Here is a 55,856-nt window from a genome sequence, read left to right as displayed (position 1 = left end):
GCGTCGAAGGTGCGGGGCACGATCGTGGCGTCCGTGACGTGGAGGTCGCCCTCCGCGCCCGCCAGACCGTTGATCCGACGTCCGAGTCGCATGGCGGGCGGATACGGGGGGTATTTGGTGCGGTTGCGATGCGCCACCGACAGAAAGGCGAACTGCTCGGGTGTGAGATCGAGGTGCACGACCTGGCCGATGGCGTGGACGCCCGTGTCGGTGCGACCGGCCACGATCAGTCGAGGCGCCGGAAGGTAGCGCTGCAGCGTGATCTCGAGAGCCCGGGTGAGCTCACCCTCGACCGTGCGGAGGCCCGGCTGGGTGCTCCAGCCATTGAAGGCGGTCCCGTCGTAAGAGACGTCGAGGCGGATCCTTGTCATCTCGTCGCTCACGGTCGACGAGTCTACCGACCTGCCGTCCCTCCGAATTTGAAGGAGATTCTCGTCGCACCGGGCCCGGATCGGCATGTTCCCGTCGCCGCCGACGGGTTTTTCCTTCGAATTTGCAAGCCGGGCAGGGGCGCGAGACGGCAGAAGGCCCACCCTCACGAGGAGGGTGGGCCTTCTGGGTGGTGCGAGTTGCTAGTTACTTCTTGGCCTCGTCGGCAGCGGCGTCGTCGGCCGGAGCCTCGTCGCTGAAGGCGGCCTCGGCGTCAGCCTCGGTCGTCTCGGCGGCGTTGTCGGCGTCGGGAGCCTCGGTCGTGGCCTCGATGATCGCCTCGTCGGAGGTGGTCAGCTCTTCAGCCGGCTCCTCCAGCAGGGCCTCGGTCGAGGCGGGAGCGGCAGCGGCAGCGGCAGCCTTCGACGACGACTTCTTGGTCTTCGGGGTCACGGGCTCGAGAACGAGCTCGATCTGCACCATCGACGCGTTGTCGCCCTTGCGGAAGCCGAGCTTCGTGATGCGGGTGTAGCCGCCCTCACGCAGCTCGACCAGCGGCGCGACCTCGGAGAACAGGACGTGCGTGGTCTCTTTGTTGCGGAGGATGCTCAGCACGCGACGACGCGAGTGCAGGTCACCGCGCTTGGCGAAGGTGACGAGGCGCTCGGCGACGGGGCGGAGGCGCTTGGCCTTCGTCTCGGTCGTCTTGATGCTCTTGTACGTGAACAGCTGGCCGGCCATGTTGGCGAGGAGAAGACGCTCGTGAGCGGGTCCGCCTCCGAGGCGGGCACCCTTGGTGGGCTTTGGCATGGTGGATTCCTAAAGGTGTGTAAGTGGATACGGCGAGAAGAGCCAGGAGACCTAGTTGGTCTCCTCCTCGTCGTAGCCGCTGTAGAAGTGAGCGCCGTCGAAACCGGGCACGGTGTCTTTCAGCGAAAGACCGAGCTCGACGAGCTTGTCCTTCACTTCATCGACCGACTTCTGTCCGAAGTTACGGATGTTCATGAGCTGCGTCTCCGAGAGAGCGACCAGTTCGGAAACCGTGTTGATGCCCTCGCGCTTGAGGCAGTTGTAGCTGCGCACGGAGAGGTCGAGATCTTCGATCGGCGTCTGGAGCTCCGACGAGAGGACGGCGTCGACCGGCGCGGGGCCGATCTCGATGCCCTCGGCCGCGTTGTTGAGCTCGCGAGCGAGTCCGAACAGCTCGGTCAGCGTGCGGCCGGCCGAAGCGATGGCGTCGCGCGGGCTGATCGCGGGCTTGGTCTCGACGTCGACGACCAGGCGGTCGAAGTCGGTGCGCTCACCGGCACGAGTCGCCTCGACGCGGTAGGTCACCTTGAGGACGGGCGAGTAGATCGAGTCGATCGGGATCTGACCGGCCTCGGAGAACTCCGAGCGGTTCTGCACGGCCGACACGTAGCCACGGCCACGCTCGATCGTGAGCTCGAGCTCGAACTTCGCCTTGTCGTTCAGCGTCGCGATGACCAGGTCGGGGTTGTGCACCTCGACACCGGCGGGAACCGAGATGTCGGCGGCGGTGACCTGACCGGCACCCTGCTTGCGCAGGTAGGCCGTGATCGGCTCGTCGTGCTCGCTCGCGACGACCAGGCTCTTGATGTTCAGGATGATCTCGGTGACGTCTTCTTTCACACCGGGAACAGTCGTGAACTCGTGAAGCACGCCGTCGATGCGGATGCTGGTGACAGCTGCTCCGGGGATCGACGAAAGGAGGGTGCGACGCATCGAGTTACCGAGCGTGTAGCCGAAGCCAGGCTCGAGGGGCTCGATCACGAAGCGGGAGCGGAACTCCGAGATGTTCTCCTCGGTGAGAGTGGGGCGCTGTGCAATGAGCACTGTGGATTCCTTTCGGCGAAGAGTCCGCTATATGACTCTTGGCGGTACGACTGGTGGCTGTCAGTCGGTCTGTTGAGTTGTGAAGCACCTCGGCGACCGGACGCGAGCGGCGTCGGAGCCGGGTGACGAGAGAACGAGCGGAACGCCGCGACCCCGGAGCCCCCACGAGGAGGGCACCGGAGGCACGGCGAAACGGCTAACTCAGACGCGGCGACGCTTCGGCGGGCGGCACCCGTTGTGCGCCTGCGGCGTGACGTCGTTGATGGAACCCACCTCGAGGCCAGCGGCCTGGAGCGAGCGGATGGCGGTCTCGCGACCCGATCCCGGGCCCTTCACGAACACGTCGACCTTCTTGACGCCGTGCTCCTGAGCCTGGCGCGCGGCCGACTCGGCTGCGAGCTGTGCGGCGAACGGGGTCGACTTGCGCGAGCCCTTGAAGCCGACGGCGCCGGACGAAGCCCAGCTCAGCACGGCACCCGAGGGATCGGTGATCGAAACGATGGTGTTGTTGAAGGTCGACTTGATGTGGGCCTGGCCCACTGCGACGTTCTTCTTCTCTTTACGGCGGGGCTTACGCGCGGCCGACTTCGGTGCTGCCAATTTTTTCTCCTACAACCTAGATGGCTACGGCGGGCGCCGGGCCTATCGAGCCTTCTTCTTGCCGGCGACGGTGCGCTTCGGGCCCTTGCGGGTACGAGCGTTCGTCTTGGTGCGCTGGCCGCGAACGGGCAGACCGCGACGGTGGCGGATGCCCTCGTAGCTTCCGATCTCGACCTTGCGGCGGATATCGGCGGCGACCTCGCGACGAAGGTCACCCTCCACCTTGAAGTTGCCTTCGATGAAGTCGCGGAGGAGGACGAGCTGGTCGTCGGTGAGGTCTTTCACGCGGATGTTGCCGTCGACCGAGGTCTCGGCAAGAGCCTTGAGAGCGCGTGTGCGCCCGACTCCGTAGATGTAGGTCAGTGCGACTTCCACGCGCTTGTCGCGCGGGATGTCAACGCCTGCTAGACGTGCCATTGTGGCTTCTCCTTGAGAGATGGTGGAGGTATGTCACAGCATCGGTGCCAGGGCCTCCGCCCTGGGTGTCCGCCAAGGATCCGGAACCACGAGTGGTCGTGGATCCTTAGCTTCTGATGCTGCTTGAAGTGGTGCTGTTGGTGCTGCGTGCTGGTGGCACTGCGTGGAGATGGTGCAGAGCACCGCCCCACAGAGACAGGCTTATTAGCCCTGACGCTGCTTGTGACGCGGGTTGCTGTTGCAGATCACCATGACGCGACCGTTGCGGCGAATCACCTTGCAGTGCTCGCAGATGCGCTTGACGCTGGGCTTGACCTTCATGTTGCTTCCTTTTGACTCGCTGGCCTCGTGCTCGACGGATGCGTCGAGCCGTTCCTTTCCAGCACCAGCCCTTGCCGGGGGTAAACCCTCGGAGAGGAGCTGGCCTACTTGTAGCGGTAGACGATCCGGCCGCGGGTCAAGTCGTAGGGGCTCAGCTCGACGATCACACGGTCTTCGGGGAGGATGCGGATGTAGTGCTGCCGCATCTTTCCGGAGATGTGCGCGAGAACCTTGTGCCCGTTGCTCAGCTCAACACGAAACATCGCGTTGGGCAGCGCTTCGACCACTGCGCCTTCGATTTCGATGACACCGTCTTTTTTGGCCATAGCCTCACTGTCGCTAAAAATTGGTTTGCTGGTCTTGCGGGGATTGGTGCCGCACGTCTCGCAGACGAGACCGAGGTCTTGCCAAACTGAGAGCCCATGGATTCGACTCATAGGAATCGATCCGAAGATTGCACGCGGAGAGCGGCCCACGGCACCAAGGGTCGATCTTATTCGATTGCGCTACAGTTTTTCAACCTGGCGGGTCAACTCGACACGCCGATCGCCGCGCCAGTCCAGCGACGTCGCAGCCCTACGAAACGAGGAAACGTGCCCGGAGAACGCACGAGCCGTCGCCACACGGGCGCGAACCCCATCGCCCGCCACGGCCAGCTCCGCCGCCCGCACCCCTTCCGCTTCACGGCGATGCTCCTCGCAGTCGCGCTCGGCGTCGGTGTGATGAGCGTCGGCAGCGTGGCGGCCATCGCCGCCTTCAATCTCAAGTCGCAGATCAAGAGCGTGTCGATCGGCGCCGCCGAAGACAAGATTGCCGAGAACACCTCGATCGGCGCCATCGAGGGAGGCGCGAACATCCTCCTCGTCGGCAGCGACACCCGCGTCGGTCAGACCGAGGTGCAGGCCGGAGTCGCCGACGGCAGCCGCAATGACGTCACGATCCTGATCCACCTGTCGGCCGACCACAAGCAGATGACCGCCATCAGCTTTCCTCGCGACCTGATGGTCGACCTCCCCGCCTGCACGGGCACGGGCGGCGCCACGTTCCCTGAGCTGAGCTACCAGCAGTTCAACACCAGCCTCGGCCAGGGTCTCGGCTGCACCGTCGCCACCGTCGAGTCGCTGACGGGTCTCTCCATCCCCTATGCCGCCGAGATCACCTTCGACGGCGTCATCTCGATGTCGAACGCCGTCGGTGGAGTCGACGTCTGCGTCGCCCAGGCCATCAGCGACACCGACTCGGGCCTGCAGCTCTCCGCCGGTACGCACACGCTCAAGGGTCTTCAGGCGCTCGAGTTCCTCCGCACGCGCCATGGCGTGGGCGACGGCAGCGACCTCGCGCGAATCTCGTCTCAGCAGGTGTTCCTCTCCGCCATGATGCGCAAGATCGCCTCGGCCGGCACCCTCAGCAATCCCGTCAAGCTCTACGGCCTCGCCTCCGCCGCCGTCAAGAACATGACGCTCTCGAGGAGCCTCAGCAACACCGACACCATGATCGAGCTCGGCACAGCGCTCAAAGACATCGACCTCTCGAGCGTCCTCTTCGTCCAGTACCCGACGGCCGAAGACCCGCAGAACTCCAACCGCGTCGTTCCGGCCGCAGCAGACGCCGCCATCCTCAATGCCGACCTGCAGAGCGACACCAAGTTCACGCTCGGAGACGACAGCACCGGACGGGCATCACAGGCGGAAAGCTCGACGGGCTCAGGCGGCTCTTCGGGCAGCGGCTCCTCCGGCAGCAGCAGCTCAACCGGCGGCGGGACAGCGGCGGGCAGCGGATCCTCGTCCGGAACAACGGCGACACCGAAATCCTCGGCGACACCGAGCTCGACGGCGACGGCACTTCCGTCGACCATCACTGGTCAGGCGGCCTCCGAGAAGACCTGCTCCGTCGGCAACGGCTGACCTCCCGGGGGCAGCAGGCATCGCCGTGCCCCCTTGGGAGCGGGGTGCTACGGGATCGGAACCGGCTTGACCCCGAGCGGAGCCAACCCGGAGGCGCCACCGTCTGGCGCGGTCAGCACCCAGATGCCGTCGGCATGGACCGCGACCGAGTGCTCCCAGTGCGCAGAGTCAGATGAGTCGGTCGTCGTGACAGTCCAGTCGTCGCCCTGGGTGAACGTCTCGATTCCGCCAGCGGTGATCATTGGCTCGATGGCCACGACCAGGCCGGGCTTGACCGTCGGGCCGCGACCCTTGACGCGGTAGTTGAACACCGGGGGCTCTTCGTGCATCGAGCGTCCGATGCCGTGACCGACGTAGTCCTCGAGAATTCCGAATTCGCCCTGCGACTCGATGTACTCCTCGATGGCTTCGCCCACCTCATTCAGGTGCGAAGCCGCCGCCAGGGCTGCGATGCCGTGCCAGAGCGACTGCTCGGTCACGTGGTTGAGGCGCTCGCGCTCAGCAAAACGCTCAGGATCCGACGGGTCGGCAAGCACGAACGTCCGGGCGGAGTCGCCGTTCCACTCGTCGAGCTGAGCTCCGCTGTCGATCGACACGATGTCGCCCGCAGCCAACACCCGGTCGCCCGGGATGCCGTGAACGACGTCGGCGTTCACCGACGCGCACACCGTGTGTCGATAGCCGGGGACGAGCATGAAGTTCGGCTCGCCGCCGCCGGCACGGATCGTCCGCTCGGCGATGGCATCAAGCTCTCCGGTCGTGATGCCGGGACGGATCGCCTCGGCGACGGCCTCGAGCGACGCCGCGGTCAACAGCCCCGGGGCAACCATCCGCCGGAGCTCTTCGGGGGTCTTGTAGATGCCGGGACGGCGAAAAGCCACGCGGTGCCTTCGTTTCTGAGAGCGGAAAGAGGTCAGGCTGCGGCGGTGGGCCGGATGCCCCGTGACGCGAGAGCGTCGTCGATGCGCGAGGCAACCTCGTCGATCGAACCGAGTCCGTCGACCTCGAGTACGAGGCCCTTCTCGCCATACGCGGCGATTAGCGGACCGGTCTCGCGGAGATAGACGTCTTGACGGTGCCGAATGGCCTCTTCAGTGTCGTCACTGCGACCCTGCTCAACGGCCCGACGGCGGAGTCGCTCCACGATCTCATCGCGATCCGCGACGAGTTGCACAACTGCTGTGAGCTGCTCGCCCTTGCCCTGCAACAGGCTCTCCAGGTAGTCGACCTGGTCGGCCGTGCGTGGGTAACCGTCGAGCAAGAAGCCCTGCTCGGCGTCGGGCTGGGCCAGGCGGTCTTCGATCAGCTCGTTGGTCAGCGTGTCGGGAACGTAGTCGCCCGCGTCGAGAATGGTCTTCACCTTGAGACCCAACGGTGTCTCGTTCTTCACGTTCGCTCGGAAGATGTCTCCGGTCGAAATCGCGGGGATCCCGTAGGTCTCAGCGATGCGCACTGCCTGAGTGCCCTTGCCCGCGCCGGGCGGACCGACGATGAGCAGTCGAGTGCCCTGGACGTCTGCAGCCGGGGTCATCGAAGAAGACCCTCGTAGTGGCGCTGCTGGAGCTGGGAGTCGACCTGCTTCACCGTCTCGAGACCGACACCGACGATGATCAGGATGCTCGCGCCGCCGAAGGGGAAGTTCTGATTCGCGCCCACTGTGGCGAGAGCGATCAACGGGATGAGGGCGACGAGGCCCAGATACAACGACCCGGGCAGGGTGACGCGGGTGAGCACGTAGTCGAGGTAGTCAGCGGTGGGACGACCGGCACGGATGCCGGGGATGAACCCGCCGTACTTCTTCATGTTGTCGGCAACCTCTTCGGGGTTGAACGTGATCGCCACGTAGAAGTAGGTGAACCCGATGATGAGCATGAAGTACAGGAGCATGTAGAGCGGCTTGTCGCCCGACGTGAGGTTCGTCTGGACCCAGCTGACCCACGCGGCCGGAGCCGTGCCGTTGGTCGGCGTGTTGAACTGAGCGACCAGGGCCGGCAGGTACAGGAGCGACGAGGCGAAGATGACCGGCACGACGCCCGCCATATTGACCTTGATCGGGATGTACGTGTTGTTGCCACCGTAGGTTCGCCGCCCGACCATTCGTTTGGCGTACTGCACGGGAATCCGTCGTTGCGATTGCTCGACGAACACGACGAGGCCCATGATGACGACGCCGACGACGATCACCATCAGGAAGATCTCGAAGCCCTTCGCCTGCTGGATGGCCCAGAGCGCCGTCGGGAACTTGGCCGCGATCGACGTGAAGATGAGCAGCGACATTCCGTTGCCGATGCCGCGCTCGGTGATCAGCTCGCCCATCCACATGATGAGGCCGGTACCGGCGGTCATGGTGATGACCATGAGGAGGATCGCGTACCAGGCGTTGTTCGTGATGAGCTGGCTGCACTCGGACACGGTCGACGAGCCGAACAGGGCACCGGAGCGCGCCACCGTGATGAGGGTCGTGGACTGGAGGATTCCGAGGGCGATGGTGAGGTAACGCGTGTACTGCGTCAGCTTGGCCTGACCGGTCTGGCCTTCTTTGTACAGCGCGTCGAAGTGCGGGATGACCACGCGGAGCAACTGCACGATGATCGACGACGTGATGTAGGGCATGATGCCCAGCGCGAAGATCGAAAGTTGAAGGAGCGCGCCACCGGAGAAGAGGTTGACGAGCTCGTAGAGACCCGAGGTCGACTGGTTACCGGCGAGGCAGACCTGCACGTTGCTGTAGTCGACGAAGGGCGAGGGGATGAAGCTGCCCAACCGGAAGAGCGCGATGATGCCGAGCGTGAACCCGATCTTTCGGCGAAGGTCGGGTGTGCGGAATATCCGCGAAATAGCTCTGAACATGGTGGCCTCCCGGTATGAGGATAAACGACTGATGGGGGTGGCCCTTACGGACCACCCCCTCAGGTACTACTTGGTGACTGTTCCGCCCGCGGCGACAATCTTCTCTTCGGCAGAGCCGGAGACCTTGTCGACACTCACGGTCAGCTTGACGGCGAGATCGCCCTGGCCGAGCACCTTGACCTTCTCGTTCTTGCGAACGGCACCCTTGGCCACGAGGTCACTCACGGTGACCTCACCACCGGCGGGGTAGAGGTCGGTCAGCTTGTCGAGGTTGACAACCTGGTACTCGACGCGGAACGGGTTCTTGAACCCGCGGAGCTTCGGGGTGCGCATGTGCAGAGGCATCTGCCCACCCTCGAAGCCGACGCGGACCGTGTAGCGAGCCTTGGTTCCCTTGGTACCGCGACCAGCGGTCTTACCCTTCGAACCCTCACCGCGACCCACGCGAGTCTTCGCCTTCTTGGCACCGGGAGCCGGACGAAGGTGGTGGACCTTGAGGATCTGCGGACGAGCGACGTCGGAAGACTCCGACTTCGCTGCGGCCTGAGTGGTCGCTGCCTTGGTGGCAGGCTTCTTGGTCGCAGCCTTGGGAGCTGCGGCCTTCGTGGTGGCTTCGTCTTTCGAAGTGTCAGCCATTAGTCAATCTCCTCGACCTTGACGAGGTGAGCGACCGTTACGACGTAACCGCGGTTCTGCTTGTCGTCAGGGCGAACGACCGTCTGGCCGATTCGCTTGAGACCCAAGCTGCGCAGCGTGTCGCGCTGGTTCTGCTTCTCGCTAATTTTGGACTTGATCTGAGTCACGCGGAGCTGAGCCATCAGGCACCTGCCTTCTCAGTTGCGGCAGCACGAGCGTCGGCCTCGATGCGAAGCAGACGAGCGGGAGCGACCTGGTCGATGTCGAGACCACGACGAGCTGCGACGGCGCGCGGCTCTTCCAGCTGCTGCAGCGCGGCGACAGTCGCGTGCACGATGTTGATGGTGTTCGACGAACCGAGCGACTTGCTCAGAACGTCGTGGATGCCAGCGCACTCGAGAACGGCGCGAACCGGACCACCGGCGATAACACCGGTACCCGCAGCGGCGGGGCGGAGCAGGACGACGCCGGCTGCAGCCTCACCCTGGACGGGGTGCGGAATGGTGTTCGCGATGCGAGGGACGCGGAAGAAGTTCTTCTTCGCCTCCTCGACACCCTTCGAGATGGCGGTGGGGACCTCGCGGGCCTTGCCGTAGCCGACACCGACGAGACCGTTACCGTCACCGACGACGACGAGAGCGGTGAAGCTGAAGCGACGACCACCCTTGACGACCTTGGAGACACGGTTGATGGTGACGACGCGCTCGAGGAACTGGCTCTTGTCGCGGTCGTCACGACCACCGCGACCCTGGTTCCGGTCGCCGCGACCGGCGCCACGGCGGTCGGTACGACCACTGTTGCCACCCTCGCGGTTGTTCGACTCGGAGCCGGCAGCCGTCTCCACGGGGCGCTCGACGACGGCCTCGGCCGTCGGCTCGGGCGTCTTGTTCGTTGCGTCGCTCACAGGTCCAACCCACCTTCCCGGGCGCCGTCGGCGATTGCCGCCACGCGTCCGGCGTACTTGTTACCACCGCGGTCGAAGACGACCGCTTCGATTCCGGCAGCCTTGGCGCGCTCGGCGACGAGCTCGCCGACCTTCTTGGCCTTAGCCGTCTTGTCACCGTCGAACGTGCGCATGTCGGCCTCGAGGGTCGATGCGCTGGCGACGGTGTAGCCCTTGCTGTCGTCGACGACCTGCACGAATACGTGACGGGCCGAGCGATTGACGACGAGACGGGGGCGAACTTCCGTGCCCACGATCTTCTTGCGCAGGCGAGTGTGGCGTCGGCTCGTAGCGGCCGACTTGCTCTTACCTCTGGTTCCGAGACCCATGATTACTTACCTGACTTTCCGGCCTTGCGGCGGACGACCTCGCCGGCGTAGCGAACACCCTTGCCCTTGTAGGGCTCGGGCTTGCGCAGCTTGCGGATGTTGGCGGCCACTTCGCCGACGGCCTGCTTGTCGATGCCGGTGACGGTGAGCTTGTTGTTGCCCTCGACCGTGAAGCTGATGCCCTGGGGCGGCTCGACGGTGATCGGGTGCGAGTAGCCGAGGGCGAACTCGATGTTCTGGCCCTTGGCCTGCACGCGGTAACCGGTACCGACGATCTCGAGGCCCTTGGAGTAGCCCTGAGTGACGCCGGTGATCTGGTTCGCGATGAGAGTGCGGGTCAGGCCGTGGAGCGAACGCGATGAGCGCTCGTCATCCGGGCGGGTGACCAGAACGGTGCCCTCTTCGAGCTTGGCTTCAATGGGGCTGGCGACGACGAGCGACAGCTCGCCCTTCGGGCCCTTAACGGTGACGGCCTGGCCGTCGATCTTCACGTCGACCCCGGTGGGGATCGGAATGGGAAGGCGTCCGATTCGTGACATAGCGGGTTACCACACGTAGGCGAGGACTTCCCCACCCACGCCCTTCTTCTCGGCCTCACGGTCGGTCAGCAGACCGGAGGAAGTCGACAGGATGGCCACGCCGAGACCGCCGAGAACCTGAGGGATCTCGGTCGACTTTGCGTAGACGCGGAGGCCCGGCTTGGAAACGCGCTTGATGCCCACGATGGAGCGCTCGCGTGCGGGGCCGTACTTGAGGTCGATGGTGAGGGTCTGTCCGACGCGAGCGTCTTCGACCTTCCAGGACTCGATGAAACCCTCTTTTTTGAGGATCTCAGCGATGTGGGACTTGAGCTTGGAGCTCGGCAGCGACACGGTCTCGTGGAATGCCGAGTTCGCGTTGCGCAGTCTGGTCAGCAGGTCTGCGACCGGATCTGTCATCGTCATGCGAATTGATCTCTTTCTCGAGCGGTTTCGACTTCCGGTACACCGGGAGCCGACCTACGCGATCGGGTGGCCTGGAGCGATTCTCCAGACACGGAAGTGCGGCCGGACACTTCGAAACCGAAGTGTCCGACCGAACGATCTTAGTTGGCCGAGTCGGCCGAGCGGAACGGGAAGCCGAGTGCCTTGAGCAGAGCCCGACCCTCGTCGTCGTTCTTCGCGGTGGTCACGACAGTGATGTCGAAGCCGCGAACTCGGTCGATGCGGTCCTGATCGATCTCGTGGAACATGCTCTGCTCGTTGAGACCGAAGGTGTAGTTGCCGTTGCCGTCGAACTGGCGGTCGCTCAGACCGCGGAAGTCGCGGATGCGAGGAAGCGCAAGCGAGAGCAGACGGTCGAGGAACTCCCAAGCGCGGTCGCCACGAAGCGTGACGTGAGCACCGATCGGCTGACCCTCACGCAGTTTGAACTGCGCGATGGACTTGCGGGCCTTGGTGACCAGCGGTTTCTGTCCGGTGATAGCCGTGAGGTCTTTGACCGCGCCGTCCATGACCTTCGAGTCGCGAGCTGCCTCGCCGACACCGGTGTTGACGACGATCTTCACGAGACCGGGCACCTGGTGCACGTTCGTGAATCCGAAGTCGCTCTTCAGCTGCGGCAGGATCTCGGCCTGGTACTTGGCCTTGAGGCGAGGCTGAGCGCTGGGCTCGACCGTCGCGGTAGTGGTGTCACTCATCAGAGATCCTCCCCCGACTTCTTGGCGTAGCGGACACGGACGGTCTTGGTGACTCCGTCTTTCGTGACCTTGTCTTCGCGGAAGCCGACGCGGGTCGGCTTCTTGCTCTTAGGGTCGACCAGCGCGACGTTCGACACGTGGATGGAAGCCTCGTGCGTCTCGATGCCGCCGGTCTTGGTGCCCCGCTGGGTCTGGCCGACACGGACGTGCTTGGTGACGAAGTTGACACCCTCCACGACCACGCGGTTCTTCTCCACGAGGACCTCGATGACCTTGCCCTGCTTGCCGCGGTCTCCGCCGCGGGCCTGCGTGGCTCCGGTGATGACCTGAACCAGGTCACCCTTCTTGATGTTTGCCATGACTTAGATAACCTCCGGCGCCAGCGAGATGATCTTCATGAACTTCTTGTCGCGGAGTTCGCGACCGACCGGTCCGAAGATGCGGGTACCACGGGGGTCTCCGTCAGCCTTCAGGATCACTGCGGCGTTCTCGTCGAACTTGATGTAGGAGCCGTCGTTGCGACGGGTCTCCTTCTTGGTGCGAACGATGACCGCCTTGACGACGTCACCCTTCTTCACGTTGCCACCGGGGATGGCGTCCTTCACCGTGGCGACGATGACGTCACCGAGGCCGGCGTAACGACGACCCGAGCCACCGAGAACGCGGATGGTGAGGATCTCTTTGGCACCGGTGTTGTCGGCGACCTTGAGGCGGGATTCCTGCTGAATCACTTCTGTCTCCTATCGAGCAGGCCGAGGCCTACTTCGCCTTCTCGAGGATTTCGACCAGGCGCCAGCGCTTGGAGGCGCTGAGCGGACGGGTCTCGCTGATGACGACCAGGTCACCGACGCCGGCCGAGTTGGCCTCGTCGTGAACCTTGACCTTGGAGGTACGGCGGATGACCTTGCCGTACAGGGGGTGCTTCACGCGGTCTTCGACCTCGACGACGATGGTCTTCTCCATCTTGTCGCTCGTGACGTAGCCACGACGCGTCTTGCGGTAGCCGCGGACGAGGGTGTCCGACTCGACAGTGTCTGTCGAGGCCGCAGCAGCCTTCTTCTCGGTAGCCATTACTTGGTCTCCTCGGTCTCAGCGGCCTCGACGGTCTCGTCGGCCGGCTTCGCAGCGGCCTTCTTCGTCGACTTCTTGGCAGCAGCCTTGGGGGCAGCCGCGGCCGGGGCGGGGGTGGCACGAATGCCGAGCTCGCGCTCACGGAGCACCGTGTAGATACGAGCGATGTCGCGCTTCACGGCACGAACGCGGCCGTGGTTCTCGAGCTGGCCGGTAGCCGACTGGAAGCGCAGGTTGAACAGCTCTTCCTTGGCCTTCTTGAGCTCGTCGACAAGACGCTCGTCTTCGAAAGTGTCGAGCTCGGTCGGAGCGAGCTCCTTGGATCCGATCGCCATTATGCGTCGCCCTCCTCGCGCTTGATGATGCGTGCCTTCAGGGGCAGCTTGTGAATTGCACGAGTGAGCGCCTCTTTGGCGACTTCCTCGCTGACGCCGCTGAGCTCGAAGAGCACGCGACCCGGCTTGACGTTGGCGACCCACCACTCGGGCGAACCCTTACCGGAACCCATGCGGGTTTCGGCCGGCTTCTTGGTCAGCGGGCGGTCGGGGTAGATGTTGATCCACACCTTTCCACCACGCTTGATGTGACGGGTCATGGCGATACGAGCGGACTCGATCTGACGGTTGGTGACGTAGGCAGGCGTGAGAGCCTGGATGCCGTACTCACCGAAGCTCACGCGAGTACCACCGGTCGCCTGGCCACTACGGCCGGGGTGGTGCTGCTTGCGGTGCTTGACACGACGGGGAATCAACATGGTTATGCCTCAGCTCCTGCGGTGACCGGGGCGTCCTGCGTCTGCGGAGCACGGGTGTTGCCACCACGGGATCCACGGTCGCGGTCGCCACCACGGTCGTTACGACGCTCGGGGCGCGACGACTTCTGGTTCGCCTGCTCACGCGCGAGCTCTTTGTTGGTGATGTCGCCCTTGTAGATCCAGACCTTGACACCGATGCGACCGAACGTGGTCTTGGCTTCGTAGAAGCCGTAGTCGATGTTGGCGCGGAGCGTGTGCAGGGGCACGCGGCCCTCGCGGTAGAACTCCGAACGGCTCATCTCAGCGCCGCCGAGACGGCCCGAGACCTGGATGCGAACACCCTTGGCGCCGGCGCGCTGAGCACCCTGCAGCCCCTTGCGCATTGCGCGGCGGAAAGCCACGCGAGCGCTGAGCTGCTCGGCGATGCCCTGGGCGACGAGCTGAGCTTCGGCCTCGGGGTTCTTGACCTCGAGGATGTTCAGCTGGATCTGCTTGCCCGTGAGCTTCTCGAGGTCGGCGCGGATGCGCTCGGCCTCGGCGCCACGGCGACCGATCACGATGCCCGGGCGGGCCGTGTGAATGTCGACGCGAACGCGGTCGCGGGTGCGCTCGATCTCGATCTTGGCCACGCCAGCGCGGTCGAGGGAGGTCTTGAGCAGGTTGCGGATCTTGATGTCTTCAGCGACGTAGTCGCTGTAGCGCTGGCCGGCCTTCGTGCTGTCGGAGAACCAACGCGACACGTGGTCGGTGGTGATTCCGAGACGGAAGCCGTACGGGTTTACTTTCTGGCCCATTACTTGCTCGCCTTCTTCGACGTCGTGGCCGCTTCGGCCTCTTCGGGCGTCGCGAGGACGACCGTGATGTGGCTGGTGCGCTTCAGGATCTGGAACGCACGGCCCTGAGCACGAGGCTGGAACCGCTTGAGGGTTGCTCCCTCGTCGACGTAGGCACTCGAGATGTAGAGGTCTTCGTCGTTGAGGTAGCTGTTCTGAGCATCGGCCTTCACTCGGGCGTTGGCCATAGCCGACGCAACGAGCTTGTAGACCGGCTCCGATGCGCCCTGCGGCGCGAACTTCAGAATGGCCAGGGCCTCGAGGGCCTGCTTGCCGCGGATCAGGTTGACAACGCGACGGGCCTTCATGGGGGTGACGCGGATGTGACGCACGCGTGCGATCGACTCCACCATTTCTCTCCTCCTTCTCGCCGCCGCGTTAGCGACGACGACCCTTCTTGTCGTCCTTCACGTGGCCGCGGAAGGTGCGGGTGGGCGCGAACTCGCCGAGCTTGTGGCCGATCATGGATTCGGTCACGAAAACGGGGATGTGCTTGCGTCCGTCATGCACGGCGATGGTGTGGCCGAGCATGTTCGGGATGATCATCGAGCGACGCGACCAGGTACGGATCACGTTCTTTGTGTTGGCTTCGTTCTGAACAACAACCTTGCGGAGCAGGTGGTCGTCGACGAAGGGGCCCTTCTTCAGACTGCGTGGCATCTTCTACAACTCCTACTTGCGCTTGTTGCCAGCGTTGCGGCGGCGGACGATGAGCTTGTCGCTCTCGAGCTTGGGGTGACGAGTGCGGCCCTCTTTCTGGCCCCACGGCGAGACCGGGTGGCGTCCACCGGAGGTCTTGCCCTCACCACCACCGTGCGGGTGGTCGACGGGGTTCATGGCGACACCACGCACGGTCGGGCGAACGCCCTTCCAGCGCATACGGCCGGCCTTTCCCCAGTTGATGTTCGACTGCTCGGCGTTGCCGACCTCGCCGATCGTGGCGCGGCAGCGCGCGTCGACGTTGCGGACCTCGCCCGAAGGGAGACGCAGCTGCGCGTAGGGGCCGTCTTTGGCGACGAGACGAACTGAGGCACCGGCGGAGCGGGCCATCTTGGCACCGCCACCGGGCTTGAGCTCGATCGCGTGGATGACGGTACCGACCGGGATGTTCTTCAGCGGAAGGTTGTTACCCGGCTTGATGTCCGCGCCAGCGCCCGACTCGACGATGTCGCCCTGCGACAGCTTGTTCGGAGCGATGATGTAGCGCTTGGTGCCGTCCACGAAGTGGAGCAGCGCGATGCGCGCCGTGCGGTTGGGGTCGTACTCGATGTGAGCGACCTTGGCGTTCACGCCGTCTTTGTCGTTGCGACGGAAGTCGATGACGCGGTACTGGCGCTTGTGGCCACCACCGATGTGACGGGTCGTGATGCGGCCGGCGTTGTTACGGCCACCGGTCTTCGACAGGGGACGAAGCAGCGACTTCTCAGGAGTCGAGCGCGTGATCTCAGCGAAGTCGGCGACGGATGAACCGCGGCGACCCGGAGTCGTGGGCTTGTATTTGCGAATAGCCATTATTTATCCCTCCGCGCCCTAGCCGACAGCCGTGAAGATGTCGATGGAGCCCGACTTGAGTGTCACGATGGCGCGCTTGGTGCTCTTGCGCTTGCCGATCCCGAACTTGGTACGACGCGTCTTACCCGGACGGTTCAGCGTGTTGATGCTGTCGACCTTGACGTCGAAGATCTTCTCGATGGCGAGCTTGATCTCGGTCTTGTTCGAGCGCGGGTCGACCAGGAAGGTGTACTTGCCCTGATCAATCAGGGAGTACGACTTCTCGGAGACGACCGGCGAGATCACGACGTCGCGGGGGTCTTTGTGGATGCCGCTCATGCGGTGGCCTCCTTGTTGGTCTTCTTGGCCACGAAGGCCTCGAAAGCGCTCTTGGTGAAGACGATGTCGTCGGAGACGAGGACGTCGTAGGCGTTGAGCTGGTCCCACGAGATGACGTGGACCTCGTCGACGTTGCGGACGCTCTTCTGCGTCAGCAGGTCATCGCGCTCGATGACGACCAGGACGTGCTTGCTCGTGGAGATGCTCGCGAGCAGCTCGAGAGCGGTCTTGGTCGAGACGACGTCGGCCACGAAGGACTCGACGACGTGGACGCGGGCGCCGCGAGCGCGGTCGGAGAGAGCACCGAGCAGAGCTGCGGCGATCATCTTCTTGGGGGTGCGCTGCGAGTAGTTGCGGGGCGTCGGGCCGTGGACGATGCCACCGCCGGTCATCTGAGGAGCGCGGATGGAGCCCTGGCGAGCGCGACCCGTTCCCTTCTGCTTGAACGGCTTGCGGCCGGCACCGGAGACCTCGCCGCGGCCCTTGACCTTGTGCGTGCCCTGGCGTGCGGCAGCGAGCTGCGCGACGACGACCTGATGGATCAGCGGGACGTTTGCGACGACATCGAAGATCTCAGCGGGGAGGTCGACGGAGCCGGACTTGGCGCCCTTGGCGTCGAGGACATCGACGGCGGTGGAAGCAGTGGTGGTAGCCATGCGCTAGTTCCCCTTCACGGCGGTGCGGACGAAGACGGTGCGGCCACGAGCGCCGGGGACGGCGCCCTTGACGAGCAGCAGACCCTTCTCGACGTCGACGGCGTGAACCGTGAGGTTGAGGACGGTGACGCGCTCCCCACCCATGCGACCGGCCATGCGCATGCCCTTGAAGACACGGCTGGGGGTCGACGAAGCACCGATCGAACCGGGCTTGCGGTGGTTACGGTGCGAACCGTGGGATGCCGAGACACCCTTGAAGTTGTGACGCTTCATGACACCGGCGAAGCCCTTGCCCTTGGAAGTGCCGACGACGTCGACCTTCTGGCCGGCCTCGAAGGAATCGACCGCGAGCTCCTGGCCGAGTGCGTACTCGGCGGCGTCGGCGGTGCGAACCTCGGTGAGGGTGCGGCGAGGCGTGACGCCCGCCTTGTCGAAGTGACCGGTGCGGGGCTTGTTGGCCTTGCGCGGGTCGATTGCTCCGGCAGCGATCTGGACGGCGACGTAGCCGTCGACCTCTTCGGTACGGATCTGAGTCACGACGTTCGGCGAGATCTCGACGACGGTGACGGGGATCAGCTTGTTGTCGGCGTCCCAGACCTGGGTCATGCCGAGCTTCTTGCCGAGGAGACCCTTGACGTTCTTGGTGGTGATAGCCATTAGTTCGTCGCCCCCTACAGCTTGATCTCGATGTTGACGTCGGCGGGGAGGTCGAGACGCATGAGCGAGTCGACGGCCTTCGGCGTCGGGTCGATGATGTCGATGAGACGCTTGTGCGTCCGCTTCTCGAAGTGCTCGCGCGAGTCTTTGTACTTGTGGGGCGAACGGATGACTGCGATCACGTTCTTCTCCGTGGGAAGCGGCACGGGGCCGACCACGGTCGCGCCGGCACGGGTCACCGTGTCGACGATCTTGCGAGCTGACGTGTCGATGACCTCGTGGTCGTACGACTTCAGCCGGATGCGGATCTTTTGTCCCGCCATGTGTGACTCTCTCTCGATATAAACGTCGCGCACCTTCACGGGGCCGCCTGACGCGCCTTCGCGGTCGTATCGCTTTCGCGAACTCCCGCTCGGGCTGGGTCTTGTTCAGACTCGGGTCACTCCGGATGCCGCAGTTGCCTGCACACATGACCGTCGCACCACTGTTGATGTGTCAATCCGTCTTCGACCGCATGCCGAAGGCCTGCGCTCGTAACCGCTCCGCTGATTTCGTAGCCGATTCAGCGTGATGGCCACCGTGGGGAGGTCATCTCTCGGGTTTCGATTGAAGAGGTGTCCTGCTACCCGCGGCCCAGTCGATACGACTGTGCACTGCCTGGCAGTGATTCGAACCGCACGCAGCGGCCGAAGTGTTGAACCAGACAAGCTTGCCACAGCCCGGCATTTGCTGCAACCCGGGCGTGTCGGAATTGTTGCGACTCAGCTCGTGTCGAGTTATTCCGCCTCGGAGGGGCGGAACCACGGCGGGTAGACGGCGACTCGCGGCGCCCGCCCCTCCACATCGCGGAGCAGGCTCTTGACCTCGTCGCGGGTGCGATCGTTCGGCACTCCGATGAGGGTGACCAAGGAGAGATCGAAGGAGTCCGGCACGAGGATCTCGACCTCGAGCAGGTCGGGATCAGCGATCGAGGCGCGACGCGCAAGCGTAGCCGCCTCGGCCTGGCCGACCCCGAAACGCGCGAGGGGCCCGGCAGGGTCGCCGTCGGCGAGCACGAAGTCGTCGGGGAGGGCCGCTACGGGAGCCACGAGCACGACGAAGTCGGTGGGGCGGGTGGCTCGTGCTGCGGGTGACCACCGGGATCCTTCGGCGCCGCTGCGCACCTCGTTCCAGGTGGCCGCGTCGGGCGAGAGCGCGAACGGCACGTGACCGGCGACAGTGGAACCGGTCGGGAGAGCCGCAGCGGCACGCCGCTCGCGCGCCTCGGGCGACGCGACGTCGAGCTCGGGGACCGCGTCGGCTCGAAGGCGACCGTCGGAGAAGATGTCGGCGAGGTTCGACAGGTGCGTCCAGTGGTGGACACGCATCGTGGCGAGGTCGATGTCGGGGAGAGCTGCCGCCGCGGGGACGGCGCGCTTGGCACCCGGAGCGCGGACGACTGCCGGCATCCGGATCGCCGAGCCGCCGACGGGAGCACGTCGAGCAGCCGCCGGCCGAGCGACGGGCGCAACCACCGGCTCTTCTCGCTTGCGGGGCGTGCAGAGGTCGCAAAGCTCAGCATCGAGGCCGTGGATGCATTCGGTCACAGCAGTTGTTCCTCTCGGGCGCAACACGAAAGTCGCACAAAATTCAAGATTACGCGACCCGAGGGCATCACCGGTACAGAAGCGAACGAACCTCCGACTCCACGGCATGCACCCGGGCCGGATCGATCGTCTCGCCCTGGCGGAAGAGGTCGACGAGACGCGGGTCGACATAGCTGGCGCGGGCAACGGACGGCGTATTGCCGAGCACAGCCGACGCATCGCGCATCGCCTGGGCCACCGCGCGCTTGCGCCCGGTCTCGGAAGCCTTCGGCCCGGATCTCGCCAGGCTGATGGCCGCCGCAGCCGTTCCGTGGAGCGTGCGGAAGTCTTTCGCCGTGAACTCCCCGCCCGTCCGCTCGTGCACGTAGGCGTTGATGTCGACGGCGTGCAACGGCCTCCACGCCGCCCCTTGCTCGGGCCGGTAGGCGAGGAGCCGAGCACGCCCACCCCGAGACTTGAGGCCGCGGATAATCGCGGCGAGCTCGGGATCCTCGATTTCGCTCTCCCACTCCTGACCGCTCTTCGCCGGAAAGGCCAGCCGGATGCTGTCGCCGCTGACAGTCGCGTGCGAGCAGAGCAGGGTGGACAGCCCGTGGCTGCCGTGGGCGGTCGCGTACTGCTCTGAGCCGACGCGCAGCGAGCCCGTGTCGAGCATGCGGAATGCCGCCGCCAGAGCCCGGAGGCGATCCGGCTCGTCTCGCCGGAGGTCGAGTGTGACGAACCGCCGCGCGGTCGGAAGCGCCTCGGCGAGAGAGAGCGCCCGGTCGAACTTGATGCGGTCTTTCTGCTCGCGCCAGGTGGGGTGGTAGATGTACTGGCGCCGACCGACACCGTCGATACCGGTCGCCTGGATGTGCCCGTTGGGGTAGGGCGCGATCCACACGTCTTTCCACGCGGGCGGAATGGCGAGGGATTCGAACCGAGCACGCAATTCAGGATCCGAGACGGTCACGCCCGCATCGTCACGGTACGTGAACCCGCGGCCGGCCTTGACCCGGGTGACACCCGGTCGTGAGGAGTCGGTTCGGCGCAGTCGAGGCATGCCGACAAGTCAACTCCCCCGCGCCGGAGAACAGCTGCGGGAGCACGACACCCGAGCGAACGACGAAGGCCTCCGACGGACATCGTCGGAGGCCTTTGGCGGCTATACGCCGTCGTTGCCGATCTTCTTGTCGGCCGCGTCGCGCGCTTGCTGGATCTTGTCGTGGTGCTTACCGCCTGTGGCCCTGTCGGCTGCACTGGCCACGGCATCCAGGATGCTGTCGCTGATGCCCTCCGCCTTGTCGCTCTTCAGCGCGTCGGTGACCTTGTTGTCTTTCAGAAACTCCTGCGCCTTCTTGGTGACGTCGTCGAACCCAGCCATATGCGTTCCTCCCTGAACCGGTCGGCACCTCCGACTCGTGCCGCCAATCCTGCACCGACCCGACGCGCGGGTCTAGGGCGACAACTCTTCTCCCAGGCGATGGTCCGGGTACGCCAAAGCGGGTCGGACCCGAAGGCCCGACCCGCTCAGGGTGATGCGTGTCTACGACGCGTCAGAGAATCTCGAAGAAGTCGGAAGGACTACTTGTTGATCTTCGTGACGGTGCCGGCGCCGACGGTACGGCCACCCTCGCGGATAGCGAAGCGGAGGCCCTCCTCCATGGCGATCGGCTGGATCAGCTCAACGCTGATCTCAGTCGTGTCGCCGGGCATGACCATCTCGGTGCCCTCGGGCAGCGTGATGACGCCGGTGACGTCGGTGGTGCGGAAGTAGAACTGGGGACGGTAGTTCGCGTAGAACGGGTTGTGACGGCCGCCCTCATCCTTCGAGAGGATGTAGACGTTCGCGTCGAAACCGGTGTGCGGCGTAACCGAACCGGGCTTGACGATGACCTGGCCGCGCTCGACGTCTTCGCGCTTGGTGCCACGAAGAAGAAGACCGGTGTTGTCGCCGGCCACAGCCTGGTCGAGCAGCTTGCGGAACATCTCGATGCCGGTGACGGTGGTCTTGGTCGTCGGGCGGATGCCGACGATCTCGATCTCCTCGTTGACGTTGAGCTGACCGCGCTCGACACGACCGGTGACGACGGTGCCACGACCGGTGATCGTGAAGACGTCCTCGATGGGCATGAGGAAGGGCTGGTCGAGTGCACGGATGGGGTCGGGGACGTTCTCGTCCACGGCCTCCATGAGGTCGGCAACCGACTTGGCCCACTTCTCGTCGCCCTCGAGCGCCTGAAGCGCCGAGACCTGAACGACGGGGGCGTTGTCGCCATCGAAGTCCTGGCTGGAGAGCAGCTCGCGAACCTCGAGCTCGACGAGCTCCAGGATCTCTTCGTCATCGACCATGTCGGACTTGTTCAGCGCGACGACGATGTAGGGCACGCCGACCTGGCGAGCGAGCAGCACGTGCTCACGCGTCTGGGGCATGGGGCCGTCGGTAGCGGCAACCACGAGGATCGCGCCGTCCATCTGAGCCGCACCGGTGATCATGTTCTTCACGTAGTCGGCGTGGCCGGGAGCGTCGACGTGAGCGTAGTGACGCTTCTCAGTCTGGTACTCGACGTGCGAGATGTTGATCGTGATACCACGAGCCTTCTCTTCGGGCGCGTTGTCGATCTGGTCGAACGCGGACGCCGTGTTGAGGTCGGGGTACTTGTCGTGCAGAACCTTGGTGATCGCCGCGGTGAGCGTCGTCTTGCCGTGGTCAACGTGACCGATGGTTCCGATGTTTACGTGCGGCTTGGTCCGCTCGAACTTGGCCTTCGCCACTGTGGGTCCTCCTCAGGACTCGGGAGCAGTTGCCCGGCCGGGCCCGTGAAGGCCCGTCTCCGGGGAACTGCGCTTTGGTGTATTCACATGCTACGCGGTCGAGGCTCGACCCCGCATTTCGGGCGGTGCGCTCTGTGGAGAACGCACCACCCTGGGGTGGGCTACTCGCCCTTGTTCTTCGCGATGATCTCGTCGGCGACAGCCCGGGGGACCTCCGCGTACGACTCGAACGTCATCGAGTAGACGGCACGACCCGAGGTCTTCGACCGCAGGTCACCGACGTAACCGAACATCTCCGACAGCGGAACGCTGGCCCGAACGACCTTCACACCACTGGCGTCTTCCATCGAGGCGATCTGGCCACGACGAGAGTTGAGGTCGCCGATGACGTCGCCCATGTACTCCTCGGGCGTACGGACCTCGACGGCCATGATCGGCTCGAGCAGCACGGGACTGGACTTGCGTGCAGCCTCCTTGTACGCGATCGATCCGGCAATCTTGAACGCCATTTCAGACGAGTCGACATCGTGAGCAGCACCGTCGAGGAGCAGCGCACGAACACCCACGGTGGGGTAACCGGCTAGGACACCGACCTGCATGGCGTCCTGGATGCCGGCGTCGACCGAACCGATGTACTCGCGCGGAACGCGACCACCGGTGACCTTGTTGATGAATTCGTACGTCGACTCGGCCGTGACCTCGAAGGGCTCGAGCGCGATCTGGACCTTAGCGAACTGACCCGAACCACCCGTCTGCTTCTTGTGGGTGTAGTCGTAGCGCTCGATGCCCTTTTTGAGCGTCTCGCGGTAGGCGACCTGGGGCTTGCCCACGTTCGCCTCGACGTTGAACTCGCGCTTCATGCGGTCGACCAGGATGTCGAGGTGAAGCTCGCCCATTCCCTTGATGACCGTCTGACCAGTCTCGGCGTTGAGCTCGACGCGGAACGTCGGGTCTTCTTCGGCGAGCTTCTGGATGGCGATGGAGAGCTTCTCCTGGTCTTGCTTCGTCTTCGGCTCGATAGCAACCTCGATGACGGGCTCAGGGAAAGTCATCGACTCGAGGACAATCTGCTCGCTCGGGTCGCACAGGGTGTCACCCGTGGTCGTGAACTTGAGACCGATGACCGCGTAGATGTGACCAGCGGTCACGCCATCGACGGGGTTCTCCTTGTTGGAGTGCATCTGGAAGATCTTGCCGATGCGCTCCTTCTTGTCTTTCGTCGAGTTGATCACCTGGGCGCCGGACTCGATGGAACCCGAGTAGACGCGGACGTAGGTGAGGCGACCGAAGAAGGGGTGCACCGCGACCTTGAAGGCGAGAGCCGAGAACGGCTCCGACGACTCGGGCTTGCGGATGATGATCTTCTCGGCGTCGCGGACGTCGTGGCCCTCCATGGGAGGCACGTCGAGCGGCGAAGGCAGGTAGTCGATGACGGCATCGAGCATCGGCTGGACTCCGCGGTTCTTGAACGCGGAACCACAGAAGATCGGGTAGAGCTCGGAGTTGACGGTCATCTTGCGGACCGCACCCTTGATCTCGTCGACCGTCAGCTCTTCGCCGGCGAAGTACTTCTCGAGGAGAGCGTCGTCGGACTCGGCGACGGTCTCGAGCAGCTTCGCGCGGTACTCGTCGGCCTTCTCTTTGAGGTCTTCCGGGATGGGCTCGATCTCGTACTTCGCGCCCATCTCGACGTCACCCTTGGCGTCGCCGCGCCAGGTCAGTGCGCGCATCTCGACCAGGTCGACGACGCCCTCGAACGAGGACTCCGCACCGATCGGGAGCTGCATGACCAGGGGCTTGGCGCCGAGGCGGTTGATGATCGTGTCGACGGTGAAGTAGAAGTCGGCACCGAGCTTGTCCATCTTGTTGACGAAGCAGATGCGCGGCACGTCGTACTTGTCGGCCTGACGCCAGACGGTCTCGGACTGGGGCTCGACGCCCTCCTTGCCGTCGAAGACGGCGACGGCACCGTCGAGGACGCGGAGCGAACGCTCCACCTCGACCGTGAAGTCGACGTGACCCGGGGTGTCGATGATGTTGATCTGGTTCTTGTTCCAGAAGCACGTCGTAGCAGCCGACGTGATCGTGATTCCACGCTCCTGCTCCTGAGCCATCCAGTCCATCGTCGCAGCGCCGTCGTGGACTTCGCCGATCTTGTGGGTGATGCCCGTGTAGAACAGGATGCGCTCGGTGGTCGTCGTCTTGCCGGCATCGATGTGCGCCATGATGCCGATGTTGCGGACCTTGTTCAGGTCGGTGAGCACGTCCTGTGCCACGGGTTCCTCCGATTGGGGGGTTAGAGAGTGTGGTTACTGCGGGGCGGCGACCCGGTGCCGATCGGCACTGAGTCGCCACCCGCAGAGGTGGTGCCAGCGGTGCAGCACTACCAGCTGTGAAGTCTTACCAGCGGTAGTGAGCGAACGCCTTGTTCGACTCGGCCATCTTGTGCGTGTCTTCGCGACGCTTGACAGCAGCGCCGAGACCGTTCGACGCATCGAGGATCTCGTTCATGAGACGCTCGGTCATCGTCTTCTCGCGACGGGCCTTGGCGTAGCTGGTGAGCCAGCGGAGAGCCAGGGTGTTGGCACGGTGAGGCTTGACCTCGACGGGCACCTGGTAGGTGGAGCCACCGACGCGACGCGAACGGACCTCGAGGGTCGGACGCACGTTGTCGAGTGCCTTCTTCAGCGTGGCGACGGCGTCCTGGCCGTTCTTCGCGGAGACACCGGCGAGGGCACCGTAGACGATGCGCTCGGCGAGGCCCTTCTTGCCATCAAGAAGGATCTTGTTGACGAGCTGGCTGACGATGGGGGCGCCGTAGACGGGGTCTGCGACGACGGGACGCTTGGGAGCGGGACCCTTACGAGGCATTACTTCTTCTCCATCTTCGCGCCGTAGCGGCTGCGAGCCTGCTTGCGGTTCTTGACGGCCTGGGTGTCGAGGGCGCCACGAACGATCTTGTAACGGACACCGGGGAGGTCTTTCACACGACCGCCGCGAACGAGCACCATCGAGTGCTCCTGAAGGTTGTGGCCTTCACCGGGAATGTACGCGGTCACCTCGGTGCCGTTGGAGAGCTTCACACGGGCGACCTTGCGGAGCGCGGAGTTCGGCTTCTTGGGGGTGGTGGTGTACACACGGGTGCACACGCCACGCTGCTGGGGGTTGGCCTTCAGGGCGGGGGCCTTGGTCTTGACGACCTTCGGCGTGCGTCCCTTTCGGACCAGCTGCTGAATAGTTGGCACTGGTTCTCCTTGACTTGGTACTTCTCGGTGTTCTGGCCGGCCCGGTCGGACGGCTTCCTCATCTCTGGAGCACGACAGTCACACTTCGAAATAACGAAGAGTGGTCGTCGCGCGTCTCCCCCAACCAGCGCACTATGAGTGCACAGCACCTACGACACACGGTGGGGCCTGATCGGTTCGGCGAGAAGTTCGCCACTCCGAAGAGACGGTTAAACGGGCGCGCCGCTAAGCGCACACCCGAGCAAGAGTATCCCGTCGCCAGAGCAAGATCAAACGGGCTCAGCTGCGCTGCCGGCGAACCCGTGCTGCGTCTCGGCCTGACGGGCCTCGGTCGCACGAGCATCGACCTCGTGCTGAACGGCGGCGAGCGCCACGAACGCGAGAGCCGCGGTGACGACGGGGACGGAGTCGGCGAGGGTCGGGGCGGCGACGTGCTGAAGTTCGTCGGCGCGGATCCTGCGCTCTGTCTCTTCGAGGCGGGCGGCTTCGGCGGCGCGACGGGCTGCGGCACGGACACGCAGCATGCGCGTGAGGACGACGGCGGCGATGATCGCCCACACGCCGTTCACGACCGCCGAGGGCCAGGCGCCGTGGGCTGCGACGTTGAGGGAGATGAACAGGGCTCCCACCAGATTGCTGAGCTGATACACCGGCCCGTTCGACAGTCGTCCGAGTGAGAAGAGGCCGTAGCCGCTGAGGATGACGGCAGCGCCGACCCAGCCCAGGATGGAGAGAAACACGCTCAGATACTCCTTGTCGTGCGAGCGCGACGAAGCGGCCAGGAGATCTCTGGCGCCTCGGGGGAAAGTGCCCGGACGAGAGCCGAGCGACCAATTGTAGGCACGCTCGCAGCAGGGTTTCGACACCCCGAGAGAGGGTGTTTCGACGTGCATCTCAGCAGCCCTCGCGATGGCGTTCGGCCCGGTCGAGGAGCAGGGTTCCGGCGACCACGATCGCCGCCCAGACGGTGGTCGCGATGACGAAGGTCGACAGGGCATACCGGCCGGTGAACAGCACGAGCCAGACCGCTTCGCTGCGCCTCAGCGAGTAGAGCACCGCCCCGACGGCGAGCATGGCGACGTAGCTGGTGGCCAGGGTGATCAGTGCGGAAGCGAGGATCCTGGGCTGTCGCCTTTCGGGCTCGCGCTCGGCGACCCCGAAGCTCCGCGCCAGCACGAAGAAGACGGTCGCCATCGAGGCGAGCACCATGGTCGGCCCGAGCGTCGTGCCCGCATCGGACTCGACGATGAGGTCGCGGCCGGTGACGTAGAAGATCAGACCGGCGGTGAGGACGGCGAGCGCCAGGTGCGTGACCGTGGCCAGGAAGGCGAGGAGGCCGCGGGACATGAGGTCAGGGTACGCGGGGGCGGGGCGGGTCGTCTGGTCGGTTGCGGGTTTGGTGGCCGTTGGTGCGTCTGCTCGGCGGGGCCGGGGCCGGTGATCGGTGATCGGTGATCGGTGATTGTCCACGATGTGCTGATGTTCGGGCTGCGCCACCAGCAGATCGGGGACACTCACGCGCAACGGCGGCAGAGAAATGCCACGGGTCGGTCGATCGGGACCTCCGACCGACCCGTGGCGGCTTGTGCCCCTACTTGCCGGCGGCGGTGTCGGTGGAGGAGCTGGCTGAGGCCGCGTCGGCCGCGGTGGAGGTGGTGGACTGCTGCGTCTCTTGGACGGAGTCGGCGTCGGCGAGGGCGTAGACCAGGCCGCCGAAGGTCCAGTTGATTGTGTCGGTCGCATTGACGGAGTCAGTCGTCGACTCCCCGCCGGTGTCCGAAGATCCCGCGGCGCTGGTGATGTTGGTCACCAGGAACAGCCGATTTCCGTCGCGCATACCCTGGAGGAACGCCAGGGCCTGGGCATAGGTCCCCTGCACAGACACCGTCAACGGGATCGTCGTGAAGTTCGACGGGGTGATCAGCGAATCGGTCGTCGCGATGGGTGCGGAGGGTGTCGCGGATGCGCTCGGGGACGGTGTCGCCGTCGCCTCGCTGGTACCAGTGGATGCCGCGGCAGCGGGCGCGGCTGCGGCCACCGGCGCCACGTAGGCCGAGGCGGACCCGAACTGGATATTGCTCAGCGTTGCCTGGGACGACTTGGCGACGCCGTTCAGCTCGGTGATGAGCGAGCCCGTCTCGACGTCGGCGGGAACGGACTGCTTGAGGTCGGCCAGTTCGCTCTTGAGGTCGTCGAGAGAGTCGTACTGCCTTTTGAGCGAAGTCAGGCTGGTCTGAAGCTGAGCGTTCTGGGCCGTCACCGAATCCTCGGTGGCGCGAGCCGTACTGGCGGCATCGAGTTGGGGCTTGACTCCGAGGAGGAAGCCTCCCGCGACGACCACGATCGCGGCGACAACTGCGGCGATCATCATGAGGCGATTGCGATCCATGGTCACTTACCTTCCTTCGTGTAGGCGTCCGAGAAGGCCTTCTCGTCGATGTGGACGACTACGCCTGCCGTATAGACACCGGTCTGCAGCTGGATCGTTCCCGCCTGGGCGTCCGTGTAGCCGGGCAGAGTCGCCAGCTTGGTCAGCCAGGTGGGAACGGACGGGAGCGACGTGCTCGTCGCGGAGAAGGTCAACGTGGCGACACGCTGCCCCTCGAGAGGTGTGGTCGCCTGCGCGTAGGACGCGACTGGCGACGCCGAATCGATCGTGACAGTAGCCAGAGTCATGCCGCTCGGGAGGGTCGCCTGCACCTTGGCGAGGTACGCCGGCCAGTTGATGTCGGTCGAACCGCCGACCTTGCGCGCTGCATCGATGAGGTCGACCTGCCCCTGAGTGGTCTTGACCGCCGAGTACTTCATCGTCTGCGACGCCAGGAAGGACGTCTGGTTCTGGGCCGAGGCGAGAGTCGCCTCGCTCCCCTGGGCGTAGAGGGCGGCGGTTCCGCCCGCTACTACGACGAGGATGGCCAGGCCTGCAACGGCTGTCCAGGCGCGACGCACATGAACGGCGGCTCGACGCTCGGCACGAACCTCGGGCGGCAGGAGATCGACTCGCGGAAGCCCGCCGATTGCGATGATCCCGCGATTCGGTTTGGGCTGCTTCGGCGGGGATGCCTCTCCAGCGGTCTGGGGCGCTGCCACCAGGCTTGTCGCCGCCGCGGACGGTGCCGGCACGAGAGGAACGTCCGCGGTCGATCGGCGGGTGCCCTTCGGCGCCTTGGTGCCTTTCGCCGCTTTGGTGCTCTTCGCCGCCTTGGCTGAAGCCGGACCGCGACCTTCAGCAGCGAGCTGCGCCTGCTTGGTCAGATAGAACTTCATGCTGCGCTCCCCAGAGCGAGTCCGAGGGCGACGGTCAACGACGTGACATTCGACCGGACGTCGACCTCGGACGCCGAGCGCGCGAAGGAGACCCCCTGGAGGGGGTCGGCGGCCACGACGGGGATCCTGGTCACCTCGGCGAGGGCCTCGGGAAGGCCTCTCAATTGAGCGCCACCTCCGGATAGGACGATGTGAGTGACGTGCTCGGTCGGCCGCGTGTTGGCGTAGTAGCTCACGGTGTTGCGGAGGCTTCCCAGCAGTTCGTTGACCGTCTCGAATATGACGGCGGATGCGGTCTTGTCCTCTTTGGTGGCCGAGCTCGACACGAGACCCAGCGTGCGCTTGGCCCCTTCGGCCAGTTCGCGCGGAATCTCGAGGCGCGAGGCGAGATCGTTGGTGATGTCGTCACCGCCCGACGGGATGAGGCGGACGAACTGGGGGACGCCGTCGGAGACGAGTACCACCGAGGTGGTCGAGGCGCCGATGTCGATCAGCGCGACAGTGCCCGTCAGGCGAGCACGGTTGACGAGCAGGCGCGACACGGCGAAGGGGATGAGGTCGACCCCGACAGCATGGAGACCGGCGAGCTTCGAAGCACGGACGTTGCCGAGCACAGCGTCTTTGACGGCGGCGATGAGCAGGCCGTTGATGACCGGGCCGTGCTCCCCGATGCCCTCCGACACCGGGTAGAAGTCCAGGAGCGCATCAGCAACCGGAATCGGAAGCATGTCCTGCACTTGAAAAGGCAGAGCCTCCTGGATACGGGCCTTGGAGGCCTTGGCGACTGTGAGATCACGCGCGAGAACCCGCTGATTGCCCATCCCCAAGACCACCTGCTTGCTCTTGAAGCCTGCCTGCGACCAGAGCGCCCTCATACTCTGGGCGACGGTCTGCGGCTCGATGACCTCTCCGCGGCTCACTGAACCGGCGGGCAGCGGTACCTCGCCGAAGCGCACGAGTGTGGGCCTGGCCGAGGTCGGGTTGGCGATCTCCACCGCGCGCAGCGAGGCTGCGCCGATGTCGACGCCGACGATGGACTTGCTCATTGGTTCTCCAAAGACGAAAGGCGGGGGTCGGGCGATGCCGTGAATATCACGAGGCCAGACCGAGCAGTGCGAGGTAGCCGTTCCAGACGGCTGGACCGGCGAAGACGCCGACCCACGCGCCGACGAGCATCCAGGGACCGAAGGGGATCCCGCCCTTCCTCCCCATGCGCTTGAGGGCGATCAACACGATGGAGAACACTCCACCGAAGAGGAAGGCCGAGAAACCTCCCACGATGAGGGGGCCCCACCCGAGGTATCCCAAGTAGAGGCCAAGGAGGCCGGCGAGCTTCACGTCGCCGAAACCCATGCCTGCCGGGTAGATGAAAGCGGCGATGAAGTAGAAGGCTCCGAGGATCACGAGACCGAGACCGGCGCGGCCGAGGTCGCCCCAGCTACCGGAAAACAGCGACGAGGCCGCGAGAAGCGTGGCGCCGACCGCGTACGACGGGTAGACGATCCTATCGGGCAGCCGGTGGTGCTCGCCGTCGATGATCCCGAGCGCCATGCTGACGGCCGCGAGGTACAGGAAGGCGGCAATGATAAGGATCCGGGCGACGAGCGGTCCTGACCCGAGCGATTCCGCGCCCACCGGCCAGAACCGGATGGCCACCACGACGAAGAAGACGCCGGTGGCGAATTCCACGAGGGGGTAGCGAGCGGAGATGGGGGTGCGGCAGTCGCGGCAGCGGCCACGCAGGACGAGCCAACTGAGGACGGGCACGTTGTCGAACGGACGGATTTCGGAATGGCAGGTCGGGCACGCGCTCGCCGGGTGCGAGACGGACATGCCGGCCGGTACGCGGTAGACGACGACGTTGAGGAAAGAGCCGATCACGAGACCGAAGAGGGCAGCGAGGACGGGGAGCGCGACGATCACAGGTTCGCACCTGTCGCCGAGATCGCTGTCTTGGACTCCGTAACCTGGGTGATGCCGTAGGTGGTCGAGACTGGTGAGAGGAACTTTGGTGGCGCCTGGAACGCCAGTCGGGAGTCGTACTGGTAGTTCTTCGCGTAGCCGGTGACGGTGGTGTTCCCCGAAGTCGTCGCGACGGTGCCACGGAATTTCTGAGCGATGGCGCCCAGCACGGTGAGCCTCCCCTTGGGGTAGTTGCGATCCGCGTCATAGTTCTGGACGGTGAAGGAGTGGAGCACACTCATGATCGCCGCGTCGATGGTGCGATCCGAGGCTGTCCGGTCGAGCAGCTCCCCTGCGTGAGTCGTCGTCACGGGGCGGGTACACGTAGCCGGCTTCCGCGTCGTGCCACAGTTGTACGTCTCGGTATCTGAGGTCGTGTAGGTCGCGGCGATCGGGTTGTAGACGATCACGTTGTTCTCGCCGATCAGGCCGAGCATGTCCTTCGACGCGTCGGCGTAAAGGACGTCGTCAGTCACGTAGAGGTAGTTGTTCGCCGCAACGGTGACATTTCCCTTGACTGTCCCTTGGACGAAAGCATCCCCGTTGGTGCAGCCGTAGGACGTCGCAGAGGGTGCTACCTCCCCCTTGGCCGGGAAGCCGACGCCGTTACCAGCCGTGGAGCCATCGGCTCCGGTGCACGAGTAGTTCTTGGGAGTTTTCGTGCCCCAGTAGTTCGGGTCGCCGCTACCTGCCGACTGAGGGACGTTTTGGACGTAGATGAGGTTGCTGTCGACCACGGGCATCGTCTGGCCACCGGGGCTGCCGAGAGTGCCACCGGCGGACGAGTAACCGGGAGTGCCGCAGCCGTCAGCCACGCTCCCGCCGGTCACCGGGTTCCCTTTGATGTTGGTAGCGAGGGTCCACGGCGAGTACACCGTCATCTTGCCGTCGGAGGTGAAGTTGATCGTCGTCGGCCCCGAGTAGAGGCAACCGGGTCGAGGCACCGTCGAGGCGGTCAGGTCGGAACGAGTCTCCTGAATCAACGATCCGATGGTCGAGGGCATCTGGACGATGTTCTTGGGAGAGACGACGAGACCGGTGTTGTCGCAAGAGGCTGCCGGAGTCGCGTAGAACGGGGCCGTAGGGTTCGCGGAACTGACGGTACTCCCGAAGGTCGCTCCGCAGATGTTCATCGTGTCGTTGCTGTGCGCCGGGCCGCTGATGACGTCGTTCGGGCCGAACTGGATGGTGGTGCAGTTGGGTCGGCTCGCGACAGCCCAACCGTACGCGGCCGTGCAGCCGGAGGTCAGAGCCGGGTCGCGGATCTCGTAGTCCGTAAAGTAGAGGAAGTCGAGGAATCCCGACTGCTTCAGGTCGGCAACCACAGTGCGCGTGACATTCCCGACGCGACCGGTGGACTGGAGGCGCAAGACACCCGAGGCCGCGTAGTTCGAATTGTTCACCTGGTAGCGGTAGGTGCCCCCGGTCGCAACGGATGGGTCAACCTTCGCCCAGGCAGTCGCAGGCGTTCCGGAGTCGGACCCCAGCCCGAAGGCCGGGTTGTTGTTCGTGCCGACGAAGGTGCTGCCCGTGCTGAACGTGTTGCCGAGAGCGCCGTACCGGCTGTACGAGTTGTCGTTGGCCAGCTTGGATTGGTAGTCCTCGACGCCGGCGTAGGCAGCTGCGCCGGCGGCGTTCCAGTTGGCATCGTAGACAGATTTCTGAGCACCCGAGACGGAGACCGAGACGATGGCGCCGCTCATGAGCATGAGGACGGTGCCGAGGATGATGACGGTGGCCAACGCCATACCGCGCTCGTCGTCGCGTGCGCCGATGACACGGAGGAGGCGCCCTCCGATGCGTGCCCTGAGAAGCTTCAACATCAGTTCGTCCTAGCGACGTTCAAGTTGGGGAGGCCGACCGTGTTGGTCAGCAGAGTCGATTGGTTGGCACTTGAGGACGCACCGAACTGCAGCGAAACGGTGACGGCGGCGACGTTCGACACCTGAGGGATGGCCACAGCGCCGACGACCGTGGGGATCGCTGCACCAGTCGAGTCGAGGTAGGTAAAAATCTTCGGGCCGCCCGCCGCGGGAAGGACCACGGGCGTGCCGAGGATGCGACTCGTGCAGGACGTCGTGCACGTCAGCACCGAGGGGAACGTGTAGAAACCATTGGACAGACTCGCCGTCCAGGTCCGTTCGACGAGATTCTTCGTCGTCGCATCGACGAAGAACTGGACGCGGATAGGTGCCACACTGCTCGACGCCAGGTTCACGTACGAGTAGACGGTGATGGCATTGTCGGTCGCCTGGACGAATGCCGGGTCAGGAAGAGACTGTCCCGCCACCACATTCGTGGAGGCCCCGCGCAAGACGCGTGTGACCTCGTCCATCGAGTTGGCGGCCGTGCGGTTCGTCGCGTCGATGGCGCGGTTCGTGATGTTGGCTCGGCTCGCGTTGACGAGGAAGCCACCGGTCATGGCGAGGAGGAAGCCGAAGACCGTCATCGAGACAAGCAGTTCGGCGAGCGAAAGCCCTCGCTCGGATGTTTGCCGATCGACAACGACGGAGAGACGGCGGCGGATGGCGCGAATCACGGGGTCACCCCTCTCGGGTCGAGTGTGACGGTGCTGCCGTTGACGGTCCCGCCGGTCAAGACGGCGTTCGACCCGGGCGTGATGCCGAGGAGACCGCCCAATGTCGAGAACTTCCAGGTGCCGAACGGAAGCGCGAGAACGGGCGAACCGGAGACGGCGTTGAAGGTGTACTGAACGCCGGTCTGGCAGCCAGGGTCGCCATTCGCCGTCGAGTTGACCGAGGTTGCGATGATGCCCGTGAGCCCGAGGGTATCCGGCAGTTTCACTACGCCCATCGGGATGTTGACCGGTGAGGTCAGCGCGCCCGGAGCGCCCCCCGTGGTGAAGCCCACACCGACCTTGCCGGCGGCGTTCTTGGTCGTCCAGTTTGCCGGATCCACGTTGAGGCAGGACGCGATCGGCTTGTTGGCTTTGTCGGTGAGACCGTTTGGCACGAGGGCTCCGGTCTCGTACGTGTAGGACGAGAAGGGAAAAAGAGCGACCGGGTTCGTGCTGCCGGGCTGGAAGGAGTCGATCCCGCCCGTCGTGGAGTTGAAGGTGAGGTCGAGGTCCGTCGGCAGCGACGCAGTGCCCGAGTAGTTCGAGGCATAGTTGAGCTTGAAAGTCGCGGCCGTATCGTAGGTGAACGGCACGGTGGTCGCAGTGCCAGCGACCGCCACGGCAGGGGTAAAGGATGGGTTGACGACCTGGTTGATATCGATCCCGTTGGTCTTGGTGATCGAAACCTTGTAGTTGCCGGGCTTGACCTTGAGCGCGTAGGTGCACCCGTTGGCGTCCGTGACCGACGGCGCGGCCACCGCGTCGGCGCCGTTCGGTGTGGTCGACGTCGGAGCGATCGTCACCGCGACGCCGGGTAGACCAGCCCCGTTCGCGCCGGTTACGGCGACGATGATCGTGCCCAGGTTCGGGTCGTTGATACGACTGTTCGGGGCCAGGACGGTGGAAGAACTGACCGACCCAGAGCCTCGCTGCCCATCCCAGGTCACGTTGTCGCGAATGGTCTTGAACTGGAGAGTCCCCGTGCCGGATCCGCAGGCACTGGTCGCGGTCGAGGAACTGTTCCACGCAACCGTTCGAGTGAGGTGATAGGTCGTGCCCTGAACGGTGGTGTCCCACTTCTTGCTCTGCACGGAGAAGACATCGGCGACCGAGCGCTGGAGGTCGAGATCCTGCGCGATCAAATTGGCCGCGGTGGTGCGCGCGCGGCCGTCGCGGGTCAGGAGGAGCGAGTTCGTGATCGTGGCGGCGACGCCGACGGCGATCATCGAGAAGACCATCATCGCGATGATGACCTCGACGAGGCCGAGGCCGGCTTCGGGGTCGCGGTCGACGATGGCGCGGAGTTGGCGGGTGATGCGGTTCATTCGAGGTCACCTCCTCAGGTGGTCTTGTAGCGCGGTGTGATGCGGGCGCCGTGTCCGACGCCCGCCTCGCGCGCGGTGCAAGTTACGGAGTAGCGGTCGGGGTCGTGCACGACGAAGGAATGGTCACGGTCGTTGTGACTTTCGTCACACCCGAGGAGTCCGTTGCGAAGTACGTGTCGCCGGACTTGCTGATTGCGGCCACGCAAAAGACGTTTCCGGTGGTCTTGAGCGTGATTGTGCCGGTGTTGGCGCCCTTGGTGTAACCGGCGTCGCTGATGTTCGCCACGCTGCCGAGATCGGCATTCGTTGCCGGCAGACTGCCGCTGGTCGTCTGAATGGAGATGACGGCAGTTTTCGCGTTCGTCAGGTCGGACTGCGTGGCCGAGGCCTTGGCGTTGTTCTGCACGCCGAGGTACACGGGGATCGCGATCGCGGCGAGGATGCCGATGATGATCACGACGACCAGGAGCTCGATGAGCGTGAAGCCCTTGTCGGCGTCCTGGGTGAGGTTCTTACGGCGAGCGTTGAGCTTGCCCATGAGTGCTGCGTACATGTTCTCGTCCTGTCGGGATAAAGGAAGTGGGAGGGAGTGGCGGCAAGTTCCGGCTGCCACTACTGACGCTATTTGTGGGCGAAGGGGTACAGAATCCCGCATCCGGGGGGTTTGGGGCCATTTACTGACCCCAGTCCGGGGCGGCGCGACAGGGCGTCCACGTACCAGTCGAAAAGGCGGCCCCGCAATAGCGGGACCGCCCTTCGGCGATTTGGGAGGGGAGGGATTAGCCAGCGACGAACGCACCGTCGGCGTTGCAGGTGCCCTTGGCGACGCCGAGAGTGTCCGTCTCGGCAAAAGTGTCCTTCGTGGCCGAAACGCCCTGGACGCAGAAGCCTGTACCGGCCTTATTGACCATGAGCATGATGCTGGTCGTGTTAGCGCCACGAGTCGCACCAGCGCCGGTGAGAGCCGCGGTCAAGTCCGAGGTCGAGCTATAGGTCGCAGCGAGGGTAGACACGGCCGTTCCAGACGTCTGGAGGCTGACGACAGCGGTCTTGAAGTTCGTGAGGTCGGACTGCGTGGCGGAGTTCTTCGCGTTGTTCTGCACGCCGAGGTACACGGGGATCGCGATCGCGGCGAGGATGCCGATGATGATCACGACGACCAGGAGCTCGATGAGCGTGAAGCCCTTGTCGGCGTCCTGGATGAGGTTCTTACGGCGAGCGTTGAGCTTGCCCATGAGCACTGCGTACATTTTGAATCCTGTCGAGGGAGGGAGGGGTGATCGAGGAGGCAAGCCCTGCCTGCCGAGATAGACGCTACGAGCGCGGGATCGGGGGGAGAATCCCGCATCCGGGGGGTTTCTCAGCAAACCCTGGCCCCAGTTAGGGGTAACAGAACCCCCGATCAGGGACCAGTTAGCCGTGAGCGGCCAAGGAACAACCTCGGCACCCCGTGGGGCACCGAGGCTTGAGCAGCTTTCACCTGAAGGGTCAGGGCGCGGAGGTGACATTTGTCGTCGAGAACAGGCCGGCGGACGTGCAGGAGCCCTTGGCGACTCCGAGCAAATCGGTCGCCGCGAAACTCTTGCCCGACTTCGAGATTCCGAGGAGGCAGTAGCTCGTGCCGTTCGGGTAGAAGGTCAGGCTCGTCGTGCTGGACCCGAGTGTCGCCCCGGCCTGACTGGTGGTGGTGTCGAACGCCGCCGTGGGAGTCCAGGTCGTCTTGGCCGCGGCCAGCGCCGAACCGTTGCTCGTCTGGATGCTCACCGCAGCCGTCTTCAGGTTGGTGAGGTCCGACTGAACACCGGAGTCCTTCGCGTTGTTCTGCACGCCGAGGTACACGGGAATCGCGATGGCGGCGAGGATGCCGATGATGATCACGACGACCAAGAGCTCGATGAGCGTGAAACCTCGGTCGGGATCCTGAAGCACTGTTTTTCGGCGCCGCTGGAGGGCGGTGAGGAGCGTGGTCACAAAGGGTCCGTTCGGGTGGCGGGTGAGGGGGCGAGCCGAGCTCAGTGGATCAGCGACGTGATCTGGAAGATCGGCAGGTAGAGGGCAACGATCATGCCGCCGACCACGACGCCGAGGAAGGCGATCAGGAGCGGCTCGATGAGGGACGTGAGTGCCTCGGTGGTCGCCTGCACTTCCGCGTCGTAGAAGAGCGCGATCTTCTCGAGCATGGTTTCGAGGGATCCTGCGTCTTCTCCGACCGAGATCATCTGCGTGACCATCGCGGGGAACACCCCGGCCTCCGACAGCGGCACGGCGATCGACTCGCCCTGGCGGACCGACTCGGCGACCGTGACGAGGGCCTTCTGCAGCACGTAGTTGCCCGAGACCTCCCCCACGATGCGGAGTGCGGTCAGGATCGGCACACCGGCGCCGATCATGTTCGAGAAGTTGCGGCTGAAACGCGCGATGGCGATCTTGCGGATCAGCGGGCCGAAGACCGGCAGCTTGAGCTTGAGCGGGTCGACGACGCTGCGGACCTTCTCCGTGTTCTTGTTGACGCGCCACCAGGCCGAGAAGGCGAGGAGAACGACAGCCCCGATGGGAACGACGTAGACCATCGCGTGCGAGGCGTAGACGAGCAGCTGAGTCGGCAGGGGAAGTTTGCCCCCGAGCGACGCGAACATGCTGCTGAAGATCGGCACGATGAACGTCAGCATGACGATGACGGCGATGATCGACATCGCCAGCACGACGACCGGGTAGGTCATCGCCGACTTGATGGTGCCGGTCAGCTTGACTTCCTTCTCGAAGTTCGTCGCGAGCGAGTCGAGGGCCGAGTCGAGGAACCCGCCCGTCTCACCGGCGCGGACCATGTTGATCATGATCGGCGGGAGGTACTGCGCGTGCTTGCCGATGGCGTCGGAGAACGACACACCGGTCTCGACGTCCTCGCGCACCTCGGTGAGGATCTTCGCGAGCTTCTCGTTCTCTGTCTGCTCGGAGAGGATTGAGAGGGTGCGCAGCAGCGACAGACCCGACGAGATCATCGTCGACATCTGGCGGCTCATGATCGCGAGGTCTTTGAGCTTGACGCCCTTCGAGAATCCCGGGATCGAGATCTCGCGCTGGAGACCCGTGCTGCTCGACTCCGAGATCGCGATCGGCGCGACGCCCATGGTGCGGAGGCGCGAGACGACGGCACCCTCGCTGGAGGCCTCGACCTTCCCCTTGACGATCTTGCCGGCGGAATCGCGCCCCCGGTAGGCGTAGGTCAGACTGGCGGCCATCAGTGCTCACTCCTCGAGAAGGCGTCACCGAAATCGATGCCGCCGGCGTCCATGCCCGTGCCGGCACCGGTGTCGGTGCGCGTGACGAGGCGGTGGAAGCCCTCTTCGTCGTGCACCTTCTCCATGGCCGCCTTGAGCGTGATCTTTCCGGTGTTGACCAGGTCGGCGAGATCCTGGTCCATGGTGTGCATGCCGAGTTCGCGGCCGGCCTGCATCGACGACGAGATCTGGTACGTCTTGCCCTCGCGGATGAGGTTGCCGACGGCCGGGGTCATCATCATGATCTCGGTCGCCACGATGCGCCCGCGACCCGTGGCCCGCGGAACGAGCGTCTGGCAGACGACGCCGCGCAGGGTGGCGGCGAGCTGCGTTCGCACCTGATCCTGCTGGTGGGGCGGGAACACGTCGATGACACGGTCGATGGTCTGCGCGGCATCCTGCGTGTGCAGGGTCGCGAAGACGAGGTGGCCGGTCTCGGCGGCGGTCAACGCGACCGAGATGGTCTCGAGGTCGCGGAGCTCGCCGATGAGGATGACATCAGGATCCTGGCGCAGCACGTGCTTGAGCGCATTGGCGAAACTGTGCGTATCTGCGCCCACCTCCCGCTGATTGACCAGGGCCTTCTTGTGGGTGTGCATGAATTCGATCGGGTCTTCGACGGTGACGATGTGGTCGGCACGCGTCTCGTTGACCAGGTCGATCAGGGCCGCGAGAGTCGTCGACTTTCCGGATCCGGTCGGTCCGGTCACGAGGACGAGCCCGCGGGGCAGACCGGCGAACTTGCCGATGACCGGGTCCATGCCGAGCTGGTCGAGCGTCTTGATCTCGGTGGGGATGAGACGGAACACGGCGCCGAGCACGCCGCGCTGCTGGTAGAAGTTCACGCGGAACCGCGACTCGGGCGAGAGCGTGTACGCGAAGTCGAGCTCGAGCTCGGTGTCGAATTGATCCTGGCGGTCGGCCGTCAGGAGGCTGGCCAGAGCCTGCTGCACCTTCGCGCGATCCCACGGCTCCGGCGACATGGCCGGCTGGAGGTGCCCGTCGACCCGGATGGTGGGAGCGGCGTCGACCGTGATGTGGAGGTCGGACGCGCCCTGGTGCACGACCTGGCAGAGAGCCTCGATCAGCTCCTTGTCGGCGTCGGTGCGAGCGTGGTGGCTGAGCTCGATGCCGGCGGTAGCGCCCAGGGGGTCGAATGCTGCGGTGGCTGGCGCGGATCCTGCGCTCTCGATGCGGTGGACCGGTGCGGCGGGAGCCGGGGTGAACGGGGTTGTCGCGGGGACGGCCGCCGGCGCCGGGAACGACGACGTGGGCCACACCGGAGCCTCGGTCGGGGCGGGGAGGTCGAACACCCGGGGCGAGTCGGGCGCCGGCGGGAGGCCGGCGGAGCGGGAGTCGAGCATCGCGGCGGACGCCGGAACGACCAGGTCGGGGAACGCCGTCACGCCCGGCGAGAGCGGCGACGACGGCTGCTCGCGAGCCCAGCGCCGGCTGCCGACGGGGGCGGGCGTCCAGCCACCGGCGGGAGTCGTATCGGAGGCGTCGTCGAGGGAGTACACGGGACGCGAAGTGCCGTTCGGCGGCGTCTGCGGATCGTAGAGCGAGTCACTCATCGTGGGTGTCCGTTCGTGGGGTGATCGTGATCGTGCGTGGCCCAGCGCCACGTCGGGGTCGCCCTGGCTCGCGCCACGGCGGTGTCGGGGTCTAGGCCACGACTCGGAGGATCTCTTCGACGCTGGTGAGGCCCTGCTTGGCCTTCTCCCAGCCGTCCTGGCGGAGCGTGAGCATGCCCTGCTCCTGAGCGAGCCGCGCGATTTCGGCGCTGGAGGCGCGTTTGACGGCGAGGCGCTCGATGTCTTCGGAGACCGCCATGACCTCGTGAAGGGCGACGCGGCCGCGGTAGCCGGTGTTGGAGCACGACTGGCAGCCGACGGGCTCGAACACGACCGGCGGCGCGAGATCGGGGTCGATGTGGAACTTGAGCGCGTTCAGGTGCATCGGCGTGTACTCGGCGGGGCGCTTGCACCGGTCGCAGAGCCGACGCGCGAGACGCTGGGCGACCACGCAGTCGAGTGCGGAGCCGACGAGGAACGGCTCGATGTCCATCTCAGTCAATCGGACGATAGCGCTCGGGGCGTCGTTCGTGTGAAGCGTGGAGAGCACGAGGTGACCGGTGAGCGACGCTTCGATGGCGATCTGCGCCGTCTCGTGGTCGCGGATCTCGCCGAGGAGGACGACGTCGGGGTCGGAGCGGAGAATGCTGCGCAGTGCGCTGGCGAACGTGAGGCCGGCCTTCGGGTTGACCTGCACCTGATTGATGCCGGGCATGCGGTACTCGACCGGGTCTTCGACCGTGATCACGTTGATCTCGGGCCGCGCGACCGCGTTGAGCGTCGTGTACAGCGTCGTCGACTTGCCCGAGCCGGTCGGGCCGGTGACGAGGATCATGCCGTAGGGCTTCGAATACGACTCGGCGAAGACGTCGAAGTTGCGCTCGAGCATATTGAGGTCGCGCAGGCTCATCGACGTGTTCGAGTTGTCGAGAATTCGCATGACGACCTTCTCGCCCCACACCGTGGGGAGGGTAGCCACGCGGAGGTCGATCTGCCGGTTGCCGTGGCGAACCGACATGCGGCCGTCCTGCGGGCGGCGACGCTCGGCGATGTCGATCTCGCTCATGATCTTGAGGCGCGAGATGACGCCGTTCTGGATGCTCTTGGGGGCCGGCTGCATCTCGTGGAGCACGCCATCGATGCGATAGCGGACCCGCACCTCGTTCTCGCCGGGCTCGATGTGGATGTCCGAGGCCTGGTCGGTGATCGCCTGGCTGACCAGCAGGTTGACGAACCGGACGATCGGCACGTCGTCGTCAGGGCTGCCCGCGATGTCCATCGCGCTCTGATCCTGGACGGTGTTCTCCTCCTCCAGCGTGGAGGTGAGGTCGTTCAGCTCGTCGTCGGCACGGATGTAGCGGTCGATGGCGGTCTTGAGATCGCCCTTCTCCGCCATCACCCATTCGATGGGCATCCGCGAAGCGGCGCGCACGTCGTCGAGAGCGAAGACGTTGCCGGCATCGCTGACGGCGACGAGCAGCAGCCCGCCCTGGATCGAGATCGGCAGCGCGCCGTGGCGCCGTGCGATCGCGGCGGAGACCATCGTGACGGCGTTGCGGTCGACCGGGTAGTCGACGAGCTCGACGAACGACATGCCCGCCGCCTGAGCGCGCGCCTTCGCGATCTGCAGCTCGGAGACGACACCGCGCGCGAGGAGGTCGCGAACGCTCGCCTCTTCGTCGGCCGGATTGCTCATCAGGTCGAGCTGCTCGATCGGCAGAAGACCGTGCAAGATCAGGATCTCGGTCATCGACGCCATGCGGAACCTCCTAGGACAGGGGGCCGCGAACGGTGCACGCGACCGAGCCCGCCATGGGGAGCGGACCAGGCAAGTGTCACCCGATCGCCGTGCGGGGTACACGTCCCAATCGGAGTGGCACCCGTTGGGGGCGCGCCCCGAGCAAGCCCTAAAAGAGGGCCTCTGCGCAAAATGAGAATCTCTGCTTTGACATATCAAATTGGAGGTGTGAGGGTGGGGGCGGGCCGTTCTGTGGCCCGCCCCGCAGGCGGATTGTTGGAGCAACCCGTCTGCTGTTCGTGGAAGGACCACGAACTCATCACTACTGGAGCAATGATGTTCAAGTCTAAATCGAGTCGAACAGGACGCACATGGACGGTGGCCACCGTGCTAATAGCGCCTGCCCTTCTGGGTATCACCGTTCCCAGCGTCGCCTCAGCTGCAACACCGGCCGGCATCGCGGCTACCGCGTCGAGCTCTTCGGCTCAACCCAACGCGCCCAGGGTCCTCTCGGCCGCTGGCACGCCTCAAGGCTCTGTCTCTGCCACCGGCCTCGGCGCAAATTCTGCCGCAGGGGCAGAATCACGCGGCGCCATCAGCACACTGCTCAAACTCTTCTCGACCGGGGTCAAGAAGATTCCGGGCCTCTGGAGCACGTTCTCAAACGGCGTCAAGAAGGCCTACACCTGGTTTGCGAACAACACATGGAAGGCCGTCAAGGCTATCGCGGCGGCCGTCTCGTTCCTTCTGAACGCCTACGAGGTCTGGAGAGGCTTCCACTAGCCGCAATGGAGCGGCGGGCTCGTACCCGCCGCTCCCCCTCCTCGAAGTACGAACGGAGCATCATGCCTCAGACCGAGCCTGGTTCCTCTCGCCCCGCCCGATGGATAACGCAGGAATCCTGGGCCTGCCCCGTCCTGGCGGCGGTGAGTCTTGTCCTAGTCATTTACGACACGCGGGCGTCTCTTGTCCCGCTAGGCGTCGCATTCGCGCTCTTCGCCCACTTGGGTCGACGCGCTGGAGAGCGGTCCGAACCCCGGCATGCCGTCATGGCGGCACTCCCCCTCATAATGGCGATTATCGTCATCTACATCGTTCGATGGTTGGCCTCGTGAGCGTCAGTAACGCCTCGGCCGGTCTCGTAGTAGCGGGTCTCGAAAAGAGCTATCGGGGCGCAGTCGTCGTGAGCAACGTCTCCTTCCAATGCGCACCCGGAACCGTAACTGCGTTTCTGGGCCCGAATGGATCCGGTAAGTCGACGACCCTGCGAATGATCACCGGGCTAGCGCGGCCGGACCTCGGTACGAGCACGTTTGACGGGAAGACAATGGCCGAGCTCGAGAACGCGGGATTGTCTGTCGGCGTGCTTCTCGACGCCAGCGCCCATCACACGGGAAGGTCGGTGAGAGAAACCATAGCTCTCGCGTGCGTCATCCTTGGCGTGTCCGAGTCGCGCGGAACGGAATGCATCGACTTCGTCGGGCTCTTATCTGCGGCAAAGCGCCGGGTAGGAGCATTGTCGTTGGGAATGCGCCAACGCCTCGGACTGGCTATCGCGCTCCTCGGCGACCCGGCCTACCTGATTCTGGACGAGCCTGCCAATGGCCTTGACCCGGAAGGTATCGACTGGATGAATCAGTTTCTCCGAGATTTCGCCGCCCGCGGCGGGACGGTTCTGCTCTCGAGCCATCACCTCAATGACATCGAAGGGGTGGCCGATCACTTTGTGATCCTCGACAAGGGTCGAGTGACCGCGGACTACGAAAGGGATGCACTCCCGTCGCGGGCCGCGACGTCGTTTGTGCCGCGCGATCCCCGTGCTTTCGTCCGAGCCCTTGATGAGCGAGGCATATCGTGGACAAAATCCCCACACGACTCCGGCATGCTCGCCGACGCGGATTCGGTGTCGATCTGGCAGCTCTCAACAGAACTGGGTGAGCCTCTCGAATCTTTGAATCCGCTCACACGTCAGTCTTTGCACTCCGTGTTTCTCTCGTCCACGACCGGAGAGTTCGTTGGCGGGACCCTCACAAAGCGAGACGCGCTATGACAACAGCCAGACGTCTTCTCCACGCCGAATTGCGAAAGTGCATTGACACGGTGGCATCTCGCTGGGTGGTCGTTGTCATGATCGCGCTCAGCTGCGCGGCACTCACGATCAACAGGGTGGCTGAGGTCGACGACTTCGGCACGTTCCTCCGAGGAGCAACACTGCCCCTCCCGGCTCTTCTTCCCATCCTGGCCGTCCTGGCCACGACCGGCGACTGGAGTCAACGGTCAGCGATGACGACTTTTGTACTCGTTCCCCGGCGATCCCTGGTTATCGGTGCACGGCTCGTCGCAGCGCTCCTCATGGTCTTGGCGGTGACCGCTGTCATCTCCGTCATCTCGTTGGCAACGTTTCTCGTCTTGTTCCCCAGCCACGCCTCGACCGTCCTCACCGCGCGGACCCTCCTGAGCCTCCTGTCGATGACAGGGCTCTCTTTCGCTGCGTTACTCACGGGGACGGCAGCAGGATTTCTTCTTTTGAATACACCTCTCGCGATCACGACGACGCTTCTGCTCCCGTTTGTCTACGACGTCGGGATGGCACTTGCTTTCCCGTCAGTGGCGCCGTGGGTCTCGGTACTGGCTTTTAGTGCCTGGATGACGCAACCGGAATGGGCCTGGACAACCACTGAGGGTACCGAGGTCGGGATAGGTCCCGCGCTGACCTCGCTCGTCTTGTTCATCCTGGTTCCAATCGCGATCGGTTGGTGGCGACAGGTCCGACGCGAGGTGAAGTGATGTCGGGCTCACCATCTTGGATGCCTCCGAAACCCGTCTCACACCGTGGAGTGGAAACAGGCACTTCGACTTCTAAATGTTTTTCACGAGCGATACCGATCGGTTGATAGGCGTGAACCCGAGGCCGGCGTAGAGCCCTGTCGCACCGGTCGGGCTCTCGGAATCGACGTCGAGGGTCGCGTGCGAGAGCCCGGCGTCGCGAAAGGAGCGCATCGTGTGGTTCAGCAGCGCCTGCGCGACCTTGCGGCCTCGCCACCCGCGGCGCACCCCCACGTAGTCGATGTAGCCGAAGGAGTGCCCGGCTGCGGCCCACTCCTCCTCGTTGACGCTCGACAGCACGAAGGCCACGACCTCGTCGCTTGCCGGGTCGACGGCGACGAACGAGAGATCGGGTCGCGCGGTCGGCAATGCGCGCGCGACCTCCCAGTCAGCAGCCGGCGTCGCCTGCGAACCCCAGTGATCGCGGAAGACGTCGTTGCGAGCGACGCGCGTGCGCTCCGACAGCGCGGCGGTGAAAGGCTCGAGACGAAGCGCAGGATCCAGCGGCACGTCACCGATCTCGTCGTCGAGGGCGCGGGTCAACTCGAACCACCACCGCCGCAGCTCGTAGTCCCATTGCTCGTGCAGGCCTATCTTGTCCGTCGCCGCCTCGTCGGCGAAGGTGATGAGCCAGCCGGGGTGTGCCCCCTCGACACTCGCGAGCTGCTGACGCCCCCGCGCCTCGTGCCACCGCATCAGTGCCTGCCCGATACCCTCGCCGCGTCGGTCGAGACGGACGCTCCCATCGACCACGACTTTGACGACCCCTGTCACCTCGTCGAACGGGAGGAGGGTCGAGAGCGCGTATGCGACGAGCGCGCCGTTCTCATCGAACCCGACGAGAGAATCGCGGTCGAGGTCGACCCCGTCGCGCGTGAGATCGTGCTGCATTTCTTCCAGCGTCACGACGTAGCGGGGGTGGTCCACGGCGCCGGCCTCGCGCTCGAGGGCGGTGATCGCTGCGGCGTCGTGGGCCGTAGCCGGGCGCCAGGCGACGCTCGGCGTGTGCGGCCGGTCGACGGTGGCGGGGGCAGCTGCCCGATCGCGGAGGGATTTCGGTGCCTGATCCATGCCGTCCATCCTGCCGCGTGAGGAGCGCCCACCCGAATTCGAAGGAGAAACCGGGGAGCGACCCCGCCGGATCCTGATGTTCTCGTCGCCGGCCGGGGGTTTTTCCTTCAAATTTGCATCAGGGGCGTAGAGCCTCAGGGCGCGGGGCGGAGGGAGCCCGGCGGGGGACGCGGAAAGGCCCCGCCGCACCGGAGTGCAGCGGGGCCGTGCCTGGATCCTTGGACCCATTGTTCGGATTTAGTTGTACGTACCCGGCGTGAAGTCGTCGCTCGAGAACGAGTCGAAGTCGACGAAGCTGAGGTCAGCCTCGTTGAACGACGCGTCGTCGGTGAAGACACGGTTCGGGTAGCGCTCGGCCTTTGCCTCTTCGGTGGCCTCGACGGCCACGTCGCGGTAGCGGCTGAGGCCGGTACCGGCCGGGATCAGCTTTCCGATGATGACGTTCTCTTTCAAGCCCATCAGCGGGTCGGACTTGCCCTCCATGGCGGCCTGCGTGAGCACACGCGTGGTCTCCTGGAACGAAGCGGCCGACAGCCACGACTCGGTCGCGAGCGAGGCCTTGGTGATTCCGAGGACCTCCTGACGAGCCGAAGCCGTCTTCTTGCCCTCGGTCAGAGCCGCACGGTTGATCTCGTTGTAGCGCATCCGGTCGACGAGCTCACCGGGGAGCAGGTCGGTGTCGGCGTGGTCGACGACGGTGACCTTGCGGAGCATCTGACGAACGATGACCTCGATGTGCTTGTCGTGGATCGGCACACCCTGCGAACGGTAGACGTCTTGGACGCCACCGACGAGGTGCTGCTGAACCGCACGGACGCCCTTGACTCGCAGGACCTCCTTCGGGTCGACCGCACCGGCGATGATCTGCTGACCGAGCTCGACGTGCTGACCATCTTCGATGAGGAGGGTCGAACGCTTGAGCACCGGGTAGATCACCGGCTCGTCGCCGTTGTCGGGGGTGAGGATCACGCGACGTGCACGGTCGGTGTCTTCGATCTGCACACGGCCGGCGCTGTCGGCGATGGGCGACGCACCCTTGGGGGTACGGGCCTCGAAGAGCTCCGTCACGCGGGGAAGACCCTGCGTGATGTCGTCTGCCGAAGCCGAACCACCGGTGTGGAAGGTACGCATGGTCAGCTGCGTGCCGGGCTCACCGATCGACTGGGCCGCGATGATGCCGACCGCCTCTCCGATGTCGACGAGGTTGCCGGTGGCGAGCGAACGGCCGTAGCACTTCGCGCAGACACCGACGGCCGACTCACACGTGAGGACCGAGCGCACCTTGATGGTCTCGACACCCGCGGCGACCAGCTGGTCGATCAGGACGTCTCCGACATCGGCGCCAGCCTCGGCGACGACCGTGCCCTTGGGGTCGACCGCGTCGGCCGACAGGGTGCGGGCGTAGACGGTGTTCTCGACCGTCGCATCGCGGACCAGGACACCGTCGGCGCCAGGAGCAGCGATGGGCATCTCGAGACCGCGGGAGGTACCACAGTCGTCTTCACGGATGATGACGTCCTGCGACACGTCGACGAGACGACGAGTCAGGTAACCCGAGTCGGCCGTACGGAGAGCCGTGTCGGCCAGACCCTTACGAGCACCGTGCGTCGCGATGAAGTACTCGGCGACCGACAAACCCTCGCGGTACGAGGAGATGATCGGACGAGGGATGATGTCACCCTTCGGGTTGTTCACCAGACCACGCATACCCGCGATGTTGCGGACCTGCAGCCAGTTACCACGAGCACCCGACGTCACCATGCGGTTGATGGTGTTGTTCTTCGGGAAGTTCGCGCGCATCGCAGCGGCGACCTCGTTGGTCGCCTCTGTCCAGATCTTGATCAGGTCGGCGCGACGCTCGGCGTCGGAGATGAGGCCCTTGTCGAACTCGCCCTGCACAGCCGCAGCCTGCTTCTCGTAACCCGCGACGATCTCCGGCTTGCCGGGAGGCGTGAGGATGTCGGAGAGAGCAACGGTGACACCGGAACGCGAGGCCCAGTAGAAGCCCGCGTCTTTGATGTTGTCGAGAGCTGCCGCGACGGCGACCTTCGGGTACCGCTCGGCGAGGTCGTTGACGATCGTCGAGAGGACGCCCTTGTCGGTGACCTCCTGGACGAACGGGTAGTCCTCGGGGAGAGCCTCGTTGAAGATGGCGCGACCCAGAGTGGTCTCGACCAGGGTGGTGTCACCCTCGACGTAACCGGCGGGAGCGTCGCCCTCGGCGAAGGTCAGACCCGGGATACGGATCTTCACGACGGCGTTGAGGTCGAGCGAGTGCTGATCCTTGGCCAGGATGGCCTCGGAGACGGACGAGAACGCGCGGCCCTCACCCGTGGCACCCTCGGTGACCGTCGTCAGGTGGTGCAGACCGATGATCATGTCCTGTGCGGGCAGGGTCACCGGACGACCGTCGGACGGCTTCAGGATGTTGTTCGACGCCAGCATCAGGATGCGGGCCTCGGCCTGGGCCTCGACGCTCAGCGGGAGGTGGACAGCCATCTGGTCGCCGTCGAAGTCGGCGTTGAACGCCGCGCAGACGAGCGGGTGCAGCTGGATGGCCTTGCCCTCGACGAGGAGAGGCTCGAAGGCCTGGATGCCGAGACGGTGCAGCGTGGGCGCGCGGTTCAGCAGAACCGGACGCTCACGGATGATCTCTTCGAGGACATCCCACACCTGCGGGCGCGAACGCTCGACCATGCGCTTGGCGCTCTTGATGTTCTGAGCGTGGCTGAGGTCGATGAGGCGCTTGATGACGAACGGCTTGAAGAGCTCGAGAGCCATCTGCTTGGGCAGACCGCACTGGTGCAGCTTCAGCGTCGGTCCGACGATGATGACGGAACGACCCGAGTAGTCGACGCGCTTTCCGAGGAGGTTCTGGCGGAAACGACCCTGCTTTCCCTTGAGCATGTCGCTCAGGGACTTCAGGGCGCGGTTGCCGGTACCCGTGACGGGGCGACCACGGCGGCCGTTGTCGAACAGTGCATCGACGGCCTCCTGCAGCATCCGCTTCTCGTTGTTGACGATGATCTCGGGAGCACCGAGGTCGAGCAGACGACGAAGACGGTTGTTGCGGTTGATCACACGACGGTAGAGATCGTTGAGGTCGGAGGTCGCGAAACGGCCACCGTCGAGCTGCACCATGGGGCGGAGCTCGGGCGGGATGACCGGGACGACCTCGAGGACCATGGCGGCCGGCGAGTTGCCGGTCGACAGGAACGACGACACGACTCGGAGACGCTTGATGGCGCGGATCTTCTTCTGACCCTTGCCGTTCGCGATCTGGTCGTGGAGGATCTCGGCCTCGGCCTCGAGGTCGAACGACTGGAGACGCTTCTGGATCGCCTCGGCGCCCATGTGGGCCTCGAAGTAGATGCCGAAGCGGTCCTGGAGCTCGTGGAAGACGGCGTCTTCCGGCTTCAGGTCGCCGACCTTGAGGGTGCGGAAGTCTTCCCAGACGCGCTCGAGACGGTTGATGTCTTCGTCGAACGCCTTACGCGTCTGCGACATCTCCTTCTCGGCACCGTCTTTTGCACGACGCTTCTGGTCGCTCTTGGCGCCTTCCGCCTCCAGGGCGGCCAGGTCGTCTTCGAGCTTCTTCAGACGGTCGGCGATGCGGGTGTCGCGCTGCGACTCGAGCTGCTTGATCTCGAGACGAAGCTCGTTCTCAAGACCCGGCATGTCAGCGTGACGACCCTCGTCGTCGATCGAGATGACCATGTAGGCCGCGAAGTAGATGACCTTCTCGAGGTCTTTCGGCGCCATGTCGAGCAGGTAGCCGAGACGCGACGGAACACCCTTGAAGTACCAGATGTGCGTGACGGGTGCGGCGAGCTCGATGTGGCCCATGCGCTCGCGTCGGACCGAGGACTTGGTGACCTCGACGCCGCAGCGCTCGCAGACGATTCCTTTAAATCGGACTCGCTTGTACTTACCGCAGGCGCACTCCCAGTCGCGGCTGGGCCCGAAGATCTGCTCTCCGAAGAGGCCGTCTTTCTCGGGCTTGAGCGTGCGGTAGTTGATGGTTTCCGGCTTCTTGACCTCACCGTGCGACCAGGCGCGGATGTTCTCAGCCGTAGCGAGACCGATCCGCAGCTCATCGAAAGTTGTTGCTTCGAGCAATGTTTATCCCTTTTTCGAAAAGTGTCTTTGAGAGGGTGAGGCTTAGATCTCGTCGATGTTCGACGATTCGAAGCGAGAAGAGATGTTGATGCCGAGCTCTTCCGCAGCGCGGAACACCTCGTCGTCGTTGTCGCGCAGGCTGACCGTCTGACCGTCGGCCGAGAGGACCTCGACGTTCAGGCAGAGCGACTGCATCTCTTTGATGAGGACCTTGAAGCTCTCGGGGATGCCGGGCTCCTGGATGTTCTCACCCTTGACGATTGCCTCGTAGACCTTGACGCGGCCGAGGATGTCGTCGGACTTGATGGTCAGGAGCTCCTGGAGCGCGTAAGCGGCTCCGTAGGCCTCGAGGGCCCAGACCTCCATCTCACCGAATCGCTGACCACCGAACTGCGCCTTACCACCCAGCGGCTGCTGCGTGATCATCGAGTACGGACCGGTCGAACGAGCGTGGATCTTGTCGTCGACCAGGTGGTGCAGCTTCAGGATGTACATGTAGCCGACCGAGACGGGCTCGGGGAAGGGCTCACCGGAACGGCCGTCGAACAGCTGGGCCTTGCCGGACGAGCCGATGAGGCGCTCGCCGTCGCGGTTGACCAGCGTGGAGTCGAGCAGACCGGCGATCTCGTCTTCGGATGCACCGTCGAACACCGGGGTGGCGACCTTCGTGCCGGGCGACGCCTGGAGGGCGTGCTCGGGAAGGTTGTTGGCCCACTCCTGGATTCCGTCGACGTTCCAGCCCTGCTTGGCGATCCACCCGAGGTGGATCTCGAGCACCTGGCCGAAGTTCATTCGACCGGGAACACCCAGCGGGTTGAGGACGATGTCGACGGGGGTTCCGTCGGCGAGGAACGGCATGTCTTCGATCGGGAGGATCGTGGAGATGACGCCTTTGTTGCCGTGACGACCCGCGAGCTTGTCGCCCGCGGTGATCTTGCGCTTCTGGGCGATGAAGACGACAACGCGCTGGTTGACGCCCGAGCCGAGCTCGTCGTCGCCATCCTGCGAGTCGAAGACCTTGACGCCGATGATCGTGCCCTGCTCGCCGTGAGGCACCTTCAGGGACGTGTCGCGGACCTCGCGGCTCTTCTCGTTGAAGATCGCGCGGAGCAGGCGCTCCTCGGCGCTGAGCTCGGTCTCGCCCTTCGGCGTGACCTTGCCGACGAGGATGTCGCCGGGGCGAACCTCGGCACCGATGCGGATGATGCCGCGCTCGTCGAGGTCGGCCAGCAGATCCGGGCTGACGTTGGGGAGGTCACGGGTGATCTCCTCCTTGCCGAGCTTGGTGTCGCGAGCATCGACCTCGTACTCCTCGATGTGGATCGAGGAGAGCGTGTCGTCTTTCACCAGGTTCTGGCTCAAGATCATCGCGTCTTCGTAGTTGTAGCCCTCCCACGGCATGAACGCCACGAGGAGGTTCTTGCCGAGCGCGAGCTCGCCGTTCTCGGTCGCGGGACCGTCGGCGAGGACTTCGCCGACCTCGACACGCTGGCCGGCCTCGACGATGACGCGGTGGTTGTACGACGCACCCTGGTTGGAGCGGTCGAACTTGCGCAGGTAGTAATCCTGCGTGCCACCCTCGTCGAGCTGCACGGTGACGACGTCGGCCGAGACCTCGAGGACCACACCGGCCTTGTCGGTCGTGACCACGTCGCCGGCGTCGATGGCGGTGTAGCCCTCCATGCCGGTACCGACGAGCGGCGACTCGCTGCGGACGAGCGGGACAGCCTGACGCTGCATGTTGGCACCCATGAGGGCGCGGTTCGCGTCGTCGTGCTCGAGGAACGGGATGAGCGACGTAGCGACCGACACCATCTGGCGCGGCGAGACGTCCATGTAGTCGACCTCGTCTTTGTCGACGAGCTCGACCTCGCCGCCCTTCTTACGGACGAGCACCTTGTCGTCGACGAAGTCGAACTTGTCGTTGAGGGGTGCGTTCGCCTGGGCGACGACGTAGTCGTCTTCTTCGCTGGCGGTCAGGTAGTCGATCGTCGTGGTGACGTTGCCCTTGCTGACACGACGGTACGGCGTCTCGATGAAGCCGAACGAGTTGATGCGGGCGAAGGACGCCAGCGAGCCGATCAGACCGATGTTCGGGCCTTCCGGGGTCTCGATGGGGCACATGCGGCCGTAGTGCGACGGGTGGACGTCGCGAACCTCGACACCGGCGCGCTCGCGGCTCAGACCACCGGGCCCGAGAGCCGAGAGCCGACGCTTGTGGGTCAGACCCGAGAGCGGGTTGTTCTGGTCCATGAACTGCGACAGCTGCGAGGTTCCGAAGAACTCCTTGATCGCGGCGACGACGGGGCGCACGTTGATCAGGGTCTGGGGGGTGATCGCTTCGATGTCTTGCGTGGTCATGCGCTCGCGGACGACGCGCTCCATGCGGGAGAGACCGGTGCGGACCTGGTTCTGGATGAGCTCGCCGACGGCGCGGATACGACGGTTGCCGAAGTGGTCGATGTCGTCGATGTCGAGACGGATCTCGACCGGGTTGCCGTCGCGGGTGCCGCTGATCGTCTTCTGCTCGGCGTGGAGCGAGACGAGGTACTTGATCGTGGCGACGATGTCGTCGACGGTCAGCACCGAGTCGGTCAGCGGGGCGTCCATGCCCAGCTTGCGGTTAATCTTGTAGCGACCCACCTTCGCCAGGTCGTAGCGCTTCGGGTTGAAGTAGAAGTTGTCGAGGAGCGCACGCGCGGCCTCGGCAGCGACCTGCTCGCCCGGGCGGAGCTTGCGGTAGATGTCTTTGAGGGCCTCTTCTTTGGTGAGGACCGTGTCTTTTTCGAGAGTGGCCTCGATCGAGGCGAAGCCCTTGAACTGCTCGGCGATGTCTTCGCTCGTGAGGCCGAGGGCCTTGAGGAACACGGTGACGCTCTGCTTGCGCTTGCGGTCGATGCGGACGCCGACCTGGTCGCGCTTGTCGATCTCGAACTCGAGCCAGGCACCGCGGCTCGGGATGATGCGCGACGAGTAGACGTCTTTATCGGAGGTCTTCTCGGGGGTGCGGTCGAAGTAGACGCCGGGCGAACGGACGAGCTGCGACACGACGACACGCTCGGTGCCGTTGATGATGAAGGTGCCTCGCTCGGTCATGAGCGGGAAGTCGCCCATGAACACGGTCTGCGTCTTGATCTCACCGGTGAGGTGGTTCATGAACTCGGCGTTGACGTAGAGAGGAGCCGCGTAGGTCTTGCCGCGCTCCTTGCACTCGTCGATGGAGTACTTGGGCTCTTCGAGCTCGGGAGCCGTGAACGAGAGCTGCATCGTCTCGCCGAGGTCTTCGATCGGCGAGATCTCTTCGAAGATCTCTTCAAGGCCGGAGTTGACGGCGAGGTCGGTGCGGCCGGCAGCCTGGCCATCGGCCAGTCGCCCCTTCCACACGTCGTTGCCGACCAGCCAGTCGAAGCTCTCCGTCTGAAGCGCCAGCAGGTCGGGGACCGTGAGCGTGTCGGTGATCTTCGCGAACGAAAGCCGTGATGCGGCGCGGCCGTTCTTGGGTGAGTTGGTTTGTGCGTTGGGCGCAGCAGCCAAGGAAACTACCTCCGTGGACCCATAGGGCCCTGTCGTCTGTTGGGACGTGTCGTCTGTTGGGACAGTACGTTGTGGTTGTGTGGAGTGGAGCTCGCCAGGTGTCGGGAGGCCGAGACCTCAGACAAAACATCCACCTCGGTGGCGGCGTGAACCGACACAGCGACCGTGTCAGCTAACACAGTCTCGAAGCACCTCAGTCGACCGCAATATGACGTCTGAAAGCATGGGGAGCGCAAAGGTCAACTATATGTGGGTGTGACGCGCCCTGTCCAGTGGGGTCGTTGACCTTTTTCTCATCGACCGGTATAAGCGTCGTGCGGTGGGCAGATCCGGGCCGAAGGGTCAGGCGCCGAGGGCCAGCCGCAGACCCAGCGCGATCATGACGACGGCGATCAGGGCGTCGAGCACCCGCCAGGCCGACGGGCGGGCGAAGACGGGGCGAAGGATCCGCGCACCGAACCCGAGCCCGGCGAACCAGAGGCAGCTCGCCAGCACTGCCCCCGCGGCCCACCACCAGCGTTCGTCGGGGCCCTGACGGTTGGCGACCGACCCCAGGAACACGATCGTGTCGAGGTACACGTGCGGGTTCAGCCAGGTGAGCGCGAGGGCGGTCAGCACGGCCCGTCGCGCCGACAGCCCGGTCGACGCGTCGGACGCGTCGGACGCCAGGAGGACAGCCGGGCGGAACACACGCCTCGCGGCGAGGAGCCCGTAGCCGAGGAGGAAGGCCGCCCCGACGACTCGGATCACGACCAGTGCGACCGGCGCCGCATCGACGAGCGCGCCGACCCCGACGACGCCCGCGACGATGAGCACCGCATCCGACACGGCGCAGATCACGACGACCGGGGCGACGACGCCGAACCGACCCTCGATGCCGGTGCGCAGCACGAACGCGTTCTGTGCGCCGATGGCCACGATGAGCGAGAGGCCGGTGAGGAGTCCGAAGAGCGCGGGAAGGAGATGCACGGAGTTACCGTAGAGCCGACTGGGGGATGCAGGCCAGCTAAAGTTCTTTAGGATCCTTAAGCTTGCCTTATGCAGAGGGACCAACTCGAGACACTCGCCGCGCTGATCGACAGCGGCACCTTCGAGGCCGCGGCGAGCCAACTGCACATCAGCGCCTCGGCGGTCTCGCAGCGGGTGAAGGCGATGGAGCAGAATGCCGGCCAGATCTTCGTGCGTCGGACGACACCCGTGACGCTGACCGAGGCCGGCACGGTGGTGCTGCGGTATGCACGCCAGGTCGAACTCCTCGAGACGGAGACCGCCGCGGCTCTCGCCCGGGTCTCGGGCTCCTCCGGCGACAGCGGGGCGACGCTCATCCCCCTGGCCGTCAACGCCGACAGCCTCGCCACCTGGTTCCTCGAAGCGCTCGCAGGACTCGACCGCCAGCTCACGTTCGACCTCCACCGCGAAGACCAGCAGCTCACGACCGACCTGTTGCGCGCCGGCACCGTGATGGCCGCGGTGACCTCAACGAGAGACGCCGTCCAGGGCTGCACCACCGAGGCGCTGGGCGCGATGAGGTACCGAGCGGTGTGCTCGCCGGGATTCGCTGAGCGGTGGGGCGTTGCGCCGGATCCTTCGGTTCTGGACGGCACCAAGGATCCTTCGGGTCGACGACTCGAGACGGCCCCGGTCGTTCACTTCGACCGGAACGACGATCTGCAACTCGCCTTTCTCCGGCGGCTCGGGCTCCGGACGGATGCCGGGCCGCGACACTACATTCCGACGTCGGACGACTTCGCACGGGCGGTTACGCTCGGATTCGGGTGGGGTGTGCTGCCGGAGCAGCAGTGCACCGGGCCGCTGGCCGACGGGATGCTCGTGGAACTCGCGCCGACGCAGCCCGTCGACGTACCGCTCTACTGGCAGCGGTGGAACCTGACCTCGGTGACGCTCGATGCGGTGTCGGAAGCAGTGCGCGTGGCGGCGCGGGCGGCATTGCGGCAAGCGTGAGCCGGAAGTTGGAAGTGCACTGGCCGGTCTCCGGGAGAACGCTCTCGGGTCAGGAGCGGGAGCCCACCGTCTTCGCCGCAGCCCAGAGCGCGACCCGCTTCGGCAGGAAGCGCACGCCGACCCGGGCGAGCAGAGCGTTGTAGGTGCCGTCGACGACGCTCGGGCGGCCGTCGGCCAGAGCGCGCTTGGCGGTGTCGATCAGCTGGGTGGTGGTGCGCTTGGTGCGGGCGAAATCCTCTCCCGCGATAGCGAAGAAGGGTGTTTCGGTCGGCCCGGGGCAGAGGGCGAGCACCCGCACCCCGGTGCCCTGCGTCTCGTGCCAGAGCGCCTCGGTGAACGACAGCACGTAGGCTTTCGTCGCTCCGTACACGGCCATCTGCGGGAGCGGCTGGAACGCCGCATTGCTCGCGACGTTGACGATGGTGCCGCGGCGGCGAGAAGTCATGCCGGGCAGGAAGCGCTGGCTGAGCTCGGTCAGCACCTCGCAGTTCAGGCGAATCTCGTCGCTCAGCCGGTCGGGGTCGGCCAGGGCGACCGGTCCGTGGGTACCGAATCCGGCGTTGTTGAGCAGGAAGTCGACCTCGATGCCGAGCGCGTCGACCTCGTCGACGAGGGAGGCGGCGGCCCCCGACCGGCCCAGGTCGCGGGCGAGGACGGTGACGTGACGCCCCGAGTCGGAGCGTATGGATTCGGCGAGCGCTTCCAGCTTGTCGGCACTGCGAGCGACGAGCACCAGGTCGAGGCCGTCGCTGGCGAGACGGCGCGCGAAGTCGGCGCCGATGCCGGTGGAGGCGCCGGTGACGAGGGCCGTGCGGGCGGTCGTCAGTCGGCGGGCCGCGCTGGGGCGATCGGCAGAATAGCTGCGGTGGGAGGCCATTCGCCGATGGTACCGAGTCGGGCGGCTCGGTGGCGCGTTCCCGAATTCGAAGGAGAAACGGCCGCGTGACCCCGTCGGATCCTTGAGTTTTCGTTGCCGACCGCGCGTTTTTCCTTCAAATTCGGGACGGGACGGGGCGAGCGGGGCGGGCAGGCGGGGCGGGGTCAGGACGCGAGGGCGCTCGCCGGCAACGGAAAGCGGAGCGTCACGCGGGTGCCCGAGCCGGGAGCGCTGCGGATCGAGGCCTCGGCCCCGACGTTGCGCGCGCGCTCCAGGATGGAGACCCGTACGCCGAGCCGCTCCGACGGGATCGAGGTGTCGAATCCCACTCCGTCATCGATGACCGTGATCTGCGCCGCACCGTTCATCACCCGGATGTCGACGAGCCGGGACGCCCCGGGGCCTGCGTGCTGACAACTGTTGACGAGGGCCTGGCTCGCCGCATCGGCGAGGGTCTC

General features: G+C 65.0%; 63 protein-coding genes (2 of these 63 only partly in view). 5 read left to right on the top strand and 58 right to left on the bottom strand.

The annotated features are described in order from the left end of the window. From VH571_RS14100 to infA, 7 genes are all read right to left on the bottom strand, one after another. Window positions 1-383: the 5' end (the start) of a tRNA pseudouridine synthase A gene (locus VH571_RS14100; RefSeq protein WP_233572916.1), read on the bottom strand. Its footprint begins 496 nt before the window's first position; the window shows 383 of its 879 coding nt (coding positions 1-383); its start codon is at window positions 381-383; its stop codon lies off the left edge, out of view. 193 nt (window positions 384-576) lie between these two features. Beyond that, window positions 577-1,179, bottom strand: a complete 603-nt coding sequence (rplQ, locus tag VH571_RS14095; RefSeq protein ID WP_423265078.1) for a 50S ribosomal protein L17 — start codon at window positions 1,177-1,179, stop codon at window positions 577-579. A gap of 51 nt (window positions 1,180-1,230) precedes the next feature. After that, window positions 1,231-2,223, bottom strand: coding sequence for a DNA-directed RNA polymerase subunit alpha (locus VH571_RS14090; protein ID WP_055965031.1), 993 nt, complete (start codon window positions 2,221-2,223; stop codon window positions 1,231-1,233). A gap of 201 nt (window positions 2,224-2,424) precedes the next feature. Then, window positions 2,425-2,823, bottom strand: a complete 399-nt coding sequence (rpsK, locus tag VH571_RS14085; protein ID WP_055799944.1) for a 30S ribosomal protein S11 — start codon at window positions 2,821-2,823, stop codon at window positions 2,425-2,427. Between the two features lie 42 nt (window positions 2,824-2,865). Beyond that, the gene (gene rpsM, locus VH571_RS14080; RefSeq protein ID WP_055965028.1) at window positions 2,866-3,240 is read right to left on the bottom strand and encodes a 30S ribosomal protein S13; all 375 of its coding nucleotides are present in this window, start codon (window positions 3,238-3,240) and stop codon (window positions 2,866-2,868) included. 204 nt (window positions 3,241-3,444) lie between these two features. Continuing rightward, the gene (rpmJ, locus tag VH571_RS14075; RefSeq protein WP_055965025.1) at window positions 3,445-3,561 is read right to left on the bottom strand and encodes a 50S ribosomal protein L36; all 117 of its coding nucleotides are present in this window, start codon (window positions 3,559-3,561) and stop codon (window positions 3,445-3,447) included. 104 nt (window positions 3,562-3,665) lie between these two features. Continuing rightward, window positions 3,666-3,887: a translation initiation factor IF-1 gene (gene infA, locus VH571_RS14070; protein WP_055965022.1), complete on the bottom strand. Its 222-nt coding sequence runs from the start codon at window positions 3,885-3,887 to the stop codon at window positions 3,666-3,668. 267 nt (window positions 3,888-4,154) lie between these two features. Between infA and VH571_RS14065 the strand changes: the two genes are divergently transcribed. Further along, window positions 4,155-5,465 (top strand): LCP family protein, encoded by a 1,311-nt coding sequence (locus VH571_RS14065; protein WP_423265077.1) that lies wholly within the window; start codon window positions 4,155-4,157, stop codon window positions 5,463-5,465. Between the two features lie 47 nt (window positions 5,466-5,512). On the opposite strand, the gene map is transcribed toward VH571_RS14065, so the two are convergent. From map to VH571_RS13840, 45 genes are all read right to left on the bottom strand, one after another. Further along, complete coding sequence (gene map, locus VH571_RS14060; RefSeq protein WP_423265076.1) at window positions 5,513-6,346, bottom strand: type I methionyl aminopeptidase; 834 nt, start codon at window positions 6,344-6,346, stop codon at window positions 5,513-5,515. A gap of 32 nt (window positions 6,347-6,378) precedes the next feature. Then, window positions 6,379-6,996: an adenylate kinase gene (locus VH571_RS14055; protein ID WP_423265075.1), complete on the bottom strand. Its 618-nt coding sequence runs from the start codon at window positions 6,994-6,996 to the stop codon at window positions 6,379-6,381. Continuing rightward, window positions 6,993-8,315, bottom strand: coding sequence for a preprotein translocase subunit SecY (secY, locus tag VH571_RS14050; protein WP_055965016.1), 1,323 nt, complete (start codon window positions 8,313-8,315; stop codon window positions 6,993-6,995). Before secY ends, VH571_RS14055 begins: the two co-directional genes overlap by 4 nt. Before the next feature lie 66 nt (window positions 8,316-8,381). Next, window positions 8,382-8,951 carry a 50S ribosomal protein L15 gene (gene rplO / locus VH571_RS14045; RefSeq protein WP_084816340.1) on the bottom strand — a complete coding sequence of 190 codons (570 nt, stop codon included), beginning with the start codon at window positions 8,949-8,951 and terminating at the stop codon, window positions 8,382-8,384. Beyond that, on the bottom strand, window positions 8,951-9,133 hold the full coding sequence (gene rpmD, locus VH571_RS14040) for a 50S ribosomal protein L30 (RefSeq protein WP_194600685.1): 183 nt from the start codon (window positions 9,131-9,133) through the stop codon (window positions 8,951-8,953). Before rpmD ends, rplO begins: the two co-directional genes overlap by 1 nt. Next, the gene (gene rpsE, locus VH571_RS14035) at window positions 9,133-9,855 is read right to left on the bottom strand and encodes a 30S ribosomal protein S5 (RefSeq protein ID WP_084816339.1); all 723 of its coding nucleotides are present in this window, start codon (window positions 9,853-9,855) and stop codon (window positions 9,133-9,135) included. Before rpsE ends, rpmD begins: the two co-directional genes overlap by 1 nt. Then, window positions 9,852-10,223, bottom strand: coding sequence for a 50S ribosomal protein L18 (gene rplR / locus VH571_RS14030; RefSeq protein ID WP_055965011.1), 372 nt, complete (start codon window positions 10,221-10,223; stop codon window positions 9,852-9,854). Before rplR ends, rpsE begins: the two co-directional genes overlap by 4 nt. Before the next feature lie 2 nt (window positions 10,224-10,225). Beyond that, on the bottom strand, window positions 10,226-10,762 hold the full coding sequence (rplF, locus tag VH571_RS14025; RefSeq protein WP_055965008.1) for a 50S ribosomal protein L6: 537 nt from the start codon (window positions 10,760-10,762) through the stop codon (window positions 10,226-10,228). A gap of 6 nt (window positions 10,763-10,768) precedes the next feature. Beyond that, window positions 10,769-11,167 (bottom strand): 30S ribosomal protein S8, encoded by a 399-nt coding sequence (gene rpsH / locus VH571_RS14020; protein ID WP_055965006.1) that lies wholly within the window; start codon window positions 11,165-11,167, stop codon window positions 10,769-10,771. Between the two features lie 140 nt (window positions 11,168-11,307). Then, window positions 11,308-11,901, bottom strand: coding sequence for a 50S ribosomal protein L5 (gene rplE, locus VH571_RS14015; RefSeq protein WP_055965002.1), 594 nt, complete (start codon window positions 11,899-11,901; stop codon window positions 11,308-11,310). Next, window positions 11,901-12,260 (bottom strand): 50S ribosomal protein L24, encoded by a 360-nt coding sequence (gene rplX, locus VH571_RS14010; protein WP_055964999.1) that lies wholly within the window; start codon window positions 12,258-12,260, stop codon window positions 11,901-11,903. The genes rplE and rplX overlap by 1 nt, the downstream gene beginning before the upstream one ends. A 3-nt stretch (window positions 12,261-12,263) precedes the next feature. Next, window positions 12,264-12,632 carry a 50S ribosomal protein L14 gene (gene rplN / locus VH571_RS14005; protein WP_055964996.1) on the bottom strand — a complete coding sequence of 123 codons (369 nt, stop codon included), beginning with the start codon at window positions 12,630-12,632 and terminating at the stop codon, window positions 12,264-12,266. 28 nt (window positions 12,633-12,660) lie between these two features. Continuing rightward, the gene (rpsQ, locus tag VH571_RS14000; RefSeq protein WP_055964993.1) at window positions 12,661-12,972 is read right to left on the bottom strand and encodes a 30S ribosomal protein S17; all 312 of its coding nucleotides are present in this window, start codon (window positions 12,970-12,972) and stop codon (window positions 12,661-12,663) included. After that, a complete protein-coding gene (rpmC, locus tag VH571_RS13995; RefSeq protein ID WP_055964990.1) occupies window positions 12,972-13,307 on the bottom strand; it encodes a 50S ribosomal protein L29 in 336 nt (111 codons plus the stop codon). Before rpmC ends, rpsQ begins: the two co-directional genes overlap by 1 nt. After that, window positions 13,307-13,726 (bottom strand): 50S ribosomal protein L16, encoded by a 420-nt coding sequence (gene rplP, locus VH571_RS13990; protein WP_055964987.1) that lies wholly within the window; start codon window positions 13,724-13,726, stop codon window positions 13,307-13,309. Before rplP ends, rpmC begins: the two co-directional genes overlap by 1 nt. 2 nt (window positions 13,727-13,728) lie before the next feature. After that, window positions 13,729-14,520 (bottom strand): 30S ribosomal protein S3, encoded by a 792-nt coding sequence (gene rpsC / locus VH571_RS13985; RefSeq protein WP_055964984.1) that lies wholly within the window; start codon window positions 14,518-14,520, stop codon window positions 13,729-13,731. Then, window positions 14,520-14,912: a 50S ribosomal protein L22 gene (gene rplV / locus VH571_RS13980; protein ID WP_055964981.1), complete on the bottom strand. Its 393-nt coding sequence runs from the start codon at window positions 14,910-14,912 to the stop codon at window positions 14,520-14,522. The genes rpsC and rplV overlap by 1 nt, the downstream gene beginning before the upstream one ends. A 25-nt stretch (window positions 14,913-14,937) precedes the next feature. Further along, complete coding sequence (gene rpsS / locus VH571_RS13975) at window positions 14,938-15,219, bottom strand: 30S ribosomal protein S19 (RefSeq protein WP_055964978.1); 282 nt, start codon at window positions 15,217-15,219, stop codon at window positions 14,938-14,940. Between the two features lie 12 nt (window positions 15,220-15,231). Next, window positions 15,232-16,071, bottom strand: coding sequence for a 50S ribosomal protein L2 (gene rplB, locus VH571_RS13970; protein ID WP_055964975.1), 840 nt, complete (start codon window positions 16,069-16,071; stop codon window positions 15,232-15,234). A gap of 18 nt (window positions 16,072-16,089) precedes the next feature. Then, window positions 16,090-16,389, bottom strand: coding sequence for a 50S ribosomal protein L23 (gene rplW, locus VH571_RS13965; protein ID WP_055964972.1), 300 nt, complete (start codon window positions 16,387-16,389; stop codon window positions 16,090-16,092). After that, on the bottom strand, window positions 16,386-17,045 hold the full coding sequence (gene rplD / locus VH571_RS13960) for a 50S ribosomal protein L4 (protein WP_194600693.1): 660 nt from the start codon (window positions 17,043-17,045) through the stop codon (window positions 16,386-16,388). Before rplD ends, rplW begins: the two co-directional genes overlap by 4 nt. Before the next feature lie 3 nt (window positions 17,046-17,048). After that, complete coding sequence (gene rplC / locus VH571_RS13955) at window positions 17,049-17,702, bottom strand: 50S ribosomal protein L3 (protein WP_055964965.1); 654 nt, start codon at window positions 17,700-17,702, stop codon at window positions 17,049-17,051. A gap of 14 nt (window positions 17,703-17,716) precedes the next feature. Then, a complete protein-coding gene (gene rpsJ / locus VH571_RS13950) occupies window positions 17,717-18,025 on the bottom strand; it encodes a 30S ribosomal protein S10 (protein ID WP_055964962.1) in 309 nt (102 codons plus the stop codon). Window positions 18,026-18,478: 453 nt separating this feature from the next. After that, window positions 18,479-19,288: a DarT ssDNA thymidine ADP-ribosyltransferase family protein gene (locus VH571_RS13945; RefSeq protein WP_423265074.1), complete on the bottom strand. Its 810-nt coding sequence runs from the start codon at window positions 19,286-19,288 to the stop codon at window positions 18,479-18,481. A gap of 67 nt (window positions 19,289-19,355) precedes the next feature. Beyond that, window positions 19,356-20,330 carry a DNA topoisomerase IB gene (locus VH571_RS13940; RefSeq protein WP_123939593.1) on the bottom strand — a complete coding sequence of 325 codons (975 nt, stop codon included), beginning with the start codon at window positions 20,328-20,330 and terminating at the stop codon, window positions 19,356-19,358. Window positions 20,331-20,432: 102 nt separating this feature from the next. After that, window positions 20,433-20,651 (bottom strand): Rv0909 family putative TA system antitoxin, encoded by a 219-nt coding sequence (locus VH571_RS13935; protein WP_423265073.1) that lies wholly within the window; start codon window positions 20,649-20,651, stop codon window positions 20,433-20,435. 200 nt (window positions 20,652-20,851) lie between these two features. Beyond that, the gene (gene tuf, locus VH571_RS13930; RefSeq protein ID WP_055964949.1) at window positions 20,852-22,042 is read right to left on the bottom strand and encodes an elongation factor Tu; all 1,191 of its coding nucleotides are present in this window, start codon (window positions 22,040-22,042) and stop codon (window positions 20,852-20,854) included. Window positions 22,043-22,203: 161 nt separating this feature from the next. Next, window positions 22,204-24,318 carry an elongation factor G gene (fusA, locus tag VH571_RS13925; RefSeq protein WP_423265072.1) on the bottom strand — a complete coding sequence of 705 codons (2,115 nt, stop codon included), beginning with the start codon at window positions 24,316-24,318 and terminating at the stop codon, window positions 22,204-22,206. Between the two features lie 124 nt (window positions 24,319-24,442). Further along, window positions 24,443-24,913, bottom strand: a complete 471-nt coding sequence (rpsG, locus tag VH571_RS13920; protein ID WP_055964944.1) for a 30S ribosomal protein S7 — start codon at window positions 24,911-24,913, stop codon at window positions 24,443-24,445. Beyond that, window positions 24,913-25,287, bottom strand: coding sequence for a 30S ribosomal protein S12 (gene rpsL, locus VH571_RS13915; RefSeq protein ID WP_055964941.1), 375 nt, complete (start codon window positions 25,285-25,287; stop codon window positions 24,913-24,915). Before rpsL ends, rpsG begins: the two co-directional genes overlap by 1 nt. A 269-nt stretch (window positions 25,288-25,556) precedes the next feature. Further along, window positions 25,557-26,027 carry a CBU_0592 family membrane protein gene (locus tag VH571_RS13910; RefSeq protein WP_423265071.1) on the bottom strand — a complete coding sequence of 157 codons (471 nt, stop codon included), beginning with the start codon at window positions 26,025-26,027 and terminating at the stop codon, window positions 25,557-25,559. A 154-nt stretch (window positions 26,028-26,181) separates the two neighbouring features. Beyond that, window positions 26,182-26,634, bottom strand: a complete 453-nt coding sequence (locus VH571_RS13905; protein WP_423265070.1) for a DUF6121 family protein — start codon at window positions 26,632-26,634, stop codon at window positions 26,182-26,184. 244 nt (window positions 26,635-26,878) lie between these two features. Beyond that, window positions 26,879-27,676, bottom strand: a complete 798-nt coding sequence (locus VH571_RS13900; protein WP_423265069.1) for a hypothetical protein — start codon at window positions 27,674-27,676, stop codon at window positions 26,879-26,881. Window positions 27,677-27,678: 2 nt separating this feature from the next. After that, a complete protein-coding gene (locus VH571_RS13895; protein WP_423265068.1) occupies window positions 27,679-28,554 on the bottom strand; it encodes a hypothetical protein in 876 nt (291 codons plus the stop codon). Then, window positions 28,551-29,600, bottom strand: a complete 1,050-nt coding sequence (pilM, locus tag VH571_RS13890) for a type IV pilus assembly protein PilM (RefSeq protein ID WP_423265067.1) — start codon at window positions 29,598-29,600, stop codon at window positions 28,551-28,553. Before pilM ends, VH571_RS13895 begins: the two co-directional genes overlap by 4 nt. A 46-nt stretch (window positions 29,601-29,646) precedes the next feature. Further along, window positions 29,647-30,477: a prepilin peptidase gene (locus VH571_RS13885; protein ID WP_423265066.1), complete on the bottom strand. Its 831-nt coding sequence runs from the start codon at window positions 30,475-30,477 to the stop codon at window positions 29,647-29,649. Next, complete coding sequence (locus tag VH571_RS13880) at window positions 30,474-32,339, bottom strand: hypothetical protein (RefSeq protein WP_423265065.1); 1,866 nt, start codon at window positions 32,337-32,339, stop codon at window positions 30,474-30,476. The genes VH571_RS13885 and VH571_RS13880 overlap by 4 nt, the downstream gene beginning before the upstream one ends. Further along, a complete protein-coding gene (locus VH571_RS13875; RefSeq protein ID WP_423265064.1) occupies window positions 32,339-33,055 on the bottom strand; it encodes a prepilin-type N-terminal cleavage/methylation domain-containing protein in 717 nt (238 codons plus the stop codon). The genes VH571_RS13880 and VH571_RS13875 overlap by 1 nt, the downstream gene beginning before the upstream one ends. Next, the gene (locus tag VH571_RS13870) at window positions 33,052-34,419 is read right to left on the bottom strand and encodes a hypothetical protein (RefSeq protein WP_423265063.1); all 1,368 of its coding nucleotides are present in this window, start codon (window positions 34,417-34,419) and stop codon (window positions 33,052-33,054) included. The genes VH571_RS13875 and VH571_RS13870 overlap by 4 nt, the downstream gene beginning before the upstream one ends. Before the next feature lie 82 nt (window positions 34,420-34,501). After that, the gene (locus tag VH571_RS13865; RefSeq protein ID WP_423265062.1) at window positions 34,502-34,972 is read right to left on the bottom strand and encodes a type II secretion system protein; all 471 of its coding nucleotides are present in this window, start codon (window positions 34,970-34,972) and stop codon (window positions 34,502-34,504) included. A gap of 226 nt (window positions 34,973-35,198) precedes the next feature. Next, the gene (locus VH571_RS13860; protein ID WP_423265061.1) at window positions 35,199-35,669 is read right to left on the bottom strand and encodes a type II secretion system protein; all 471 of its coding nucleotides are present in this window, start codon (window positions 35,667-35,669) and stop codon (window positions 35,199-35,201) included. A 238-nt stretch (window positions 35,670-35,907) separates the two neighbouring features. Continuing rightward, a complete protein-coding gene (locus VH571_RS13855; RefSeq protein WP_423265060.1) occupies window positions 35,908-36,390 on the bottom strand; it encodes a type II secretion system protein in 483 nt (160 codons plus the stop codon). 41 nt (window positions 36,391-36,431) lie between these two features. Further along, window positions 36,432-37,658, bottom strand: coding sequence for a type II secretion system F family protein (locus VH571_RS13850; protein ID WP_423265059.1), 1,227 nt, complete (start codon window positions 37,656-37,658; stop codon window positions 36,432-36,434). Next, window positions 37,658-39,271, bottom strand: coding sequence for a PilT/PilU family type 4a pilus ATPase (locus tag VH571_RS13845; protein WP_423265058.1), 1,614 nt, complete (start codon window positions 39,269-39,271; stop codon window positions 37,658-37,660). The genes VH571_RS13850 and VH571_RS13845 overlap by 1 nt, the downstream gene beginning before the upstream one ends. A 91-nt stretch (window positions 39,272-39,362) precedes the next feature. Continuing rightward, window positions 39,363-41,030, bottom strand: coding sequence for a GspE/PulE family protein (locus tag VH571_RS13840; RefSeq protein ID WP_123939615.1), 1,668 nt, complete (start codon window positions 41,028-41,030; stop codon window positions 39,363-39,365). Between the two features lie 366 nt (window positions 41,031-41,396). On the opposite strand from VH571_RS13840, the gene VH571_RS13835 reads away from it, so the two are divergent. The 3 genes from VH571_RS13835 to VH571_RS13825 all read left to right on the top strand — a co-directional run bounded on the left by VH571_RS13835 (window position 41,397) and on the right by VH571_RS13825 (window position 43,796). Beyond that, window positions 41,397-41,792 (top strand): hypothetical protein, encoded by a 396-nt coding sequence (locus VH571_RS13835; RefSeq protein WP_423265057.1) that lies wholly within the window; start codon window positions 41,397-41,399, stop codon window positions 41,790-41,792. 100 nt (window positions 41,793-41,892) lie between these two features. Further along, window positions 41,893-43,059 (top strand): ATP-binding cassette domain-containing protein, encoded by a 1,167-nt coding sequence (locus VH571_RS13830; protein ID WP_423265056.1) that lies wholly within the window; start codon window positions 41,893-41,895, stop codon window positions 43,057-43,059. A 50-nt stretch (window positions 43,060-43,109) separates the two neighbouring features. Further along, window positions 43,110-43,796, top strand: coding sequence for a hypothetical protein (locus VH571_RS13825; protein ID WP_423265055.1), 687 nt, complete (start codon window positions 43,110-43,112; stop codon window positions 43,794-43,796). 72 nt (window positions 43,797-43,868) lie between these two features. On the opposite strand, the gene VH571_RS13820 is transcribed toward VH571_RS13825, so the two are convergent. From VH571_RS13820 to VH571_RS13805, 4 genes are all read right to left on the bottom strand, one after another. Next, window positions 43,869-44,906 (bottom strand): GNAT family N-acetyltransferase, encoded by a 1,038-nt coding sequence (locus VH571_RS13820; protein ID WP_423265054.1) that lies wholly within the window; start codon window positions 44,904-44,906, stop codon window positions 43,869-43,871. A gap of 237 nt (window positions 44,907-45,143) precedes the next feature. Next, window positions 45,144-49,025, bottom strand: coding sequence for a DNA-directed RNA polymerase subunit beta' (locus tag VH571_RS13815; protein ID WP_123939619.1), 3,882 nt, complete (start codon window positions 49,023-49,025; stop codon window positions 45,144-45,146). 42 nt (window positions 49,026-49,067) lie between these two features. Beyond that, window positions 49,068-52,559, bottom strand: coding sequence for a DNA-directed RNA polymerase subunit beta (gene rpoB / locus VH571_RS13810; protein WP_423265053.1), 3,492 nt, complete (start codon window positions 52,557-52,559; stop codon window positions 49,068-49,070). Between the two features lie 342 nt (window positions 52,560-52,901). Further along, on the bottom strand, window positions 52,902-53,528 hold the full coding sequence (locus VH571_RS13805) for a LysE/ArgO family amino acid transporter (protein ID WP_423265052.1): 627 nt from the start codon (window positions 53,526-53,528) through the stop codon (window positions 52,902-52,904). Between the two features lie 69 nt (window positions 53,529-53,597). Between VH571_RS13805 and VH571_RS13800 the strand changes: the two genes are divergently transcribed. Beyond that, window positions 53,598-54,521, top strand: a complete 924-nt coding sequence (locus VH571_RS13800; protein ID WP_423265051.1) for a LysR family transcriptional regulator ArgP — start codon at window positions 53,598-53,600, stop codon at window positions 54,519-54,521. A gap of 49 nt (window positions 54,522-54,570) precedes the next feature. Here VH571_RS13800 and VH571_RS13795 read toward each other — a convergent pair whose 3' ends face one another. Together VH571_RS13795 and VH571_RS13790 are read right to left on the bottom strand one after the other, a co-directional pair. Further along, window positions 54,571-55,398: an SDR family NAD(P)-dependent oxidoreductase gene (locus VH571_RS13795; RefSeq protein WP_423265050.1), complete on the bottom strand. Its 828-nt coding sequence runs from the start codon at window positions 55,396-55,398 to the stop codon at window positions 54,571-54,573. A 164-nt stretch (window positions 55,399-55,562) separates the two neighbouring features. Beyond that, on the bottom strand, window positions 55,563-55,856 hold the final stretch of the coding sequence (locus VH571_RS13790; RefSeq protein WP_423265049.1) for a sensor histidine kinase. The gene runs 993 nt beyond the window's last position; 294 of the gene's 1,287 nt are visible here — the last part of the coding sequence; its start codon lies beyond the right edge, outside the window; its stop codon occupies window positions 55,563-55,565.

This window comes from Frondihabitans sp. 4ASC-45 (assembly GCF_049472575.1).
In the GTDB taxonomy this organism is placed as follows: domain Bacteria; phylum Actinomycetota; class Actinomycetes; order Actinomycetales; family Microbacteriaceae; genus Frondihabitans.
The sequence above is the reverse complement of the archived record's forward strand: the minus strand, read 5'-3'. Positions and strand labels throughout refer to the sequence as shown.

Excerpts from the sequence above, each read along its gene's own strand:
- rplQ (WP_423265078.1), bottom strand. The coding sequence starts at position 1,179 with ATGCCAAAGCCCACCAAGGGTGCCCGCCTCGGAGGCGGACCCGCTCAC.
- rpsM (WP_055965028.1), bottom strand. The coding sequence starts at position 3,240 with ATGGCACGTCTAGCAGGCGTTGACATCCCGCGCGACAAGCGCGTGGAA.
- rpmJ (WP_055965025.1), bottom strand. The coding sequence starts at position 3,561 with ATGAAGGTCAAGCCCAGCGTCAAGCGCATCTGCGAGCACTGCAAGGTG.
- infA (WP_055965022.1), bottom strand. The coding sequence starts at position 3,887 with ATGGCCAAAAAAGACGGTGTCATCGAAATCGAAGGCGCAGTGGTCGAA.
- VH571_RS14055 (WP_423265075.1), bottom strand. The coding sequence starts at position 6,996 with ATGACCCCGGCTGCAGACGTCCAGGGCACTCGACTGCTCATCGTCGGT.
- secY (WP_055965016.1), bottom strand. The coding sequence starts at position 8,315 with ATGTTCAGAGCTATTTCGCGGATATTCCGCACACCCGACCTTCGCCGA.
- rplO (WP_084816340.1), bottom strand. The coding sequence starts at position 8,951 with ATGGCTGACACTTCGAAAGACGAAGCCACCACGAAGGCCGCAGCTCCC.
- rpmD (WP_194600685.1), bottom strand. The coding sequence starts at position 9,133 with ATGGCTCAGCTCCGCGTGACTCAGATCAAGTCCAAAATTAGCGAGAAG.
- rplR (WP_055965011.1), bottom strand. The coding sequence starts at position 10,223 with ATGGGTCTCGGAACCAGAGGTAAGAGCAAGTCGGCCGCTACGAGCCGA.
- rplF (WP_055965008.1), bottom strand. The coding sequence starts at position 10,762 with ATGTCACGAATCGGACGCCTTCCCATTCCGATCCCCACCGGGGTCGAC.
- rpsH (WP_055965006.1), bottom strand. The coding sequence starts at position 11,167 with ATGACGATGACAGATCCGGTCGCAGACCTGCTGACCAGACTGCGCAAC.
- rplE (WP_055965002.1), bottom strand. The coding sequence starts at position 11,901 with ATGAGTGACACCACTACCGCGACGGTCGAGCCCAGCGCTCAGCCTCGC.
- rplX (WP_055964999.1), bottom strand. The coding sequence starts at position 12,260 with ATGGCAAACATCAAGAAGGGTGACCTGGTTCAGGTCATCACCGGAGCC.
- rpsQ (WP_055964993.1), bottom strand. The coding sequence starts at position 12,972 with ATGGCTACCGAGAAGAAGGCTGCTGCGGCCTCGACAGACACTGTCGAG.
- rpmC (WP_055964990.1), bottom strand. The coding sequence starts at position 13,307 with ATGGCGATCGGATCCAAGGAGCTCGCTCCGACCGAGCTCGACACTTTC.
- rplP (WP_055964987.1), bottom strand. The coding sequence starts at position 13,726 with ATGTTGATTCCCCGTCGTGTCAAGCACCGCAAGCAGCACCACCCCGGC.
- rpsC (WP_055964984.1), bottom strand. The coding sequence starts at position 14,520 with ATGGGCCAGAAAGTAAACCCGTACGGCTTCCGTCTCGGAATCACCACC.
- rplV (WP_055964981.1), bottom strand. The coding sequence starts at position 14,912 with ATGGTGGAGTCGATCGCACGCGTGCGTCACATCCGCGTCACCCCCATG.
- rpsS (WP_055964978.1), bottom strand. The coding sequence starts at position 15,219 with ATGCCACGCAGTCTGAAGAAGGGCCCCTTCGTCGACGACCACCTGCTC.
- rplB (WP_055964975.1), bottom strand. The coding sequence starts at position 16,071 with ATGGCTATTCGCAAATACAAGCCCACGACTCCGGGTCGCCGCGGTTCA.
- rplW (WP_055964972.1), bottom strand. The coding sequence starts at position 16,389 with ATGAGCGGCATCCACAAAGACCCCCGCGACGTCGTGATCTCGCCGGTC.
- rplD (WP_194600693.1), bottom strand. The coding sequence starts at position 17,045 with ATGGCTACCACCACTGCTTCCACCGCCGTCGATGTCCTCGACGCCAAG.
- rplC (WP_055964965.1), bottom strand. The coding sequence starts at position 17,702 with ATGGCTATCACCACCAAGAACGTCAAGGGTCTCCTCGGCAAGAAGCTC.
- rpsJ (WP_055964962.1), bottom strand. The coding sequence starts at position 18,025 with ATGGCGGGACAAAAGATCCGCATCCGGCTGAAGTCGTACGACCACGAG.
- VH571_RS13940 (WP_123939593.1), bottom strand. The coding sequence starts at position 20,330 with ATGCCTCGACTGCGCCGAACCGACTCCTCACGACCGGGTGTCACCCGG.
- VH571_RS13935 (WP_423265073.1), bottom strand. The coding sequence starts at position 20,651 with ATGGCTGGGTTCGACGACGTCACCAAGAAGGCGCAGGAGTTTCTGAAA.
- rpsG (WP_055964944.1), bottom strand. The coding sequence starts at position 24,913 with ATGCCTCGTAAGGGTCCCGCTCCCAAGCGTCCCGTCGTCGCAGACCCC.
- VH571_RS13905 (WP_423265070.1), bottom strand. The coding sequence starts at position 26,634 with ATGTCCCGCGGCCTCCTCGCCTTCCTGGCCACGGTCACGCACCTGGCG.
- VH571_RS13900 (WP_423265069.1), bottom strand. The coding sequence starts at position 27,676 with ATGGATCGCAATCGCCTCATGATGATCGCCGCAGTTGTCGCCGCGATC.
- VH571_RS13895 (WP_423265068.1), bottom strand. The coding sequence starts at position 28,554 with ATGAAGTTCTATCTGACCAAGCAGGCGCAGCTCGCTGCTGAAGGTCGC.
- pilM (WP_423265067.1), bottom strand. The coding sequence starts at position 29,600 with ATGAGCAAGTCCATCGTCGGCGTCGACATCGGCGCAGCCTCGCTGCGC.
- VH571_RS13880 (WP_423265065.1), bottom strand. The coding sequence starts at position 32,339 with ATGTTGAAGCTTCTCAGGGCACGCATCGGAGGGCGCCTCCTCCGTGTC.
- VH571_RS13870 (WP_423265063.1), bottom strand. The coding sequence starts at position 34,419 with ATGAACCGCATCACCCGCCAACTCCGCGCCATCGTCGACCGCGACCCC.
- VH571_RS13865 (WP_423265062.1), bottom strand. The coding sequence starts at position 34,972 with ATGTACGCAGCACTCATGGGCAAGCTCAACGCTCGCCGTAAGAACCTC.
- VH571_RS13860 (WP_423265061.1), bottom strand. The coding sequence starts at position 35,669 with ATGTACGCAGTGCTCATGGGCAAGCTCAACGCTCGCCGTAAGAACCTC.
- VH571_RS13850 (WP_423265059.1), bottom strand. The coding sequence starts at position 37,658 with ATGGCCGCCAGTCTGACCTACGCCTACCGGGGGCGCGATTCCGCCGGC.
- VH571_RS13845 (WP_423265058.1), bottom strand. The coding sequence starts at position 39,271 with ATGAGTGACTCGCTCTACGATCCGCAGACGCCGCCGAACGGCACTTCG.
- VH571_RS13840 (WP_123939615.1), bottom strand. The coding sequence starts at position 41,030 with ATGGCGTCGATGACCGAGATCCTGATCTTGCACGGTCTTCTGCCGATC.
- VH571_RS13830 (WP_423265056.1), top strand. The coding sequence starts at position 41,893 with ATGGATAACGCAGGAATCCTGGGCCTGCCCCGTCCTGGCGGCGGTGAG.
- VH571_RS13820 (WP_423265054.1), bottom strand. The coding sequence starts at position 44,906 with ATGGATCAGGCACCGAAATCCCTCCGCGATCGGGCAGCTGCCCCCGCC.
- VH571_RS13800 (WP_423265051.1), top strand. The coding sequence starts at position 53,598 with ATGCAGAGGGACCAACTCGAGACACTCGCCGCGCTGATCGACAGCGGC.
- VH571_RS13795 (WP_423265050.1), bottom strand. The coding sequence starts at position 55,398 with ATGGCCTCCCACCGCAGCTATTCTGCCGATCGCCCCAGCGCGGCCCGC.